Origin of the sequence: Streptomyces sp. NPDC058052, assembly GCF_042885515.1 — a bacterium.
GTDB lineage: Bacteria > Actinomycetota > Actinomycetes > Streptomycetales > Streptomycetaceae > Streptomyces.
On the sequence record NZ_JBHVRX010000002.1, the window covers coordinates 110381 to 165918 of the forward strand.

Consider the following 55538-nt stretch of genomic DNA (forward strand, 5'->3'; position numbering starts at 1 on the left):
CGCCTCAACCTCTTAGATGCGATCACCCCCTTTCTTAATTTTTATATCTTGTGTTTCGTTGTGGTCCGCCGCGCCCACCCCTAGGGGTGCGGCACGTCCAGACATCAGCAGACGTTCGCGAGAACGGTGCCGAACACGACCTTCTTGGCCACCGGCTTGGTGTACTTACGCATGGAATCCACCTCCTTCAGAGACACGCCGAGCATCCCGTGAAGTGCCAATTCTTGGCATAGGCAGACCAATGAAGAGGCTTCCGCGCACAGCACGGCACAGCCATCTGACGAAAAAACGGAACACGATCCCTAGAACGGAATCAAAAGTTCCGGAAAATCTCCCCGTCGCGCTCCACTGGCGCCATTTCCCCGTTACAGCCCCGCTTATTGATCTCAGTTGATCACTCGATCCAGCCATGCGTCAAGCACCTGCGAACAAGTTCGGGGAAGCCGACCGACTCACCCCCGGACGTCCGATTGATCCCCCCTCCCAAGCTGCACTTTTCGCCCTTTGAGTGGCGCTCAATTCAGGTTCAGTTATTCGGAATTCAACATTCCAGAAATACCAGTTGTCCAGATACTGGACGTATAGAGAGGAATGGCCGAGCGCCTGACCGCGCATTGCAGCCGCACTCCGCGCCGCTAAGGTGAGGCCCTTGCAAGGCCCTTGCACAACGGACCTCGGAGGGGAAATGACCGATCTGGCCTCGGAGCAGGAAACGGCGCCGAAGAAAACGCACGCCGGCGTCTTCTGGCGTTTCTGGACGGCATCCACCGCCAGCAACGTCGGCAGTGCGGTCACCGCGGTGGCCCTGCCGCTCGTCGCGGTGGAGACCCTGGACGCCTCGAACTTCGAGGTGAGTCTCCTTGCAGCCGCAAGCTATGCGGCCTGGCTCTTCATCGGACTGCCGGCCGGTGTGATCGTCCAGCGGCTGCCGCTCCGCGGGACACAGGTCGCGATGGACCTCGTGCGCGCGGCGGCGATCCTCTCGGTCCCGGTGGCAGCCTTCCTCGACGTCCTCTCCATCGCCCAACTGGTCGTGGTGGCCCTGGTGATCGGGCTGGCGAACGTCGTCTTCGACGTCGGCAACTCCTCCTTCCTGCCCTCGATCGTCAGCAAGGAGGAGCTCACCGCGCGCAACAGCCTCACCTCCGCGTCCGGCGCCGCGACCGACCTCGGCGGCCCGTCGCTCGGCGGCTTCCTCGTCCAGCTCTTCGGGGCGGCCACCACCCTGATCGTCGACGCGGTCAGCTACGTGGTCTCCGCGATCCTCCTCTGGACGCTGCCCCGGCCCGCCCCGACGCCGCCGGCGCAGTCGGGCGACTCCTTCGTCACCCTGATCAAGGACGGCGTCCGTTACGTCGTACGCCACCGCGTCATCGCGCCGTGCGTGGCCGTCGCCACCCTCATCAACTTCGTCGCGGGCGCCCAGATGGCCCTCACCCCGGTCTTCCTGGTCCGCACCCTGGACGCGCCCGCGGCCGCCGTCGGCGTCCTGATGGCCTCCGGAGGCGTGGGCAGCCTGATCGGCGCGGCCTGGACCCCGCTCGTCAGCAAGCGTCTGGGCAGCGCCAAGGCCGTCATCCTCGCCGCCTTCACCGCGGCGGCGTCGACCGTCCTGATGCCGCTGGCCGGCGAAGGGTGGTCGATCGTCCTCTTCGCCCTCGGCAGCGCGGGCTTCACCACCGGCGTCGTCGTGGTCAGCGTCCTCACCCGGACGCACCGTCAGACCGTGACTCCGTCGGACCTCCTGCCGCGCGTCATGGCGACGGTGCGCTTCATCTCCTGGGGCGCGATCCCGTTCGGCGCCCTCGCCGCCGGCCTCGCGGCCACGACCTTCGGCCCGCGCACCGCCCTGTGGCTGACCTGCCTGGTCATCGCCATCGCCCCGGTGGTCCTCCTGCTCAGCCCGATCCGCCGGATGCGGGACTTCATCACGGAAGGCGAGTGACCCGGCCGGCCCGCCGTCCCGACCTCACGCACCCTCCCCTCCCGTCCCCCCCTCCGGCCGTCGCCGCGCATCCCGCGGCCGACGGCCGGAGGACCGTCGCAGCGCGTCCGCGCGTCCGCGCGTCACCCGGTGGACCGTTGACGCCTCCACCCGCCGGGTCGCCGTACAGTGAAACCCCAGGCCAGAGGGGTGCGTTCGAACGATGGGGGAGCAAAGACGGACCTCGCCGGCCCCTCGGCCGGCGCGATCCCTCCGCGACCTCCGGACGACGCGGTCCTGTGGATCGAGCCGTGCCCGGACACCGATCCGGAGTCGGCGGCGACGACGGGAGAGTCGGTGCGGCCGGCGTTCGTCGCCTCGCTCCAGCACCTGCCGCCGAAACAGCGGGCGGCGCTCATCCTCCGGGACGTCCTGGGCTTCTCGGCCCGTGAGGTCGCCGAGCTCCACGGCTCGACGGTGGCCTCGGCCAACAGCGCCCTGCAACGTGCCCGTACGACTCTGGCGGCGCGCCGGGACCGGCGGACCGACGACCTCGCGGTGGAGCCGCCGGAGACCGTCCGCCGCGTCCTGGCCGAGCGGTACGCGTCGGCCTTCGCCCGGTACGACATGGAGGAACTCGGCCTGCTCCTGCACGTCGACGCCACCCTGTCCCTGCCGCCGTACGCGACGTGGATGCGCGGCCTCTCCGACATCCGGGCGTGGCTGAACGGCCCGGCCGTCGGCTGCCGGGGCTCTCGCCTGCTCCCCACCGCGGCGAACGGCACTCCCGCCTCCGGCCAGTACCGGCCGGCTCCGGACGGAACGGGCTATGTGCCGTGGGCCCTTCAGGTCATCGACTTCACCGGCGACCGCATCGCGGGCATCACCGCGTTCCGTGACACCGACCGCTTCTTCCCCCTCTTCGGGCTGCCGGACCGTCTGGACGAGAGCGCCGGCGGCGCCGATCGGGGACACTTCGCCGGGTGATCGTCATGCAGCCCGTCCTGGAGACGGAGCCCTCCGGCGGCTTCGGGCTCTGGCCCGTCGCCGCGCCCGCCCCGTCCGGCTTCCTCGCGCTCTCCGGCACGCTCTCGTGGACCGAGGTCGGGACGGCGGTGCGGTCCATCGCCGGCTGCAACGACATCGACCCCGACGGCGACCGCCCGCCTCGTCCGGCCGATCCGCTCGGCTCCTTCCTCCACGGTCTGCTGACCTTCGACACCCTCTTCGCGGCGGGCGGCCTGCGGGTCGCCGACCGCTCCACCGGGGTCGTCTTCGCACCCGGCTGCTGCGACGGCCTGGAGGACTGGCGGAGCTGGTACGGCCTCCTCGGCGGGGGCAGCACGCTCGGCTTCGGCCACGACCCCGTGACGCCGCTCGCGGAACACCTCGGCGGAACCCTCCTGCTCACCGTCGACACCGCGCGGCACGACAGCCCGGTCGTGCGGCTGCCGGCCACCGCGCTCCACGGTCTGCTGGCCGGCGTCGAACGCGACCTGACCGACTTCCTCGCGCTGGCGGCCGACTGGGCCTCCCGGCACGTGCCCGAGCATCGTGTTCCCGTCACCGCCGCCCTCGCCCTCGCCCTCGACCTCCCCCCGCAGGCCGTCCCGCCGGCGCCGTGACGACCGGCGTCCCGGCGGCTCCGGGGTGCTGATGCCGCTGGATCCGCTCGGGGGCGATGCCCGTGCGCGGTGGGGTCACGGGCGCCATTCGGGGGCCGGGTCCTCGGAGAGCAGCGGCCGGAGGGCGCCGATGGCCGCGCCGACGCAGACGTCGCGCAGCTGGGTGCGGGTGCAGGTCTCGCGGGTGAGCCAGTCGACGCACAGGACCTGGACGAAGACCAGCCAGCTCTTCAGGACGCCGGACACCGCCTCGCGGGCGCCGTCGTCCGCGAGGGGCAGCCCGGCCAGCAGGCGCGCGCGGAGCGCGTCCAGCTCGTTCGTCATGATCGTCTGGATCACGGGGTCGCCCGCGAGGACCCGGTTCGCGGCGAGGACGGCGTTGCGGTTCGCCACGAAGTAGTCGAGGTGGACGTCCATGCCCTGGACGAGCTGCTCCACCAGGGAGTCGGCCGGGTCGAAGCGGGTGTCGGCGAGCAGCCGGTCCGCCGCCTCCTGGTAGACGGCCGCGAAGAGGGCGTGCTTGCTGGGGAAGTGACGGTAGAGCAGGGCCCGGGAGACTCCCGCCTGTTCGGCGACGTCCTCCATCAGCACGTCGGCGTACGGGTGCGCGGCGAAGAGGCGTGCGCCGACGCCGAGGAGCTGGGCGCGGCGGTCGGCGGGAGCGAGTCGCTGTCGGGGAGGCACGAGCGCAGCTTAGTTGACATGTGTCTACTAACGCGCCCAGTCTAGGAGCCGCGTGTCGACCACGCTCCGCCACGACGGCTCGGAGGAATCATGGCCAAGACTCTGCGCGTCCTCACGTCACTCATGGGCTGGGCCTGTGTGGCGATCGGCCTGCTCCATGTGGCGCTGGGCAACGCGGCGATTCCCGGCGCGGGCGACGCCGGGGCGACCGTCGACAGCCTGGGCCGCTTCCTGGGAGCGGCCTTCGCCGGATACGGGCTGGCCTGGCTCTGGGCGGCGCGGCAGCGTCCGATCCCGGCCCAGGCGGTGCGGTGGCTGGCCGGCGTCTTCCTCCTCGGCGCCGTGGGCCGCCTGCTCTCCCTCGCGGTGCAGGGCAGGCCGCACGACTTCCAGGTCGCCCTGACGGTGGTCGAGCTCGTCCTGCCGCCGGTGCTCTTCTGGCTGGCCGACGCGGAGGAGCGGGCCCTGCGCGCCGGCGTGGGGGCGGTGGCCGCCGACCGGTGAACCCGCCCGCCGCACCCACACCCGGGACCGGGACCGCACCCGCGACCGGGACCGGGACCGCCGGGGACGCACGGCACCGGCCGGGCGGGTCAGTCGAAGGCGACGACCAGCCGGACCGCCTCGTCGCCGTAGCGGCCCGCCAGCGCCTTCATCACGGCGAAGACGTGCGACCAGGCGGAGCCGGGCCCGAGGAGGACGCCGGCCGTCAGCGGTTCGTACCGGCAGCGCAGCCCGCCGGACCGCCACTCCGACGGGCCGGCCGAGCGATCGAGTCCGGCCGGCGGAGGTCCCACCTCTGCCAGCACCTCCGGCGGCCACCGGCCGGGCACGAGCCGCTGGTTCAGCCGCGAGGGCAGGGACTCGGCCGACCAGGTGAGCCGCCCGGCGTAGTGGCCGGGAGCGGACGCGGGGTCCAGCCCGGCGATCTCGCCCCAGGAGACCCACGTGGCACCGTGGAGCTCCCCCGCCTCCGCCCACGGCTCCAGCTGGGTCCGCAGCCCGCCCGACAGGTCGGGGGGCAGGCCGCGCCCGGCGGCGAGGGGCCGGAAGCCGGCGTCGTTGCGCACCCCGAACAGGCAGCCGAAGGAGGCGTAGTCCGTCTCGTCGTACAACGGCCACAGGTCCATCGCCGCGACCCATGGCTCGCCGTCGTAGTAGTCGGTGCCGGCACCGGGATGGCGGAACTCGATCCCGCCGTAGATGTCCGTGCTCATGCGCGGACCTCGTCCGGCGCTCCGCCGGGTGCCGCCGCCGTGGGCGCCGGCTCGGGCGCCGGCTCGGGGCGGGTGCGCGCGCCCCAGCGGACGAGTGCGGGGCCGGTGGCGCCGACGGCGGCGAAGAACACGCCGAGAAGGAGCCAGCCGGACGTGCCCAGTCCGAGGACGACGGTGGTGAGGAGGGCGGGGGCGAGGGCCTGGCCCGCGCTGAAGCCGAGCCCCAGGAGGCCCTGGTACTGGCCTTGGGCGTGGTCGGGTGCCAGACCGAAGCCGATGGCGAAGCAGGCCGAGGACTCCCAGATCTCCCCGAGGCTGTGCACGAAGACCGCCACGACGGCGAGGACGACGGCCGCCCACACGGGGGTGTGCGCGGTCAGCGCCATCATCGGGCAGCTCAGGAGGAAGAGCAGGCCCGCCGTGCGGAACGCCCTGCCGCCGTCGCTCGGGGTCTCGACGCGGGAGCCGATCCTGGTCTGCAGGAGGACGCAGACGCCCGCGCTGATCGCCGAGACCGCGACCACGGTCCAGCGCGGTGCGTCCGTGTGCGCGGAGATCCAGATCGGCAGGATCAGCGACAGCGTCGCGTACTGCAGTCCCATCGCGCCGTACAGGGCCGTGAAGGCGACGAACGGCCGGTCCCTCAGGGCGAGCCAGCGCCGCTCCAGCGGCGGCGCTGCCACCGCCTCGTAGTGCGGGAGGAGCAGGAGGAGGAGGGCGCAGAGCGCGAAGCTGGCCGCGTTGCCGAGGATCAGCACGAGGTAGGCCGTACGGGAGTTCGCCGCCACCGCGAATCCGGCGCCCACCGTTCCCAGGACGACGCCCAGGTTCACGTACGTCCTGAGCTTCGCCCGGAACAGTGCGGGGCGGTCGGTGCCGACCCGCACCACGAGGGCGCCCCAGGCCGCGCCGCCGACGGCCGCCGCGAGCTGGTCGACGGCGGCGACGACCGCGAGGCCCGCCCAGCTCTCGACGAGGACGAGCGCGGACATCGCCACCGCCTGGACCGCCAGGGCGAGCATCATGATGGTGCGCGGTCCGCGCCGGTCGGCCAGATGGCCCCCCGGTACCCCCGCGAGGAGGCCGATCAGTCCGGCGACGGTGAGGGCGGCGCCCACCTGCACGGCCGGCAGACCCACGACCAGCGTGAAGTAGAGCGCCGAGGCCGTGTTGAAGAGCCCGTTGCCGACCCGGTTCACGAAGCTGGCCAGGATCAGCACCCGCTCCGACCTGGTGTTCCCCGCCATCCGGGCTATGCGTCCGGCTGCTCTCCCCTTGATCATGCCCGAAATCTAGCAGCGCCCCCGGAGCGGCCCCCGGCGCTCCTCCGCCGGGTCCGGGGGCGTCGCGGCCACCCGTTCCGGCGGGCGGCGAGGGAGCCGAAGGCCCCGGGTGGCACCCGGCCCGCGCGCCGGGAGCACCGGCCGGGGCTACGTTGGGAACGTCAGGGGCGGAGCGAGCGGCCCTGCCCCTGACCCTCCCCGCGGCGCGCCGGAGCGGTGGGCCGGCTCCCGGGAGGGGCGGCCGTCCGTCACCCGGGCAGCACCTGACCAGGTGACTCGGCGGCGGTGGCGGCGAACTCCGCGAAGCCCATGTTGCCGAGCGACACGCACGTGTGGACCGGGTGCACGGCGGCGGGCACGGCGCGGAACTCACGCGGGTTGGGCCTGTCGATCAGGTCCTGGTAGTAGACGGGATCGAGGCCGCTCCTGTCCTCCCAGGACGTCGTCAGCGCGAGCAGCGCCCGTACCGGCGACTCCATCGTGCGGCGGTCGGCGAGAAAGACGACGGGGAGGTCCTCGTCCTCCTCCACGGCGGCGAACACCTCGTCCGCGGTCGCTCCCGACCAGGCGGGGTCGTCGACCACCCGCACCGAGGCGGGGAACTCACCGTCGTCCCCCCAGGGCAGATGCAACTCCCGCACCACCGCCTGCCATTGTCCGTCGTCGCTGAAGTCGGTCCTGATGACGAGGGCGTCGAACGCGTCGCGTCCGTCGCTCTCGGGCAGGACGCGCTGAGGGCTCTCCGGGTTCGTCATGGCGAGGACTCTCGCACGCGGCACCGACATCCGGTCCGGCCGCGTCACGTGATCGTCCGCCCCAGGGCCGACCGGCGGGTTCCCGGAGGGCGGAGGCCAGGCCCGTCACCCCGCCGCCGTCCGGACCAGCGGGCTGTGTCCGATGGCGTTGTGGACCAGGAAGCTGACCGCGTCCGGACGGTAGCGGTCGTCGGACCATTCGACCGGGCGGCCGTCGTGGGTCGTGGTGACCCGGCGGACGCGCAGGAGGGGGCTGGTGCGGCGGACGGAGAGGAGACCGGCGTCCTGCGCCCCGGCCGCCACCGCGTCGATGACGTGCTCGCCGTGGGCGAAGACCAGGCCCGTCTCGTCGTAGAGGCGCTGGGTGACCGAGGCGCAGTCGGGGTCGAGGGTCTCGACGGCCGGGGAGATCCAGTCGGCGTAGACGGTGCGTTCGACCAGGACCGGATCGCCGTCGAGTCCCCGGACGCGCAGCACGTTGAGCAGGGGGACGCCCTCGGCGAGGTGGAGGCGGGTGGCGTCCTCCGGGGTGGCGGGGCGGTACTCCTGGGCGAGGACCCGTCCGGTGGCCTCGCGGCCCATCGCCTGCGCCCACTGGGCGAAGCTGCGCAGCTCGGCGAAGCTCTGGCTGCGGCGGCCGGCCAGGACCACGCGCCGGGCGCCCTGCCGGGAGCCGATGAGGCCCTCGGCGGTGAGGGCGGCGACGGCCTGGCGCACGGTGCCCCGGGAGACGCCGTACTGGGCGGCGAGTTCGGTCTCGGCGGGCAGCCGCGCGCCGACCGGGTACTCCTCGCGCCGGATCGCCCGTCGCAGCTCCGCGGCGATCTGCTCGTGGCGCGCGGTCATCGCTGCCCCTCCTCGGTGTCCGTGGCCCGTGGGCCGTGCCTGGGTTCGTGTGCCGTGCCGTGCCGTGCCGTGCCGCGCCGTGGTGCGGGGCGCGGACCGTGTCGCGGGTGCCGTGGTGCGGGTGCCGGGCCCTGGCCGTACGCGGTGGGGCGTACGTCGTGTGCGCAGTCCCGCAAGGGTAGTTGAACCCGTCCGTGGCTGGAAAGCGACGTCAATGTGCAGGAGATCGCGGGGAAGCGTTCCGTCCTCGTTCATCCTCACGTCATCGACGCCGGGCGTACTGAGGCCGACTTGTTCAGACAAGTTGAGACCCCGACCCCCTCCCTGGAGATTCCGTGCCCGTCCCCGCGCACCTCCCGAGAAACGCCGTCCTCGGCGGTTCCCTCGCCCTCGTCGCCGCGCTCGCCCTCACCGCCTGCGGCGCCGCACCCGAGAACACCGGCACCACCGCCGACGGCAAGAACGCCGCCACCGCCACCTCCGCCGCCGACCTCGGCGGCATGGACGCCCTCGTCGCCGCGGCCAGGAAGGAGGGCAGGCTCCACGCCATCGCGCTGCCCCGCGACTGGGCCAACTACGGCGCCCTCATCGACGGCTTCCAGAAGAAGTACGGCATCGAGATCGAGGTCGAGAACCCGGACGCCTCCAGCCAGGACGAGATCAACGCGGTCACGTCCCGCAAGGGCCAGGACCGCGCCCCCGACGTCCTCGACCTGGGCAGCTCCTTCGCCCTCAGCGCCGCCCAGCAGGGCCTCCTCGCCCCGTACCGGGTGACCGCCTGGGACGACATCCCCGAGGAGCAGAAGGACCCGAAGGCCCGCTGGTACAACGACTACGGCGGCTACGTCTCCATCGGCTGCGACGCCAAGCGCGTCAAGAACTGCCCGACCACCTTCAAGGACCTGCTGAAGCCCGAGTACAAGGGCCAGGTCGCCCTCAACGGCAACCCCACCAAGTCCGGCTCCGCGTTCGCCGGCGTCTTCGCCGCCTCCCTCGCCCAGGGCGGCTCCTTCGACGACATCCGGCCGGGCATCGACTTCTTCGCCCAGCTGAAGAAGAACGGCAACTTCACGCCCGTCGAGTCCACCCCCGCCACCGTCGAGAAGGGCGAGACGCCCATCAGCATCGACTGGGACTACCTGAACGCCGGCTACGCCCAGGAGTTCGCGTCCAAGGGCCTCGACTGGAAGGTCGCCGTCCCCGCGGACGGCCGCTACGCCCAGTACTACTCGCAGGCGATCAACAAGGACGCCCCGCACCCGGCGGCCGCCCGGCTCTGGCAGGAGTACCTCTACAGCACCGAGGGCCAGAACCTGTGGCTCAAGGGCTTCGCCCGCCCGGTCCTGATGCCGGCCATGGAGAAGGCCGGCACCCTCGACCAGGCCGCCGCGCTCAAGCTGCCCGCCGTCTCCGGCGTCCCGTCCTTCCCGGCCGAGGCCCAGCAGGCCGGGGCCAAGACCGCGCTCGCCCAGGGCTGGGGCAAGGCCGTCTCCGGATGACCGCCTCCGCCACCGTCGCCGTCGCCGCCGGGCGGACCCCCGCCCGGCGGCGGCGCCGCTCCCCCGCCTGGCTCGCCGTCGTCCCGCTGCTCGCGTTCACCGCGATCGCCTTCGGCGTCCCCGCCGTCGCCATGCTCGGCGGCGCCCTCACCGTCGACGACCCGGCCACCGGCGCGAGCGCGTACGGCACCGGGAACCTGAGCGCCTCCCTCCAGGGCGCCTATCTCACCGCGCTCCTCGGGAGCGTGGAGCTGTCCGCGACGGCCGCCGTGCTGGCCGCCCTGCTCGGGCTGCCCCTCGCCCAGGCCGTCGTCACCTCCCGCTCCCGCGCCCTGCGCGAGGCCGTGCTGACCGCCTCCGGCGTGCTCGCCAACTTCGGCGGCGTCCCCCTCGCCTTCGCGTTCGTCGCCACCCTCGGCAACTCCGGGGTCCTCACCCGGCACCTCGGCCTCACCGACCGGGGCTGGAGCCTCTACAGCTTCTGGGGCCTGGTCCTCGTCTACCTGTACTTCCTGATCCCGCTGATGGTGCTCACCATCACCCCGGCCCTCGACGGGCTGCGCACGCAGTGGCGCGAGGCCGCCCGCAACAACGGCGCCACCACCCTCCAGTACTGGCGGCACGTCGCCCTGCCCGTCCTGGCACCGAGCCTCCTCGGCGGGTTCGTGCTGCTGTTCGGCAGCGCCTTCGCCGCGTACGCCACGGCCGCCGCGATGGTCGGCAGCACCGTCCCGCTCGTCACCCTGCAGATCTCCGACGCCCTCTCCGGCAACGTCCTCGTCGGCCAGGAGAACGTGGCGCTCGCACTCAGCCTCGACATGGTCGTCGTCGCCGGGCTCGTCATGGCCGTCTACCTGCCCCTGCAACGCCGGAGCTCGCGATGGCTCGACTGAACCCCACCACCCGCGCCTGGCGTCCGGCGGTCCTCGGACTCGCCGCGCTCTACTTCCTGGTGCCGCTCGCCGCCTCCGTGGTCTTCACGGTCGACGTGCCGGGGCAGGGCCTCACCCTCGACGCGTACACGAAGATCCTCGGCACCGAGGGCTTCACCGGCAGCCTCCTGCTCTCGCTCGGCCTCGCCGCCGCCACCATCGCCCTGGTGCTGCTGCTCGTGGTGCCCGCCATGGTCGCCCTGCGGCTCGGCGCGCCCCGGCTGCGGCCGGTCGTCGAGGCGGTGTGCTCGCTGCCGCTCGTCGTGCCGCCCATCGCGTTCGTCGCCGGCATCGGCACCGTCCTGAAGTGGGGCCCCGAACACCTCGCCCGCACCCCCCTCTTCCAGACCTTCGTCGCGCTGCAGAACCCGGACTTTCCCCTCGTCCTCGTCCTCGCCTACGTGGTGATGGCGCTGCCCTTCACCTACCGCGCCCTCGACGCGGGGCTCCGGGCCGTCGACGTCCGCACCCTCGTCGAGGCCGCCCGCAGCTGCGGCGCCGGTCCCGTCCGGGCGCTGGTCACGGCCGTGCTCCCGAACCTGCGGGGCGCGCTGATGAACGCCGCCTTCCTCACCCTGGCGCTGGTCCTCGGCGAGTACACGGTCGCCCAGCTGCTCGGCTTCCGGCCCTTCGCCGTGTGGATCGTGAACATCTCCGGCTCCCAGGCCCAGATGTCCGTCGCCGTGTCCGTGCTCAGCCTCCTCGTCACCTGGGTGCTGCTCCTCGCCCTCGCCGGGGCGGGCGGCCGCTCCCCCGGCGCCCGCCGCGCCCGTACCGCCAAGGGATCACCATGACCGTCACCCCCACCGCCCCCACGACCGCCGCCACCGGGGCCGCGACCGTCGAATTCCGTTCCCTGCGAAGGACGTTCGGGCCGACCGTCGCCCTCGACGGGCTCGACCTGACCGTCGCCCCCGGCGAACTGCTCGCCCTGCTCGGCCCCTCCGGCTGCGGCAAGACCACCGCACTGCGGATGCTCGCCGGCTTCGAGACCCCCGACGCGGGCACGGTCCTCGTGGACGGCCGCGACATCACCCAGGTCCCCGCCCACCGGCGCGACGCGGGCATGGTCTTCCAGTCGTACAGCCTCTTCCCCCACCTCGACTGCGTCGACAACGTGGCCTTCGGACCGCGCATGCGCAAGGCCGGCAGGACCGAGCGGCGCAAGCAGGCGGCCGAGCTGCTGGAGCTCGTCGGCCTCGGCGACAAGGGCGGCCGCTATCCCCACCAGCTCTCCGGCGGCCAGCAGCAGCGCGTCGCGCTCGCCCGCGCGCTCGCCCTCCGCCCGCGTGTCCTGCTGCTCGACGAGCCGCTGTCCGCGCTCGACGCGAAGGTACGGCTCACGCTGCGCGAGGAGATCCGCCGCATCCAGCGCGAACTCGGCATCACTACACTCTTCGTGACGCATGATCAGGAGGAGGCGCTGTCCATGGCGGACCGGGTCGCCGTGATGCGTGACGGCCGGCTCGAACAGTGCGCGCCGCCCGCCGAGCTGTACGGGCGACCGGCGACGGCGTTCGTCGCCGAGTTCGTCGGCACCATGAGCCGCGTCCCCGGGCGCCTCGACGGCGGCACCGGCGGCTTCGTCGACGTCCTCGGCCTCCGGCTCCCCGTGGACGGCGACGCCCCCACCGCCCGTGAGGTCGACGTGCTCGTCCGCCCCGAGGACCTCCGGGTCACGACGGACGGCGCGTGCTCGGCCCGGATCGTCGCCACGGCCTTCCTCGGCGCGACCACCCGGCTCACGGTGCGGCTCGCCGACGCCACCGAGGTCAAGGCCGACCTGCCCACCCACGAGGCCGCCGCCCTCGCGGCGGGCGACGCCGTGACGGTGACCCCGCGCGAGCGCCCGGTCCTCGTCGCCCCCCGCACCGCCTGAACCACCCGGCCCCGCACCCGTGGCGCGGGCCGGGCGCGACCCCACCCGTACGAAGAGAGAGCGATCCGCGTGACCACCGAAGACCCCCTGCACGCCGTCCTGTTCGACATGGACGGCACGCTCGTCGACACCGAGGGCCTGTGGTGGGAGGCGGTGGAGCAGGTCGCGGGCCGGCCGCTGACCGAGGCCGACCGGCCGGACGTCCTCGGCCGGCCGGTCGAGCACACGGCCGCCTGGCTGGCCTCGGCCGGCGGCGGCCCGCCCGCCGCGTCCCCCGGCGCCTCCGGCCGCCCCTCCGCCGCCGAGCTGGCGTCCGCGCTCCACCGGGAGTTCGCCGACCGCGTCGGCGCCGGGGTCGCACCGCGCCCCGGGGCGCTCGCCCTGCTCACCGCGCTCGCCCGGGACGGGGTGCCCGCCGCGCTGGTCACGGCCTCGCCCCGGTCCGTCGCCGACACCGTGCTCCAGGCCCTCGGAGCGCTGGGCGCACCGGAGTTCGCCGTGTCGGTCACCGCGGACGACACCGAGCGGACCAAGCCCGAGCCGGATCCGTACCTCGCCGCCTGCCGCGCCCTCGGCGTCGATCCCGCACGCTGCGTGGCCGTCGAGGACACCCCCACCGGCGTCGCCTCGGCCGAGGCGGCGGGCTGCACGGTCCTCGCGGTCCCCTCCGTCGCCCCGATCGGCGCGGCACCCCGCCGGACCGTCCTGGACGGGCTCACCGAGGTGACGCCGGAGCGGCTGCGGGCGATGGCCGGCGGGCACCTCACCGTGATGAGCTGGAACCTGTGGCTCGGCGGCGCACCGGTCGACGACCACCGGTCCAAGCAGCTGACCGCGATCCGCGCCTCCGGGGCCGACGTCGTCGGGCTCCAGGAGACCGCCGGCACCGCGACCCGGGAGCTGGCCGAAGCGCTCGGCTGGCACCACCACCAGGCGGGCGGGAACCTGGGCCTCCTCAGCCGCCACCCGATCGTCGCCCGGCTCGGCGACCCGGACGTCGGCTTCTACGGCGCGGCGGGCGCCCGCGTCCTCGTCGACGGGGCGCACGAGGTGGACGTGTGGACGGCGCACCTCCCCTGCTCCCCGTACGGGCCGTACGAGGCCGCGTTCGACGGGCTGCCCGCCGACGCGCTGGTCGCGCACGAGGAGGAGCGCCTGGCCCAGCTGCGGGACGCGCTCCGGCGGATCGCCGAGGAGGCGGGGGCGGAGCGGCCCGTCGTCCTGGTCGGCGACTTCAACGCGCCGTCCCACCTGGACCGGCCCGACGTCGCCTGGCCGGTGACGAGGGCCGCCGAGGAGGCCGGGCTGCGCGACGCGTACCGGGAGGCGCATCCCGACCCGGTGCGGGAGCCGGGCCACACCTGGTCGCCGGTCCACCCCGTCCACCCGGAGGACGGTGTCCGGGCCGGGCTCCCCGAGCCGCAGGACCGGATCGACTACGTGCTGCACAACGCCCGCGGCCTGCGCGTGCTCGCCTCCCGCACGCTGGTCGCCGGCGCGCCGTCGCCGTGGCCGGACGTCGCCGGGAACGCCTGGCCGTCCGACCACGCGGCGGTGGTGACCGCCTTCGCCCTCGGCCGGTGATCCGCGCGCCGGTGTCCTCGGCCCGGGCGCCCGGGGCCCTACCGGCCCTCGTCGGCCAGGTCGTCCTCCGCGACGGGCGCCGTGTCCTCGGAACGGACGAGGCAGGAGGCGACGACGACGAGGGGCCAGAGTGCCTGGACGCAGGTCACCATGCGTTCGGCGACGCCGGAGGCGCCGTGCCGGTTGATCTCGACGAGGAACCAGAGCGCGCCGGCGCCCATCAGGGCGGTGGCGGCGAGGGCGGGGACCGGGCGCAGCCCCCAGGGGGCGGACGGGTCCCGCCGGGCGGCGAGGACCGGCCACAGGGCGAGGAGGAGGAATCCGGCGGCGGCCAGTGAGCCGTGGCGGAGCGAGCCGCCGCTGCTGGGTGCGGGGACCAGGGCGACGAGCAGCGCCGCCACTCCCCCGCCGGCCAGCGCGAGCCGGCCGGCGGACACGGCCGCGCGCAGCCCCCAGGCGGTCACCAGGTGGCAGACGCCCAGGCCCAGGAGGGCCGAGGTCATCACCCAGAAGCCGGGGGCGCCGTAGGCGGCGAGGACGCTGATGGTCTGGGTGACGGGGTCGTAGGCGGAGCCCTGCAGGTGGCCGGCGACCGCCCAGCCGGTGATCAGCAGGACGGGGGCGCACCCCGACGAGACCAGGGCCCAGAGGGGTACGGATCGCATCGCCCCACCGTAGGGCCGGCACACGCCACCCGGACGGACCGTCACGGCTCCGTCGCGTGGCGTGGCCGCGGTGGTTCACTGGCCGCATGCCCCTCCCCAGCTACGGCGTGCTCGCGGGACAGCTGTACCGCCACTTCCGCGACGACCCCGACCACCAGGGCCGCTGGTTCCACGTGAACCTGGAGGTCGACGCGCCCTCGGGGCGCTTCCACTGCGCGGTGGACGTCGACAGCCACAAGTCCAACGTGGGCGTGCGGTGGAAGGTGCTCACCCTGAGCCCGCTGGAGCTCGGGCCGGCGGCGGCGCTCGCGCCGGGCTACCACGACCTGGCGGCCGCGCCCGGCTCGGGAGCCCTGGACTACCTGCGCCATCCCTTCCTGGTCGACCACGCGGGGGTGGTCTTCCAGCGCCGCCCGCCGTCCTGGCTCCAGGAGCTCCTGGAGCTGCTGGGGTCGCACCCCTGGCAGGTCGGCTCCTACGAGGACGCCACGGCCGCCCTGGAGCCGATCCTGGTGGAGGGCCGTCGCGTCCTCGTCTTCGGCGAGCCGTTCACCGACGACGACCAGGGCCGCCAGGGCATGCACAACATCCATCAGAACCAGGGCGACCCGGCCGGTTCGCAGTGGTGGGACGAGAACGGGATCTGGCAGGACGGCGCCACGCTGACCGAGCGGCCGGACGGGCGGTACGACGTCTTCCTGAACGCGTTCTCCACCCAGGCGGGCCACACGGACGACGACGGTCATCCCGTGGCGTGACCGGCCGGGCCCTCCGTCAGGAGGCGGGGACCTGGTCGACGAAGGTCGTGCCGGCGGTGCGCAGGGCGGCGACCTTCGCGGCGACCTGGGCGGGGGTGAGGACCTGGTCCTTGACGTGCAGGACGTAGTCGACCTGCTGGTCGTAGGCGCGCGGGGTGGTCGACGGCTGCCCGTTCAGGTCGATCAGCCACTGGTTGAAGTTGATGGACATGGGCCGCTCGGGCAGGTAGGCGGCGTCGTGCGTGCCGAAGAGGGCGCCGTCGACGTAGTAGGTGATCCTGCTGTCGTCGATGGTGACCACCAGGTCGTGCCAGCCGGCGAAGCTGGTGCGGCTCTCGCTGTGCTGGTTGACCGCCTGCCACGGGTCGGGGTCGTAGGTCTCCCAGGAGGTCGTGTACAGGATGTGGGACGGCTCGCCCCAGCCGCCGTTGGGCAGGTACTCGAAGTCGTACTCGGCGTAGTCGTCGGCCATCGGGGCCTTGAGGTCGTTGATGGTGAAGAAGGTCTGGACGACGCGGTCGCCGTCCGGGCCGTACGTGGGCGCGTCGGAGAACTTGACCCGGGACGCGTAGGTGCCGTTCCTGAACTTGGTCGCCCGGGTGAGGACTTCGGTGTGGACGGTGCTGGCTCCGGTGCCGGCGGTGGAGGTCTCCAGGTTCATCACCGTGTTGCCGCTCTGGTTCACGAAGGTGACCTTGGAGGGGTCCCAGGTGGCGCCGGGGACTCCGGGGCCGCCGGAGTTGGAGCGGACGCTCCAGCCGTGGGAGGCGAGGGCCGGGTCCGTGTGCCCGGTGTAGGAGAAGTCGTCGAAGAGGGTCTCGCCGTTGCCGGGAGGCGTGGTGGGCGGGGTGGTCGGGGGCGTGGTGGGCGGGTCCGTGGGCTCGTTCCCGGCCGGGGCGGTGCCCCACACGTTCACGCCGGCGAGCTGGGCGGTGACCTTGGTCCAGTCGGCGTACGAGGTCGGCGCGCCCTGGAAGGAGTAGTCGTCGCTCTGGGTGAGGGTCTGCCAGTTCGTCCGGTGGAAGCGGAGCTGCATGTCACCGGTGTCGGCGCCGGGGGCGAGGGTCCCGGCGCCGGCGGTGAAGCCGATCTCCAGGTAGCGGTCGGCGTGCGCGGTGGGGTTGGCCAGGGTGCCGAAGGTGCCGGTGATCGCCGAGCAGCCCCTGACGGCCCAGGAGCAGGCGAAGCGGTAGGTGGCGGTGGGCGAGTCGGCCTTGAAGTAGTAGCGGATCCTGACCTGGTCCAGGGCCACGGCGGTGGTGCCGGTGTTGCGGACCTTCAGCCAGGGTTCGCTCTGGTCGGCGGTGGCTCCGGACGCGCTGGTGCGGTACTGGACGGCGACCGCGCCCTGCGAGGCGGAGGCGGTCGTCAGGGGGAAGGTGGCCAGCGCCGCGCTGCCGGCGACGGCGGCCAGGGCGAGGGCCGCCCGGGTCGTGCGGCGGGTGGTTCGGGGGGTCATCCGGCGTGTCCTTTCGTTGGCTCCCGCCGGGCGGCGGGAGGGCGCGGGGGGGTGTGCGGGGAGGGAGCGCGGCCGGTTCACGCGGGGGCGTGCGCCGCGCGGTCCCGGAGGGTGTCGTGCGGGACGCCGAGGGCGGTGAGCCGTGCGCGGTGTCCGTCCATCCGGGTGCGGAAGTCGCGCCAGTCGGCGGTCACGGTCCACGCCCGCTCGGCGAGGGCGCACAGGCGGGGGAAGGTGAGGTACTCGATGTGTCCGGGCGTCGGGACGAACTCGGTCCACAACTGCCCCTGTGTGCCGAGGACCCGGCCCGCGGGGCGGGGCTCGCCCTCGGGGGGCAGCAGGTCGACGCCGTACACGCTCCTCAGGTCGGTGGTGTGGCCCGGCTGGGCGGGCGGCTCGCCGGGCCCGGGGGCGCGGGCGTAGTCGAAGTAGGTGCGGCGGTGGTCGGCGTGGATGACGTCGTGGCCCCTGCGGGCCGCCGCCCAGGCGTGCTCGGGGGTGCGCCAGCTCATCACCGCGCAGGTCAGGGGCAGGGTGGTGCCGTCCTCGGCCCAGGCGACCGGGCGGCGGCCGGCCCGGACGACGTGGTCGGCCATCCGGGCCAGGAACCAGCCGTGGAGGGCGCGCGGGCCGGACAGTCCCTCGCGGGCGGCGCGGGCGATCGCCGCCGGGCTCGACTCCCACTCCTCGGTGGGGACCTCGTCGCCTCCGAGGTGGAGGTACGGGGAGGGGAAGAGGTCCATCGTCTCGTCCAGGACCGTGCGGAAGAAGTCGAGGACGTGGTCGCCGACGCCGAGGACGTTGGGGCAGACGCCCCACCGGGTCCACACGTCGAGGTGCCGGCCGGGGACGTTGCCGAGGTCGGGGTAGGCGGCGAGCGCGGAGCGCACGTGTCCCGGCACGCCGATCTCGGGCACGACCGTGACGCCCCGGGCGGCGGCGTGGGCGACGAGGTCCGCGAGCTCGGCACGGGTGTACGAGCCGCCGTGCGGGCGGCCGTCGAAGCGCCGGCTGCCGGCCGGGCCGACCATCGACTGCGCCCGCCGGCCGCCGATCTCGGTGAGCCGGGGGTACGCCTCCACCGGCATCCGCCAGCCCTGGTCGTCGGTGAGGTGGAGGTGGAGCACGTTGAGCTTGTGCAGGGCGAGGAGGTCGACGAAGCGGCGCAGGTACGAGACGGGCTGGAAGTGGCGGGCGACGTCGAGGAGCATGCCGCGCCAGGGGTGCGCGGGCACGTCGGTGATCTCCACGCCGGGCAGGTCGACGGCGGTGCCGGACGGCCCGGCGAGGGCCTGGTGCGGCAGGAGCTGGCGGACCGTCTGGACGCCGCGGAGCAGTCCGGTCGGGCGGGCGGCGCGGAGCAGCGCGCCGTGGGCGGAGACGGTGAGGCCGTACCCCTCGTCGCCGAGTCCGGTGAGCGCGGGATCGAGGGCGAGGACGAAGGCGCCGTCGTCGGCGTGGTCCGGGCGCAGTCCGGTGGCGGTCCGGAGGTAGTCGCGCAGCAGGTCGGCGGCCTGCTCGGCGCCGAGGGCGACGCGCAGGCGGGTGGTGGCGTCGACGCGGAAGCGGCCGGGGCGCGGGGAGAGGCGGCGGGGGCGCGGGACGAGGGTGAGGTCGGGGCGGGGCGGTGCGGGGCTGGGCAGGTCCACGGGGCTTGGTCTCCGGTGTTCTGCGGGGCGCGGAAGGAGGAGGTGCGGGGCCGGGGGGGCCGGTGCTGCGGTCAGCCCTTGACCCCTCCGGCGGTGAGGCCCGAGGTCACGTGGCGCTGGAGGGCGAGGAAGACGACGAGCGCGGGCAGGGCGAAGAGGGTGGAGGCGGCCATGGTGGCTCCCCAGTCCGTGCCGAAGGTGGTCTGGAAGGAGGAGAGCCAGACGGGCAGGGTGCGGTTGTCCTGCTGCTTGATGATGAGGAAGTTGGCGTAGGTGAACTCGTTCCAGGCGGTGATGAAGCCGAACAGCGAGGTGGCCATCAGCCCCGGGGCGAGGAGGGGGAAGGCGATCCGGCGGAAGGCGCCCGCGCGGGTGCAGCCGTCGACCTGTGCCGCTTCCTCCAGTTCGGGCGGGATGCCGGCGAGGAAGCCGCGGAGCACGACCACCGTGAACGGCAGGGTGATCATGAAGTAGACCAGGGTGAGGGTCGGCAGCCGGTCGAGCATGTCGGTGTCGCGGGAGATGATGTAGATCGGGATGACGAGGGATTCCCACGGCGCCATCTGGGCGATGAAGACCGCCAGCATGAACGGGCGGCGGCCGCGCCAGCGGAGCCGGGCCACGGCGTACGCCGCGCCGAGCGCGACGACCAGGGCGAGGAGGACGGCTCCGAGGGTGACCAGGACGCTGTTGCGCCAGAACAGGGCGAAGCCGTCGGCCTGGACCGCTGTGCGGAAGTGGTCGAGGGTCCATTCCCGCGGGATCAGGCCGGGTTCGTAGGACTGGATGTCGCGGGACGGCCTGAAGGCGGTCACGACCATCCAGTACACGGGGAAGAGGCAGAGGGCCACCGTCAGGGCGGCGGCCGCGCGGAGGGGGAGCCGGCGGAGCGCGCGCCGCGGCGCGGGCCTTCGGGTCGTTGTCACAGGTGCTCCCCCTCCTGGCGGAAGAGCTGGCGGAAGTAGAGGACGAGGACGCCGCTCATGAGCAGGACGGTGACCATGGAGGCGGCCGAGCCGAGGTCGTAGCGCTGGCTCGCGAGGGCGGTCTGCACGGCGTACACCGGCAGGATCGTGGTCGCGTCGCCGGGTCCGCCGCGGGTCATGACCCAGATCTGGACGAACGCCTTGAAGGTCCAGATGACTTCGAGCGAGACGACGAGCATGAAGATCGGCCGTACCAGGGGGAAGGTCACGGAGCGGAAGATCCGGGCGGCGCCGGCGCCGTCGAGGCGGGCGGACTCGTGGAGTTCGCGGGGCACGGTGGTGAGGGCGGAGTAGAGGGTGATGGCGGCGAACGGGACGGACTGCCACACGATGAGGACGACGAGGATCGCGAAGGCGGCGCGGCCGTCGGCGAGCCAGGTGTACCCCTCGAAGGAGGTGAGGCCGAGGTCGGTGAGGGTCTCGTTGACGATGCCGAACTCGGAGTGGAACAGCCACTGGAAGACGGTGGTGGCGGCCACGACGGGCACCGCCCACACCAGCACCAGCGAGCTGAGGACCACGGTCCTGCCCACCCTGCCGAGCCGTTCGACCATCAGGGCGACCAGCGTCGACAGGATCATGATGGCGACGACGTTGACGGCCATGAAGAGGAACGTGCGGCGGACGACGTCCCAGAATCTGGGGTCGCCCAGCAGCGTCTGGTAGTTCCTCAGTCCGACGAACTCGGCGTCGCCCCTGATGAGTTCGCGCAGCCGGAAGTCCTGGAACGAGATGAGCAGGGCCCGGCCGAAGGGATAGAGCAGGAGGTAGAGCATGCCCAGGACGGCCGGCGCGATCAGCAGGTACGGGCCGGGGCGGAAGGGGCGTCCGCGGGGCGGACGCCGGGAGGCGGTGGCGCGCATCCGTCAGGATCCGCTGTTCAGCGTGGCCGCGATGGACTGCGACGCCCTGGCGGCCTCCGCCCGCGCGTCGCGGCCGGTGAGCACGGCCGTCATGTAGTCCTTGATCGGGTTCTTGGCCTCGACGGCGGCCCACTGGGGGGTGTTGGGCGTGGCGTGCCCCTGGGCGGCGCCGACGGCCATGGCCGCGGCGCCGGGGTCGGAGGCGACGGCGGTGGCCAGGGTGGTCTTGTTCGGGACGTAGCTCATGGCGAGGGCGAGCTTCGTCTGCCAGGCGTCGCCGGTGAGCTCCTTGATGAAGGTGTACGCCTCCTCCTGGTGCGCGGCGACGGCGGGGACGACCAGGTCGGAACCGCCGGTGAAGACGGCGCCCGGGGTGCCGGCGGTCTTGCCGGGGATGGGGAAGAAGCCCAGCTTGCCCTTGAGGGCGGGGTTCTTCTGCGCGATGACGCCGGCGCCGCCGGGGGTGGCGATGACCTGGGCGACCTGTCCCTTGGCCACGACGTCGGCCTGGAGCGGGCGGGACTCGTCGGAGTCCTTGGGTCCCTTGCCGAGCGCCTGGAGCCGCCGGTAGAAGTCCATGGCGCGGAGCGCCTCGGGGCTGTCGAGGCCGCCCTTCCATCTGCCGCCTTCCTGGAGGGCGAGGTCGCCGCCCTCGTCCCAGACGAAGCCGGCGAGGGTGAACCAGTTCTGGCCGGGGAGGTAGATGCCCTGGACGCCGTTCCGGTCGAGCTTCTCGGTGGCGGCGATCCACTGGTCACGCGTCCTGATCCTCGTGGCGTCGACGCCGGCCTGCCGGAAGAGGTCGGTGCGGTAGATGACGACCCGGTTCGCGGCGTAGTAGGGGATCCCGTACTGCTTTCCCTCCCAGGCGCCGGGCTCGGCGAGCCCCTCCAGCCAGAAGTCGCCGCCGAGCTCGCCGACCTTGCCGGTGAAGTCGGTCAGGCCGCCGCTCTGGGCGTACTGGGCGACCTGGGTGTTGCCCACCTCGATGACGTCCGGGGCGTCGTTGCTGGCCAGCGCGGCGGTGACCTTCTCCCCGATGCCCTCCCACTCCTGGATCTGGATCTTGAGGTCGATCTGCGGGTGGGCCTTCTCGAAGCCGGCCTCGAACTCCTTCTGGAAGGCGTCCGAGACGCTGTCGCGCATCAGCCACACGTCGAGGACGGTGGGCCCGCCGGCGTTCCGCCCGCCGGGCGAGGAGCAGGCGGCGAGTCCGGTGCTCAGCAGCATGGCGCCGAGCAGGGCAAGGGGGCGGTGCTTCACGGTTCACCTCTGGGGAGCCTGAGAACGGAGGAACCCCGAGCTGACCACTTGCCTGCCAGGGGTTTACCAGTTGGCGCGAGATGAAGGTGGCATGGACCAATGGAGCCGTCAACCCCCGTCGCACAGAGGCTTTTTCGGCCGGAAGCGGCGGGATCTCGGTACGCGGGGAGGGATCTGTACCGTCATTGTCACTTGACCAGTGGACCAGTTATGGTTGACCAGCGGACTTCCCCGGGCGGGCACCCACCACGAGGCGCCCGCCCGGACGGATCGGTCCCGACGCACTGTCCCGACGCACTGTTCCGACGCACCCTTCCCGACGACGAACGAGAGCCCGGTATGGAGATCGACGCGGCAGCCTCCGGCGCGATGCTCAAGCGCGAGCGGGTCCGTGACGCGATCCTCGAACTCATCGAGGCGCGGTGTCCCGGCGACGCCATCCCGTCCGAACGCACCCTCTGCGCCGACCTCGGCGTCTCGCGCCCCACCCTGCGCGCCGCGGTCGACGAACTGGTCGTCGCGGGCCTGCTGGTCCGCGAGCACGGCCGGGGCATGTTCGTGGCGGCGGAGAAGATCACCCAGGAGCTGATCTCCGACCGGAGCTCCTTCAGCCTCCCGCAGGCCGGCGGGGTGTGGACCAGCAGGCTGCTGGAGTTCAGCACCCTCCCGGCTGGCGCCCGCGTCAGCCGCAAGCTCCGCGTCTCGCCCGCCGCCGAGATCCTCTACGTCGCCCGCCTCCGCCTCGTCGACGGCTCCCCCATGGCCATCGAGCACCTGCACGTCCGGGCCGATCTCGTCCCCGGCCTGACCAGTGAGGAGCTCGAACAGGGCGACCTCTACGAGCACCTCCGCGACCGGCACGGCGTCCAGGTCAGCGAGGCCGTCCAGTCCATCGAGCCCACCGTCGTCACCCGCGCCGAGGCCGACCTGCTCGACGTACCGGAACTCTCCCCGGCCCTCCTCTTCGAGCGGCTCACGACGGACGACCGCGGCCGCGCGGTCGAGTACGTGCACTCCCTCTACCGCGGCGACCGCTACCGCATCGTCTCGCGCCTCACCCTCAGCGCCCACGACGAGCAGCCGGCGACGGCGGAGGGCCACCACCCCGGCATCCCCCCGGGCGACTTCACCGGGGGCGACCCGGTGCCGTTCTCCACCCGCGGCGTCGTCCAGCAGAACCTCTGAGCCGGGGCGGCGCTCCCGCCGTCCGGACCGATCGGTCACGGACCCCGGTTCAGGCGTGGGCGTCGGCTCCGGCTCCGGCTCCGGCTCCGGCTCCGGCTCAGCCGAAGGTGCGGCGGTAGGTCCGGGGGCTCACGCCGGTGGTGCGCTTGAAACGGTCACGGAATGCGGTGGGCGAGCCGAAGCCGACCTGACCGCCGATGCGCTCGACGGAGTGCTCCGTGGTCTCCAGGAGGTGCTGCGCCTGGCGGATGCGCGCGCGGTGCAGCCACTGGAGCGGGGTGGTGCCGGTCTGGTCGCGGAAGCGCCGGATCAGGGTGCGGGTGCTGGTCCCGGCCCGCTCGGCGATGTCGGCGAGGGTGAGCTCGCGGGCCAGGTTCTCCCGCAGCCAGTCGAGCAGCGCCTCCAGCTCGGAGCCCTGCGGCGTCGGCGTGTGGTCGTGGACGATGAACTGCGCCTGGCCGCCCTCCCGTTCGAGGGGCATCACCGACAGGCGGGCCGCGTCGGCGGCGACCGCGGAGCCGTAGTCGCGGCGGATCATGTGCAGGCACAGGTCGAGGCCCGCGGCCGCGCCGGCCGACGTGAGGAACTGGCCGTTGTCGACGTAGAGGACGTCCGGGTCGACCTCGACGCCCGGATGCAGTGCGGCGAGCAGTCCGGCCGCGCGCCAGTGGGTCGTGACGCGCAGCCCGTCCAGGAGCCCGGTGGCGGCCAGGGGGAAGGTGCCGGCGCAGACGGAGGCGATCCGCGTGCCGTCGGCGGCGGCCGAGCGCAGGGCGTCGCGTACGGCGGGCGCGAGCGGGGCCGTGGGGTCGGCGACGCCCGGCACGACGACCGTGTCCGCGCCCTGGAGACCCTCCAGCCCCCAGGGGGCGCGCAGGGCGAACGCCCCGGCGTCGACCTCGTCGCTCTCCCCGCACACCCGCACCTGATAGCCGGGCCTCCCGTCGGGCAGCCGCGTCCGCGAGAAGACCTCGATCGGGGTGGCCAGGTCGAAGGGGATCACCTGGTCCAGCGCGAGTACGGCGACGGTATGCATGGCCAGAACCTACCCCGCCGCCGACCGGAACCGTCCCGGCCGACGCCCGCCCCACTCGCGATTCCCGCAGGTCCGTGCCGTACGGAAGGGTCTGGCATTTTTCCGTCGATACCTGTCACTCCGGCCACTGGGCGGTCCTGCCGCCGGCCGGTTGACTTCGAGGCGTCCGAGGGAGACCGCCCCAGACCGCCCCCGACCGCCCCCGAAGGAACGTCCATGCACGCTCAGATCGTCCTGTTCGACGGCTTCGATCCGCTCGACGTCATCGCCCCCTACGAAGTGCTGCACGCCGGCGGCATGGCCTCGGACGGCGCGGTCACCGTGGAGCTGGTCTCCGCGGAAGGCCCCCGCGAGGTGACCGGCGGCATCGGCGGGACGGCCCTGCGCGCCACCGCCGCCCTCGACCCGGACCGCGCGGACCTGGTCCTCGTCCCCGGCGCCGCCGGACGCGTCGGCGACCCGGGCGAGATCCCGGACGAGGTGGCGGGGGCCGGTGCGCGGGACCGGGACGCGCCCCTCCCGGTCCTGCTGGGACGGACGCTGACCACCGGCCTCCCCGCCCTGCTCAAAAGGGCGATGGACGACCCGGACGTCACCGTCGCCGCCGTGTGCGGCGGCTCGCTCGTCCTGGCGATGGCCGGCCTCCTGGAGGGACGCCACGCCACCACCCACCACCTCGGGCTCGACCTGCTCGACGCCACCGGCGCCCGCGCGATCCGTGCCCGTGTCGTGGACGACGGCGACCTGGTCACCGGCGCCGGCGTCACCTCCGCGCTCGACCTCGGCCTGTACCTGCTGGAGCGCGAACTGGGCCCCCGCGTCGCCCACGCCGTCGAGGACCTCTTCGCCCACGAACGGCGCGGCACCGTCTGGCGGGCCCGCGGACCGGTCCCCACCCCCTTCTGAGCGGCCTTCCGCTCCCGGCCGGTCATCCACCCCGTCCCTCTCCCACCGTCAGGAAGAACATCGCCATGTCCGCAGAAGGCATCTGGAACCTGTCCCTCGCCACTCCCCTCGGCCGGATGGAAGCCGTGGTCGAACTCCGCGAACGGGCCACCGGCCTCACCGGTGTCGCCCGCGGGGCCGGCGAGGAGGTACCGCTCGACGCCGTCGTCCTCGACGGCGACCGGCTCACCTGGCGGCAGGCGGTCACCAGGCCCCTGCGGCTGAACCTGGTCTTCGACGTGACGGTCGACGGCGACACCCTCCGGGGCACCTCCAGGGCGGGCCGTCTGCCGGCCTCGAAGGTCACCGGCGAGCGCGCCCGCACCCCGGAGCGCCGGGCATGACCAAGCTCCTCCTGTCCCTGCACGTCCTGGCCGCCCTCGTCACCGTGGGACCGGTCACCGTCGCCGCGAGCATGTTCCCCCCGACGCTGCGCCGCGCCCTCGGCCGGGCGGGTGACACCAGCGGCCCGGGTCGCGCCGAGGGCCCGGGTCCCGCCGGTGGCTCGGAAACCCCGGGTCCCGCCGGTGGCTCCGGCGACGGCGACGCCCGGGTCACCCTGCGGACCCTCCACCGCATCTGCCGGGTCTACGCGGTCCTCGGCGTCACGGTCCCGGTCTTCGGTCTCGCGACCGCCAACAGCCTGGGCGTCCTCGGCGATGTCTGGCTGATCACCTCGATCGCGCTGACCGCGGCGGCCGCCGGCGTACTGGCGCTGCTCATCCTGCCCGCGCAGGACCGCGCACTCGCCGGGGCGGTCCACCCCTCCGCGGCACCGGCCCGACTCGCCATGCTCACCGGCGTCTTCAACCTGCTGTGGGCCACGGTCACCGTCCTGATGATCGTCCGCCCGGGCTCGACGACGGGGGCGTGACCGGTACCACGCCCCTGGGGGGGGCGGCCCCGGCCGCTGCCCCAGCCGCGGTCCCGGCCGGAGTCGTCCCGGCCGGAGTCGTCCCGGCCGGAGTCGTCCCGGCCGTCACGGCGGCGGCCCGCCGCCGTGACGGCGACCGCGTGTCCCTTTCCGCCCGGACACCACGGCCGGCACCGGGGGGACGTTTGAGACGGCCGTGCGCGGTGAGGCGCAGGAGTGGTGGGGGCCGCGTCATCGGAGAGGAGCGCGTCGTGCCGAACGGCGGGAAACTCGACGGACGGAACGTCCTCGTCCTCACGACCAATTACGGGACCGAGCAGGACGAGTTGCGCAGACCCGTGGCCGTCCTGCGGGAGAACGGGGCCCGCGTCACCGTGGCCGCGCGGAAGGACGCGCCCGTCCGGACCCTCGTCTCCGACCGCCGCCCCGGCGCCGACGTCACCCCGGACACGACGCTCGCGAGGACGACGGCGGACGGGTACGACGCCGTGATCGTGCCGGGCGGCACCCTCAACGCCGACGCCCTGCGGGCCGACGCCGACGCGCGTCGTCTCGTCGCGGCCTTCGCCGAGGCCGGCAAGCCGGTGGCCGCCATCTGTCACGGGCCGTGGCTGCTCGTCGACAGCGGGCTCGCCAAAGGCCGCGAGCTGACCTCGTACCCCTCGCTCCGCCCCGACCTGGAGAACGCCGGCGGAACCTGGCGGGACCGGGAGGTCGTCGTCGACACCTCCGGAGGCCACCCCCTCATCACCTCCCGCAGGCCGCGCGACCTCGACGCCTTCGCGGCGGCGATCGTCCGCGCCCTCGACGGCGGGAACCCCGCGTGACGAGAAAGGACACACCATGAGCAAGAGCGGCATGCAGAAGGGCAAGGGCAAGCTCAAGGAGACCCTGGGCAAGGCCACGGGCGACCGCCGGATGGAGGCGGAAGGCAAGGCCGATCTGGCGGAGAGCAAGGTGCGCGAGGCCGGTGAGAAGGTCGAGGAAGCGGCCGAGAAGTCCCGCGAGGCGATGCGGCGCCGCACCTCCTAGCCGCCCCCTCCGGCACCACGGTCCGATCTCCGCGCCCGGTCCGAGCCGATGCCCGTGCGCCGGGTCGCCCGACCGCGCCGTGCGCGGGTGGGCGACCCGGCCACCGGGCCGGGAGCGGAGGCCCGCCACCGCCCGCCGCCTTCGGTGCCGGCGCGGCTACCCCATGACCGGACGATGGCCGGCGCCGTACTCGTCCGAGACGCTGAAGACAGCGGCGCAGGCGGGGCATTCCGCCTGGCCGAAGAGCGCGAGGATTCCGTCGGCGAGTGCCGCCTGCCCGTCGCGGACCGCCGCCTCGTGCATCCGGCGCCCGGTCCGCACGAGATCCTCCGGGACCGCCGGCCTCAGACCCCGTCGGCCCGCGTCGTCCGGGTCCATGCCCGGGACCTCGGAGTACCGTCCGTGGTCCCCGATCGCGATCGTGACCCGCGCGCCGCAGCCGGGGCAGTCCAGCGGAAAGAAGTCGTCCGTGAAGTCGTCCAGGACCGCCGCCCAGTGGTACTCCCCCTCGGCGGCGAGCAGGGCCCGGAAGGACACGAGATAGTCGGCCGGCCGGGAGCGCAGGTGCCGGTCCAGGAACTCCCTGAACTCCGCGACGGCTCCGGCGTGTTCCGCGAAGAGGTCGTCACAGCCGTGGTGTCCCGCCGCCCGTCCGAGGATCTTTCCCGCCAGGGCGCGCGCCCGCGCGCTGCGCGGCGCGAGGCGTACCAGGCGGGGCAGGGCGGCGAAACTCGCCGGGGACACCAGGTCGTGTTCGAGGACGAGCCGCCATCCCAGCTCGTCCCACGCGTCCGCGGCGTCGTCGCGCTCGACCCGCTCCAGGAGGACCGGAACACGGTCGCACTCGAACCAGCAGTCACGCATCCGCTCCCACGCCACCATGCCGCCATTGAACCCTCCGGCGGCCCGACGCCGCCGCCGGGGGCGGCGCCGCCGTACGATGGCCGTTCTCAGACCGGTGGGGCGTTCATCGAGGGGGCTCGGGGTGGGGCGCGTGGACGGGGCCGAGGACGTGCGGCTGGAGCCCGCCTGGCTGGTGGCGGCGAACGTCGTGGCCTGGCGCCGGTGCGGCACTGGCGGCCAGGAGCTTCGTCCCGGGACGAAGTTCTTCAAGGGCGGGGCGAAGGTGTACGTCCTCGACACGTACTGGGGACCGGGCGGCCATCGCCTCACGGTGCTCGGACGGGAGCGGCACACCGGCCGGTGGATCGTCATCGACACGGCGACGCGCCACCTCCACGGGTTCCGGCCGCAGCTCGTCCACACCCCGCGCGCCCTGGAGCGACTGCGCGCGTCGGGACGGAAGGGCGGACTCGACGCGGAGATCACGGCGGGCCTCTCCAGGACGCTGGAGGAGTACGCGCGCCGCTACCGCGCCGAGACCGCGCCGGGCAGTCCGCACCCGGACCGGTGCCTCTGTCACGGGTGCCTCACCGGCGAGTCCGCGTGAGGCGGGTCCCGGCACGGCGACGGTCGCCCGGCGTTCCCCGTGCCCAGGCCCTTCGGGAGGACGGGTGTCCCCGCACCCTCCGGGGCTACCCGTCCGCGGCCACCGCCGCACGGAGGCGGTCCAGCTCCACCGTGCCCTTGCCTCCGTCCGCGCAGGGCAGGACCACCTGCCCGTCCGGGCGGACCGGCAGCGCGTCCTCCGGCCGGTAGTCGAAGAGACGCCTTCCGTCGGGCGCGGGACGCTCCGCCTCCGCGAGCAGGAGGACGTAGCGGCCCGGGCGGGGCAGCTGCGACTCGGAGACCGGGTACCAGGTGAGGACGGGGCCGGAGGAGGGGACGCCGCCGTCGCGCGTGAGGGCCCCTTCGACGTCGAAGCGGAAGACGGAGCCCGCGGTGACGCCGTCGTCCATGTCCATGTCCAGACCGTCCGCCCGCAGTTGCCCGTGCACGAGGCCGAAGCCGTCCTTCCCGCCCGCCCTGAGGATCTCGACGGTGCTCCGCAGACACGGTGCCGAGGCCACCGGGTACGCCTCGCCCTCGCCTGCCGCACCCCTGAGCACGGACACGGCGCCCACGGTCACCGCGAACGCCACCGCGGCGGCGCCCGCCGCGGCCGCCACGCGCCGGCGGACCAGGCCCCGCCGGGCGTGGGCGGTGAAGTCGGCGCCCGGTACGGCCGGACCGCCGCCCGGCGCTTCCGCGGCGGCGGCGAGCAACCACCGGATCCGCTCGTCCTCCGTCTGCCGCTGCTCGGTCAACGTCTAGCTCCTCTCGCTGTCGTGGGAGACGGCTGCCAGGACGCCCCGCTCCCGCAGGGCGGCCAGCGCACGCGCCGCACGGCTCTTCACGGTGCCGCGCGAGCAGCCCAGCGCGCCGGCGATCTCCTCCTCGCCGAGCTGGTGGTAGTAGCGCAGGACGAGCACCGCCCGTTGCGCCGGCGGGAGCGTCAGGAGGACCGCGCGCACGGCCAGGCCGGTCGCCGTCTCGTCCTCGTGGCCCGGCAGGGCGACGTCCGGAAGCCGCTCGGCCGGGATCTCCGCGTGCCACTTCCGCCGCCGGTCCTTGATCAGCAGCCGGACCATCGTGGTGCGCGTGTACGCCTCCGCCGCCTCCAGCCGCCCGATCCGGTGCCACGCGCGATAGGTGCGCAGCAGCGCCTCCTGGGCGAGGTCCTCGGCCTGGGTCCCGCCCCCCGTCAGGAGCCGCGCGGTCCTCAGGATCGAGGGGTAGCGCGCCCCCATGAAGGCCGTGAACGCCTCGTCCCTCCCGTTGCGCATCGATTCCACTCCTCGCCGGCCCGCCGCTCGGGCCCTTCTCCCTGACAGAGGACCGGGCCTGCCCGGGAGGTTCCGTCGGCGGGAGGGGACGTGGCGCGGGCGCCGGGCGCGGTACTCCTCCGGGGGCGCCTCTCCAGGATCACCGCCGTCCACGGCCGGTGACGGCTCTCCCCGGCCCCCGAGGGCCTGGCGTGGCGCGGCGTCCTGTCAGCCGGCCGCGTCCTCGATGCGGTAGCCGACCGTGGGGACGGTGGTGATGACCGGGGGGCCGCCGAGCTTGCGGCGCAGGCGGCCGATGGTGACGGCGACGGTGTTGGTGAACGGGTCGGCGTGTTCGTCCCAGACCTGGTCGAGAAGGGCCTCCGCGCTGAGGAAGCCGGGGGTGGCGCGGAGCAGGGCGGCGAGGGTCTCGAACTCCTTGACCGAGAGGTCGAGCCGGCGTCCGTCCCGGGTCACCGTGCGGCGTACCGGGTCGAGTTCGATGCCCGCGGCGCGCAGCAGGCGCGTCGTCGCGTGGGGGCGGCGGCGAGCCAGGCCGCGGATCCTCAGGACGAGTTCGGGGAAGTGGAAGGGCTTGACCAGGTAGTCGTCGGCCCCCAGGGTGAGGCCGTCGACCCGGTCGGCCGGGGAGTCGGCGGCCGTCAGCATGAGCACCATCGGGCGCGCCGCCACCGGACCGCCGCCCCTCCCGCCGGGGGACCCGTCCCTTCCTGCGCCCTGGGCGTCCCGGTCCTCGCGTTCGGTGATCATCCGGCAGAGGGTGTCCCCGTGCAGGCCGGGCAGGTCCCGGTCCAGGACGACGACGTCGTAGACCGCGTAGCCGTTCACGTCGAGCTTGGCGGCCGCCTCCAGCCCGTCGTACGCGAGGTCCACGGCCATGCCCTGGTCGCGCAGACCCTCGGCCACGAGGTCCGCGAGCGGGCGGGCGTCCTCCACCACGAGCACCCTCATGCCGGCTCCCCCGCCGGGGCGGGCGTCCGCGGCAGGGTGACGACGACGCGCAGTCCGCCGCCCTCGCGCGGGTGCAGGTCGAGCCGGCCGTCGTGGGCCTCGGTGACGGCGGCGACGATGGCGAGCCCCAGTCCGGACCCGTTCCCGCCCGTCCGGCCGGGCCCGCCCCGCCGGAACGGGCGTGTCAGCACGGCCGTCTGATCGTCGGTCAGTACCTTGCCGCCGTTCTCCACGACGAGTTCGACCGCCGACGCGTCGGCGTGGACGCGGACGCTCACCCATCCGTCGGGTTCGTTGTGGACGACGGCGTTGTCGACGAGGTTCTCCACCAGCCTGCGCAGGAGCGTGCGGTTCCCGCGCACGCGCGCTTCCGGGGCCCCGTCGTCCAGCGTCCGCGCGGCGGGGAGCCCTCGCGCGGCCAGGGCGTCGGCGGCGAGCCGGCCCAGGGGTACGGCCTCCGGATCGGGCAGCTCGTGCTGGGCCCGGGCCAGAGTCAGCAGGCCGTCGAGCAGCGTGTCGATCTGGTCGAGCCCGGCGCGCACGCGCCCGGCGAGGACGGCGGTCCGTTCCGGCAGCGGGCCCGGTTTGGCGAGGGTGACGTCCACCGCCGCGCGCAGGGTCGCCAGCGGGGTGCGCAGCTCGTGCGAGGCGTCGGCGACGAAGCGCCGCTGGGCGGCGAAGGAGCCCTCCAGGCGGGCGAGGAGTCCGTCGATGGTGTCGCCGAGGTCGCGCAGCTCGTCGTGCGGGCCGTCGACGGCGAGCCGCTCGTGCAGGTTGTCGGCGGAGATCCGGCGGGTCGCCGTGGTCATCGCGCGCAGCGGGCGCAGGACCCGGCCGGCCGCGTACCAGCCGAGCAGCAGCGACAGCCCGCCCATGACCACCAGGCCGACGGCGGAGCCGAGCAGCAGCTGCCGCGTCTGCTGCGACCGCGCGGACGCGAGCTGGTGCTCCAGGCTCGCGATCCGCTCCAGCGCGGCAGCCGGCGCGCCCTCGATCGCGGAGCCGCCGCCGGGGCCCGGTGCCACGTCCACGGTGCCGCCCGCGAAGGCGGTGACGACGGCCAGCATCACGACGCCGGAGGCCAGGAACAGCCCGGCGTACAGGCTCGTGAACCGCCACCGCACGCTGCGCCGGCGCCGTACGCGTGGCACTGCCTCGTCCACCACCGGCACTCCTTCCACCGCTGTCCCGGCCCGGCCCCGGGCGGGGCCCGCCGTCCGTTCCGACCCTAGGCGAGCGGACCTAACAGCGGCGTGACAGCCGCCGTTCCGCCCGTGTCACGCGGCCGCGCGCAGCATCGGGCCGTGGACACGAACCGAGCGGAGAGGTGGCCGATGGAGGTCGGGATCGAGGTCGAGGGCCTGCACAAGCGCTTCGGCGCGACGCGGGCGCTGGACGGGATGAGCTTCGAGGTGAGGCCGGGCCGGGTGACCGGGTTCGTCGGGCCGAACGGAGCGGGCAAGTCGACGACGATGCGGGTGGTGCTGGGTCTGGACACGCCCGACGCGGGCCGGGCGCTGGTCGGCGGACGCCCGTACCGGAGCCTCGCGGAGCCGCTGTGCCGCCTGGGTTCGCTGCTGGACGCCGGGGCGCTCCAGCCGAGCCGTACGGCGCACGACCATCTCCTCTGGCTCGCCCACACCCAGGGGCTGTCCGCCGGCCGGGTCGGCCGCGTCCTCGCCCGGGTCGGGCTGGCGGACGCGGCACGGCGCCGGGCGGGCGGCTTCTCGCTGGGCATGCGGCAGCGGCTGGGGATCGCGGCGGCGCTGCTCGGCGACCCGCCCGCCCTGATGCTCGACGAGCCGTTCAACGGTCTGGACCCGGAGGGCATCCGGTGGATCCGGGCGCTGCTCACCTCGCTGGCGGCCGAGGGGCGGGCGGTGCTGGTCTCCAGCCATCTGATGAGCGAGCTGGAGGGCGTCGCCGATCATCTCGTCGTCGTCGGACGGGGCCGGGTGGTCGCCGACACGGGCGTGCGCGAGCTGCTGGCCGGCGTCGCGGCCGGGCGGGTGACCCTCCGCACGTCCGCGCCGCCGGCGGCCGCGGCGGTGCTGGAGCGTGCCGGGGCCGTCGTACGGGCGGCCGGCCCGGACACCCTGGCCGTCACCGGCCTGCCCGGGGAGGCGATCGTCGCCCGGCTCACGGAGGAGAGGGTGCCGTTCGCCGAACTCGCCTCGCACCGGGCCACCCTGGAGGAGGCGTATCTCGCACTCACCCGGGACGCCGTGCAGTACCGGGGCCTCGACACCGAGGAGACCGGCCGATGAGGGCGCTGCACGCCGAATGGACCAAGTTCCGCACCGTACGCGGATGGTGGCTGGGCTGCGCGGCAGCGGCGCTCGCCTCCGTCCTGTTCCTGCTGGTCGGCACGGTCTCGTCCAACGCGTACCAGGGCGATGCCGACCCGCTGCCGACCGGGCCCGGCGGGGTGGCCGTCAACGACAGCTTCTCCTTCGTCCATCGCACGCTGACGGGCGACGGCACGCTGACCGTGCCCGTCACCGCCCTGACGGGGGTGCTCACCGACCCGGACGGCGGCCCCGGCCGCACCACGTCCGGCGTCACGCCGTGGGCCAAGGCCGGGATCGTCGTCAAGTCGAGCCTGCGCCAGGGGTCTTCGTACGCGGCGGTCACGTCGACGGGTGGGCACGGCGTCCGGATGCAGGACGACTTCGTCCACGACCGCGCCGGGCACCTCACCGGCCTGCCCTCGGCGACGGCGCCGCAGTGGCTGCGGCTGGTCCGGGCCGGGACGACGGTCACCGGCTACGACTCGGCGGACGGGGTCACCTGGCGGGCGATCGGCAGCGCGTCGGTCCCCGGCGGAACCGTCCGGGCCGGGCTGTTCGTCACCGCGCCCGCCGCCCTGGACACCACGGGAGGCGGCGGCTCCTCCCCGGCCACGGCGACGGGCACCTTCGGGCGGCCCTCGGTCACCGGTGCGTGGCAGGGCGCCTGGACGCACACCCGCGTCGGGGACGGTGCGGGCACCTCCGGCAGCTACGTCCCCGGGACCTCCGCCGGGCACCGCGCGAGCGGCGACGGCTTCGTCGTCACCGGGGCGGGCGACATCGCGCCGGTCGTCGGCGGCCCGGCGCTGGGGCCCGCGTTCACCGTGGAGACCTTCCTCGTCGGCACCTTCGTCGGCCTGCTCGTGGTCGGCGTGGTCGCGGTCCAGTTCGCCACCGGCGAATACCGGCGCGGGCTGCTCGGCCTGACCTTCGCGGCGACTCCCCGGCGCGGCCGGGTGCTGGGCGCGAAGGCCGCGGTCGTCGCGGCGGTCGCGTTCGCGGTGGGCGCCGGGGCGGCCGCCCTGAGCCTGCCGCTCGGCGCGGCACGCGCCGCCTCCGCGCACTTCACGGTGCTGACCGTGCCCGCGTCCGAGCAGCTGCGCGCCGTCCTCGGCACCGGCCTGCTGCTGGCCGCGACGGCGGTGCTCGCGCTGTCGCTCGGCTTCCTGCTGCGCCGCAGCGCGACGGCGATCACCGCCCTCGTCGCCGCCACCGTCCTGCCGTATCTGCTGGCCCTCGGCGGCATGCTGCCCGGCGGGCCGGCCGAGTGGCTGCTCCGCCTCACGCCGGCGGCCGGCTTCGCCGTCCAGCAGACCCTCCCGCGCCACGACCACGTCCTGACCGTCTACGCCCCGGCCACGGGATACTTCCCGCTCCCGCCCTGGGGTGGTCTCGCGGTCCTCGCCGCGTGGGCGGTCCTCGCCCTGGGCGCGGCCTCCCTGGTCCTGCGCCGGAGGTCCGCGTGAACGCGCGGGCGCTGCGGCGCGCGTGCCGCGCGGAGTGGACGAAGCTCAGGACGGAGTCGGGCTTCCGGTGGCTGCTCGTCGCGCTCGTGGCCGTCACGGTGGCCGTGGGGGCGGCGACGTCGAGCACGGTACGGCCGCCCGTCGGCGATCCGGCGCGGCTCGCGCTCGGCGGTGTGGCGGCCGGCCAGGCCGTGGCCGTGGTCCTGGCGGTGCTGGTCACGGGCGGCGAGTACGGCACGCGCATGATCCAGCTGACGCTGGCCGCCGTCCCCGCGCGGACGACCGTGCTCGCCGCCAAGGCCGTGGTCCTGGGCGCGGTCGTCGCGGTGGCGGGGGCCGTCGCCGTGGCGGGGTCGCTGCTGGCCGGCCGGCTGCTGCTGCCGGGGTCCCCCGCCCTGACGGACGGGCCGGCGCTGCGGGCGGCCTTCGGCTCCGTGCTGTACCTGGTCCTCGTCGCCCTGCTGGCGCTCGGCCTCGCCTTCGCCGTCCGCGACAGCGCGGTCGCCTCGGGTGCGGTGCTAACGCTGCTGTACCTCTTTCCGCTGCTCAGCCACGTCGTGACCGATCCCTGGCTCCAGCGTCAGCTGGCCCGCGTCGGTCCCATGCCCGCGGGTCTCACGATCCAGGTGACGGCCGACACGGCCCGGCTGCCCCTCGGCCCGTGGACGGGCCTGGGCGTCCTGGCCCTGTGGGCGGCGGCCGGGGTGCTGCTGGGCGGGGTGGTGCTGCGACGACGGGACGCGTAGGCGGTTCGCCGCGGTCTCCTGTCCCGGTGGCCGCTGCCCCGGCCCGGACGCATCGCCCGGGCCGGGGGCGACGTCCAGGCCGGGGGCGATGCCCGGGCCGGGGCGCTCGTCAGCGGCTGTAGATGAAGTCGTACGCGAAGGCCCAGCGCTGGTTGTCGCCGCCGTTGCAGCTCCACAGCTGCGCGCCGGTGCCCCACGTGCCGGACTGCCAGCCGTTGATCTCCAGGCACCCGGTGTAGGCGCTCTTGAGTTCGGCCGTGGCCTTGCCGTCGACGTTGCGCCAGTGATCGAACCACCAGAGCTGGTTGCGGCCGTTGTTGCAGGGCCACTGCTTGACCGCCGTGCCGTCGGCGGTGGACGGCGGCAGTCCGGGGAGCTCCAGGCACAGGCCGGAGGAGCGGTTGACGATCCGGAAGAAGCCGCCGCCGACGCTGTTGAACACCCAGTTCTGGTTGTCGCCGCCGTTGCAGCCCCACACCGTCGCCTGGGCACCCCACGTGCCGGTCCACCCGGGCATCTCCAGACAGGTGCCGCCGGCCACGTTGGTGACGGTGGTCATGTCGGTGGCGGGAGCCGCGCCGGCGGGCGCGCTCGTCGCCGTCAGGCTGCCGATCAGCAGCCCGAGCGCGCACGTCGTGCGCATGATGAAACGCTTCACTGGATCCCCCGTCGAGTCGCGGGCAGGACGTGATCCTGCCGGTGCGCTCGCAGCGTATGCGCCCGCCCGCGCGGAAGGACGGGCTCCAGGAAACGTGTCCGGGGCGGGCGCCCGCGACGGGGGACGCCGAGCGCGCTCCCCCGGTCAGCGGTGAGGGAAGGAACCGGTCAGACCACCGTCGATCACCAGGTCCTGGCCGGTGATGTACGCCACGTCGGCGGAGGCGAGGAAGGCGACGGCGGCGGCGACGTCGTCGGCGTGGCCGATCGTGCCGAGGGGCACCTGTCCGGCGTTGCGGGCGTCGGCCTCGGGGTCGGGGGTGGCGCCGCGGTACATCTCGGTGTCGATGAAGCCGGGGCTGACCGAGTTGACGCGGATGCCGCGCGGGGAGAGTTCGGACCCGAGGGTGCGGGCCAGGTTGTGGACGGCGGCCTTGGTCGCCGCGTAGACGGAGGCGACCGGCAGGCCGCGGTACAGGGTCCAGGAGGCGTTGAGCACGATCGCGCCGCCGTCCTTCAGCAGGGGCAGCGCCTTCTGGACCGTGTAGAAGACCCCCTTGAAGTTGACGGCCGTCGCGAGGTCGAAGTCGGCTTCGGTGATCTCGGCACCGGGTTTGAAGACGCCGGTGCCCGCGTTGGCGAACACGGCGTCCAGACCGCCCCGCCAGGTCTCGACGCGGCGCGTCAGGACGTCCAGTTCGGCGAGGTCCGTGACGTCGGCGCGCACCCCCAGCACGCGCCCCGGGGCGCCGAGCGCGGCCACCGCCTTGTCCAGACGGGCGTCGTCCCGTCCGGTGACGACGACGTAGGCGCCCTCGTCGAGGAGGCGGCGGGCGGTGGCGTACCCCATGCCCGAGGTGCCGCCGGTGATCAGGACCGTGTGGTTCGTGAATCGCTCCATGCCGACGATCCTGCGCGGGCGGGCCCGGCTCCGGGAGTGCGGGACGGACCTGGGTCTGTCACCACCACCCTCCCGGCACGGCCTACGCGACCAGGCCCCCCAGCAGCGCGCCCAGCCGCTCCCCGGTGTCCGTCCCCGCCTTCGGCGTGTGCAGCATCAGGCGGTGCCCGGGCAGCTCGGGGACGGTCAACGTGGTGTGGAGGAAGACGAGTTCACCCGCTTCGGGGTGGGAGACCGTCTTGGTCCCGCTCGCGGCGCGGCGGACTCCGTGCTCCTGCCAGATCTCGGCGAACTCCGGGCTCACCGCGCACATGTCGTCGGCGATCCGCCCGAACTCCGGGTCCTCCGGGTACCGGGCGGCATCCGCCCGGAACTGTCCGACGATGACCTCCGCGGAGTCCCTCCAGTGGACGACCGACGAACGGTGGCGGGCGCCGGTGAAGAAGGTGACCAGGCAGTTGTGGTCGTGCTCGCGAAAGCCGAAGGCCGCTTCGGCGGCGCGGTTGACCGCCACGAGGTTCCAGTGCCGGTCGATGAGGTAGGCGGGCCGGGGCAGCCAGGAATCGATCACCTGGAGCAGCCCGTCGGGCACGCGACGGCCGGCCGGGGGCGCCGGCCGCGGCGGGTTGGCCCCGGCCAGCAGGTACAGGTGCTCGCGCTCGGTGGCGTCGAGGCGCAGCACCCGCGCGATGGCGTCGAGCACCTCCGGGGACACGTTGATCTCGCGGCCCTGCTCCAGCCAGGTGTACCAGGAGACCCCGACCCCGGCGAGCACCGCGACCTCCTCACGCCGCAGCCCCGGCGTCCGCCGCGCGTGGCCGCCGCCGACGGCCATGCCCACGTCGGCCGGCGTCAGCCGGGCCCGCCGCGATCGCAGGAACTCCCGTATCCCGGCCGTACGTCGGGCCCGCGCCTCGGCGGAAAGTCGGCTGATCTCCATCCCGGCATCCTAGGCAGGCGTACGGGGGCGGGACGGGCGGAGCCGGTGCGGGACCGGTGCGCAGCCGGTGCGGGGCCCGTCGCAGCGGGGCGCGGGCGGCGCGACGACGGCGCTGTCGGACCGCTGAAGTATCCTTCCGGCCACCGCCGCATGCCCACTGGTGAGGACCCAGAGAATTGACCGCGCTGTCTGCTTTCCCGCTGCCGTTCCATACCTCCCGTTCCCTGCCGTTCGCGACACCGCGGACGCTGCGGGAGCTGCAGATGATCCGGTGCAGCGCGCATCTGCGGTCCAAGCCGGGGTGGTTCGACAAGAGGAACGACGCCGGGATCGTCGCCCGCTGGACTCGCGAGGCGGTCGCCCAGGGCCTCACCGAGGCGCAGGTCCGTTACGTCCTGGCCGAACTCGCGCACTACGCCGGGCTGCGGGACGACCGCACCGGCATCGAGGTGTCCGCCGTCGACGGGGTGTGGCAGTCGGACGCGCTGGTCGACGACGAGCTCAGGTCCCGGCTCCGCGAGGCGGTCCGGGTCCTCGAAGAGGTCCCGGAGGCGGAGCTGGACTGGCACCCCGGCTCCGGCGGCCAGGTCCTGGACCTGGTGCATCCCTCGCTGTTCTGCCTTGTGAACGAGGTGAGCGGCGCGCCCGATCGGGCCTGGCGGAACCCCACGAACCACTACGCGAAGTACGAGTTCTCGGAGCGGTTCCAGTGGCTGCCGACGGACGTCGAGGTCGGTGACGATGGCGAGGTCGCCTTCGTCTCGTACGTCAACAACGTCCACCCCGAGACCCATCACGAGCTGGTCTCCGTCCTGCCGGACGTGTTCGCGCGCTTCCGGCCCCTGCTGGAGAACGTGCTGACCGACCTGCGCCACCCGCGGCCCCCGCGGATCGAGGCCGATCCCTACGGGTGGTACGACTCGGAGCCGGCGTACCCGGACAAGTCCGCCTACGGCGACGAAGCGGCCCACGCCGAAGCCGTCCGCGCCTGGGGGGTCGCCCAGGACGACTGGTGGGAGAACCGCCGCCCGGTCGTCCCGGACGCCCCGGACTTCACCCCGCCCGGGACGCCCGACGCGTCCGCCCGGATCGACCTGCGCGGCCGCCGCCTCCAGGTCATCGTCAAGCTCGCCACCATCCGGCTCACCCCGGACGCGCCCGAGTACGCGGGCGGTTCCTGGCACGTCGAGGGGATGCTGAACGAGCGGATCGTCTCGACCGGCCTCTACTACTGGGACAGCGAGAACATCACCGAGTCCAGCCTGAGCTTCCGCGCGGCCCTCGACGACCCGGAGTACGAGCAGAACGACGACAACGGTCTGCGCGAGGTCTACGGCCTGGAGGACGAGGACGCGCTGAACCAGCTGCTCGGCTCGGCGCCGACCCCGGAAGGCCGCTGCCTGGCCTTCCCCAACGTCCTGCAGCACCGCGTCGGCTCGTTCCGCCTCGCGGACCCCACCCGCCCGGGTCACCGCAAGATCCTCGCCTTCTTCCTGGTCGACCCGTCGGAGCGGATCGTCTCGACGTCGGACGTGCCGCCGCAGCAGCCCTGGTCCGCCACCTCGACCATGACGCTGGAACAGGCCAGGGCGTACCGCGAACAGCTCATGCACGAGCGCAAGTTCTTCGTCGACGAGCACAACGAGCAGCTCTACGCCCGCGAGTTCTCCCTCTGCGAGCACTGACCTCCGGCCCCGGCCCCGGCGGCCGGCCGACGGGGCCCCGGTCCGCCGGGGCGTCCTCGGAGCACGGTCCGGGCCGGGGGAGTGCGGCTCAAGGGGCCGGGGCGAAGGGGCCGTCCAGGGCCGCCCATTGCAGGAGCAGGATGGTCTTGCCGTCGGCGATCCGTCCGTCGCGGGTCATGGCCAGGGCCTCGGCGAACGGCACTTCGAGGACCTCGATGTCCTCTCCCTCCTCCGCCACTCCGCCGCCGGTTCCGGTGCGGTCGGCCGGGGTGTAGGGGGCGGCGTAGAAGTGGAGACGCTCGGTGACGGAACCGGGGCTCATGTAGGCGTCCAGGACCGCGGTGACCGGGCCGAGGGTGATGCCGAGCTCCTCGGCACTCTCGCGGCGCACGGCGGTGAGCGGGTCGTCCTCGTCGAGGAGTCCGGCGGCGGCTTCCACGAGCATGCCGTCCGGATGGCCGTTGACGTAGGCCGGGTAGCGGAACTGGCGGGTGAGCAGGACGCGTCCGCGTCCGGTGTCGTACGGGAGGACGACGGCGCCGTTGCCCCGGTCGTAGGTCTCCCGCTGCTGCGTCTCCCAGCGTCCGTCGCGCCGGCGGTAGTCGAACGTGGTGCGGCGCAGGACGTGCCAGCCCCGCGAGGTGAGCTCCACGTCGCGGACCACGACATCGGGGTTGCGGTCCAGGTCGCGTCCGGCCCTGTCGAGGCCGGTGCGGCCACGGTGGTCGGGGCGGTCGACGCCGGGTCCCGTGCCGATCGTGCCGTTCGCGGCGCCCGCGTCGGCGGGTCCGGCCGCGTCCGTCCGGCCGGTCATGCCGGGTCCCGCGGGACGCGGCGCGGGAGCTCGGCCACGTCGTGGTAGACGGGCAGGCCGCGGCGGCGGGCGGTGGCGACGTCCTGGTCGGCTCCCGCGGACGCGCCGGGGAGGCGGAGCACGGCGTCGCAGTGGGCGAGCAGCCGGTCGGCCGCCGGGTAGAGGACCTGGTCGGCGAGGGGGTCGGTGGGGCCCGCGCCCGCGGAACGCAGGACCGGGAGGGCGATCCATTCGCCGATCACCGGGAGGTGGCCGGCGGCGAAGACCGGCCAGGCGGCCGCTTCGAGGCGGGCGAGGTTCGCGGCCATGGCCTCGGGGTCGCCGTCGGTGCCGGAGCGGTAGGGCCCGGCGATCAGGATGAGCAGGGGCTTGTCGGTCACGGGGCGCTACGATACACGCAGAAACGCGCAAGAACAGGAGAGAGTGCGCATGCTGGCTGCTGAACGACGGGCCCATCTGCTGGACGTCCTGGCCCGCGAGGGCAAGATCGTCGCCAAGGACGTCGCCGCCGACCTGGGGATCTCCGAGGACAGCGTGCGGCGGGCCCTGCGCGACCTCGCGGCCGAAGGGCTGTGCCAGCGGGTCTACGGCGGGGCGCTGCCGGCCTCCCCCGCCGTGGCCGACTACGGCGCGCGCCGCACGGTGGCTCCCGACGGCAAGCGGAAGGTCGCCGCGGTCGCCGTCCGGCTCGTGCGCCCGGGGAGCGCGCTCATCCTCGACGGCGGCACGACCGCGCTGGCCGTCGCCCAAACCCTGCCGCGGGACCTCGACTGCACCGTGATCACCCACAGCCCGACCATCGCGACGGCGCTCCTGGAGCATCCGCGCGCGGAGTTGTTCCTCCTCGGCGGCCGTGTCTTCAAGCACTCGGCGGTCGCCTGCGGCGCGGCCGCGGTCGAGGCCGCGCAGAACGTCTCCGCCGACCTGTGCCTGCTCGGCGTCACCGGGGTCCACCCCGAAGCGGGGCTGACCACGGGCGACGCCGAGGAGGCCGCGATGAAGCGTGCCCTGGCGGCCCGCGCGGCGGAGACGTACGTCCTGGCCTCCTCCGAGAAGATCGGAGCCGCCTCCCGCTTCCGCGTGCTGCCCTGGGAGGACGTCAGCGGAGTGATCACCGACGCCGGCCCGGACAACGCGGTGGTCGAGGAGCTCGGGGCACGGGGGACGGAGGTCCTCACCGCGCCCTGAACCGGCCCGCTGAAGGCGTCCGGGGCGGGACCGGCGTGCGGGCGGACCGGCGTGCGGGCGGACCGGCGCCGGCGCGCCCGGGGTCAGCTCACGAACTCCTCGTCGCCGTAGCGCACTTCGGCCGTGCTCCAGTCGACGCCGAGATCCTCCGTGAACGCCTTCGCCAGGGGAAGGTCCGCGAGCGGAGCGATGAGGACGAGACGTCCGTCGAGCGTGACCGAGCCCCCGCCGAGCCCGTCGCGCGCCCCGGGGTTCGCGAGGAGCGCGTCGCGCAGCCGGGCGGCGGTCACGCCGGGGGCCTGGATCTCGACCGCGTCGGTCTCCGGGGAAGCGCGCGGCAGGCAGCGGAACGTCAGCACGGCCTCCTGGCGGTACTCCTTCACGAGGACGCCGGCGATGTGGCGCAGCCCGTCGCGGCCGACCCGCTCGACCTCGAACTCCCGCGACCGCTCGTACGTGGCCTGCCGGAGGTCGCCGGACCAGAAGACGCCGTCGAGGAGCCGCGACGCCCCCGGCTCGGCGCCGTGGGCGCGGACGATCCCGCGCACCTCGTGGTCGAAACGCCGCAGCCGGGTCCTGAGCCGGGGATCGGCCGGATCCGTGATGACCGCGGTGTTGTCCGTCGCGAAGATCTGCCCCGCCGGGCAGTCCTCTCCGGCGGGGCCCGCGTGCGCGCCTCCCGCGGGCGTGAGGCCCAGGGCGAGGGCGGAGACCGTGACCAGGACGCGCAGGCGCCGCCATGCGGTGGAGTTCGTCATGCGGTGGTCAACGATCTCCGGCGGTGTCCGTTCCGTCACCTGCCGGGCCGGGCGGCCCCGGGAGCGCGTGCGTCCGGGGCCGGGCCGCTTCTTCCGGATCACGCCGTGAGCCCGGCAGGATCCGGAAGGGACGGCCTACAGGCTCGCGCAGATCGCGCGGGCGCGGTCGAGGTCCTTCTTCACCGCGCCGTCGAACACGAAGCTCCGGGAGTGCCCGTCCTGCGAGCGTCGGATCGTCTCGGCGAGTTCCTTGTACCGCGCGTCGCCCGCCGCCGCCGAGGCGGACAGCGCGCCGGCCGCCGCGTACCGGTTGATGGCGATGTCCCCGCGCGGGCCCTGCTCCGTGTACGCCGTCTCGTCGAACCCGTCGAGCGCCTGGCAGGCCGCCCGCGCGTCGGCCGCCGCGGTCCCGCCGGCCGGGGTGCCGGCGCCGTTCGCCGCCCAGACGGCGCCCACCGCCCCGGCGCCGAGGGCCAGGCCCGCGGCGAGCGCGAGCACGACGCCCGTGCGCCTGCGTGGCGCTCCGGGCGTCGACGAGGGGGCTGCGGGACCGAACGCGGCGGGGTGGTGCGGCTGTTGTGGCTGCATCCGCCCCAAGGTAGCGTGCCCGCTCTCACGTTCGGAAGCGGGCACGGGGGCGGTCCCGACTCCCCCGCCCCGGTCGCCGAGGGCCTCCCGGCGACCCGCCGCTCCCTCTCAGGCGCTCCCCTCGCGTACGCGGTGCTCCAGGCGCTCCGCGAGGGTGGCGCGGTGGGTGTCGTCCGTCGCCAGGTCCAGCGCCGTCCAGGCCATGGCGAGCCCGCCGTCCAGGACCGCGCGGTCGGCGCCGGGGGTGGTGCCGTAGCGGGTGAACTCGGGGTTGTGCATGATCGCCCCGCCGCAGTCGTACCCGATCATGGGGTGGATGGTCGGGACGACGTGCGAGACGTTGCCCATGTCGGTCGAACCGCCGCGCAGGTCGGGGTCGACGGCCTGGACGTCGCGGCCGAGGGCGCGGGCCGCGTCCCGGTAGGTCCGGGCCAGGGCGAGGTCCTGGCGGAGGTCGGCGTAGTCGTTGCCGACGGGGTCCAGGGTGAGGGCCGCGCCGGTGGCCAGCGCTCCGGCCTCGAAGCAGGCGCGGATCCGGGCCTGGAGGGCGCGCAGCTCCTCCATGGTGCCGGCGCGGCAGTCGTAGTCGGCGGTGGTGAGCGCGGGGATGACGTTGGCGGCCTCGCCGCCACCGGTGACGACCCCGGAGACGACTCCGCCGGGCGGCATCTGCTGCCGGTAGGCGGCGATGGCGACCTGGGCGATCATCAGGGCGTCGGCGGCGTTGGTCCCGCGCTCGGGCATCGCCGCCGCGTGGGCGGCGACCCCGTCGTAGCGCACCTTCCAGCTGCTGATGGCCTGGGAGGTCATGCCGACGGCGTCCTGCGGGGCGGCGTGCACCATCATCGCGGCGGCCACGTCGTCGAAGGCGCCGGCGCGCAGCATGTCGACCTTGCCGCCGCCGGACTCCTCGGCCGGGGTGCCGAGGAGCTTGACGGTGAGGCCGAGGTCGTCGGCGTACGGGGCGAGGGCGAGGGCGGCGGCGACCGCCGCGGCCCCGTTGACGTTGTGGCCGCAGGCGTGGCCGATGCCGGGCAGGGCGTCGTACTCGGCGCAGATGCCGATGACGAGGTCCCCGCTGCCCGCGGTCGCCCGGAAGGCGGTGGGCAGTCCGTAGGCGCCGCGCTCGGTCTCGAAGCCGGCGGCCTCGACGAGGTCGGCGATCCGGCGGGCGGCCCGGTGCTCCTCGTAGGCGAGTTCGGGGTCGGCGTGCAGGGCGTGGCTGAGGGCGATCACGTCCTCGCGGCGGGCGGCGAGGGTGGCGCGGGTGCGCTCGCGCAGTGCGGTGGGGGTCATGCGAGGTCCTTGGCGGGCTTCGGGGTGCGGTAGAGCAGGGCGAGGGCGGCACCAACGACGGAGACGGCCGCGCACAGGGTCCAGGAGGTGGTGTAGGCGCCGAGGGTCGGGAGCGGGCGGCCGGCGGGGGTGTGGCCGGCGAAGACGGTGAGGACGACGGCGGCGCCGAGGGAACCGCCGACGTTGATGAGCAGTTCGTTGATGCCGGAGCCGACGGCGGTGCGGTCGTGCGGCACGGACTCGACGGCGAGGGTTCGGGTGGAGTGCTGCATGAGGCCGGTGCCGAGGCCGGCCACCGCCGTGCCGGCGAGGAAGGCGGCGAGGTGGGTGTGGAAGGCGGCGGAGAGGACGTATCCGACGGCCATGAGGAGGGAGCCGATGACGAGGGTGAGCCGGTCGGACGCGGCGCGGGCGACCGCGGGGGCGACGAGCGCGGCGAGGGCGAGCGCCAGCAGGTTGGGGAGCATCGCCAGGGCGATGGCGAAGGGGTCGAGGCCGGGGCCGTAGCCGTCCTGGGCGGTGGCGGTGCCGAGGAAGACCGGGTTGGCGACCTGGAGGCCCAGCATGCAGAAGGTGAAGGTGAGGGTGGTGAGGGAGACGACGGCGACGTTGCGGTGGCGGAACATCCGCACGTCGATCATCGGCTCGTCGGTGCGCAGCTCGACCGCGATCCACGCCGCCGTCACCGCCGCGCCGCCGATCAGGCAGGCGAGGGTGCGCGCGGAGTCCCACTCCCACCCCGGGGTGCCGCCGAGGCCGAGGCCCAGCATCACGGCGAGCAGGCCGACGCAGAGCAGGATGCCGCCGGCCCAGTCGATGGGGCCGCCGGGCCGGTGGTCCGACTCCGGCAGGAAGCGCCAGCTGAACGCGAGCGCGAGGGAGGTGGCGACGGCGGGCACCCACAGGGCGGCCGTGGGGCTGTCCACCGAGCGGGCCACGAGGCCGCTCGCGACGAGCCCGAGGGCGAGGCCCCCGACCAGTGCCGCGACCATCACGCTGATGCCCCGGCGGCTCTCGGCGGCGCCGGCCGAACGGTTGCGGAGGATGCCGACGAGGAGGGGGAAGAAGCCGGCGAAGGCGCCCTGGAGGATCTGCCCGGCGAGCAGGGTCGGGAAGTCGCGCGCGACACCGACGAGGAGGGAGCCGAGCAGGACGACGGCGAGGTTCCAGCGGAGCACGCGGCGGTGGCCGTGCAGGTCGCCCATGCGGGAGAGCACCGGGGTGAAGGCGACGCTGGCGAGCAGGTTGGCGATGCTGATCCAGTTCAGGTCCGCCGCGGAGACCTTCAGGGTATCGGTGAGGCTGCGCAGGACCGGGGAGAGGAAGCCCTGCGTGATGCCGCTGGAGAGCTCGACGAGGATCACGGAGGCGAGCACGGCCGCCGCCGGCGTGGGGCGGGGGGTGACTCTTGGGGCGGCCGGGGGTGCAGCGGTGTCGGTCATACGTACCACCTGTTCGGTGCGGGCCTCGCGAGCGGGCAGGAAGGGGGCGGGGACGCGGGGGAAGCGGGGGCTGGGGCTCGCCGGGGGCGAGGCCGCCGTCCGGTCGGCGTCCCGGGGGAATCCGCACCACAATGTGGCCAACGGGCGCCGACCACGACAAGAGTGGTCGGCACTGTCGGGGGAAGAAGACAATGAAGGGGGCCCTGGCGGCGGAATCGGGCGTCAGGACCTCGGGCCGGACACCGATCCGGCGGACCGTGGACCGTGCGCGAAGCGGGCCGTACGGTTCGGCGGGCCGTACGGTTCGGCGGGCCGCCCGCGGACCGGCGCCGCGGCGGTGCCGTACGACGACCGGACGCGGGGAGCCGGGCCGCGCGCGAACGGTCGGCGAGCCCTGTCCCTGTCTCCCTCCCGAAGCGCGGAGCCCACTCGTGACCGATCCGACCGCCCCCCTGCCGGCGCTGGACGCCGTGGACCACACGGTCCTGCGCGCCCTGCACCGCAATCCCCGCGCGCCCTTCGCGGAGATCGGCACCACGGCCGGGGTGCACGAGCGGACCGTGGCCCGGCGGCTCGAACGGCTGACCTCGACCGGCCGGGTCCGCTTCACCGCGGCGCTCACCCCGGAGTACCTGGGCGAGGGGGTGACGGCCGAGGTCGCCGTGCGGTGCGCTCCCGGCCGCGTCCACGAGACCGCCCTCGCGCTGGCCCGCCGGGCGGACGCGCGTTCCGTCGAGGTCGCGACCGGCGATCTGGAGGTCTACGCCGAGTTCACCACGCCGGACCACGACGCGCTGCTCACCCTGATCGACTCCGCGATCGGCCGGCTCGACGGCGTGGTCGACGTCCGCTCCCAGGTCGTCCTCCGACTGCTCCTGACGGCGAGCGACTGGGCCCCGTACGACGACCGCCCGACGGATGTACGGCGGCGGGTGCGGGAGGGGATACCGCTGCCCGCTCCCCCGGCGGTGGACGAGCTGGACCGGCGGCTCGTCGCCCTCCTCGGCGCGGACGCCCGGATGTCGACCACGCGGCTCGCGCAGCGCCTCCAGGTGGGCGAGACGACGGCGCGGCGCCGGCTCACCCGGCTGATGGCCTCCCACGTCCTGCACCTCAGGCTGCACGCCGACCCGGCCGTGCTCGGCTACCCGCTGGAGGCCCGCTTCCGGCTCGCGGTCACCCCGAGCCGGCTGGAGGCGGCGGTCCGGCTCCTCGCGGCGGAGCCCGCCATCCGCCACCTCGTGGTGACGACCGGGAGCAGCAACATCCTCGGGTACGCGAGCCACCGCGACACCGTCGACCTGCACGCCTTCACCACGCGGGTGTTCTCGGGCCTGGACGGGGTCACGGCCACCGAGACGGCCGTCCTCATGCGCACGTACAAGCGCGCGAACATCGCCGACCCCGTGCCGGCCTCCCCGCCGCCGCCCCGCACGGGCTGAGGGATCCGGACCCGGACGCCGGGGGGCCAAACCCGGACGCCGGGGGTCCGAACCCGTGCGCCAGGGGTCCGCGCCGCGAAAGCCGTAGGGTCCGCACCGCGAAAGCCGCAGGACCCGGACCCGGACGCCATAGGACCCGCGTCACGATTCAAACTGGCGCGTCACCTGTCACCAGTGTGGGTGGTGACACGTCATATGAAGCGACGAGATGCTTCATGGGTACGGGGAGCGAGCCCTGTCCACGGGACGCGGCCGCTCCCCGCGCCGCGCCACCGGCCCCCGGACCCCGGACCCGGTCCGGGGCCGAGGCGCTGCCGCCGCCCCCACTCGTCCCCCTCTCCGGACTGCCGCGCCGTGCCCACGGCCGCCGCGGAACCCGCCGCTTCGCCTCACGGATCCTTTCCCTTCGCCCCCGCGCGTCATGGAGGAGTTCCTTTGACGGACTGCGCTGTCATGTTCCCCGGGCAGGGCGCGTACCTTCCCGGTGCCCTCGCCCCGCTGGCCGACGACGAACCGCTGGTGCACGAGACGCTGCGGGTGCTGGACGCCGCGGCCGTCCGGCTGGGGCGCACCGCCCCCTCACGCTTCCTGCTCGACGAGCGGGCCCCGGCACTGGCCGACCTCGTGGCCACGGCCCCCGCCGACCTGCACACCGCCCTGTTCGCCGCGGAGACCACGCTCTTCCGCGTCCTGACCGAGCGTCACGGGCTGCGGCCCAGCGTCCTGCTGGGGCACAGCTTCGGCGAGCTGGTGGCGCTCACGGCCGCCGGACTGTACGACCTGGAGGAGGGGCTGGCCCTGGTCGCCGCCCGCGACGACGCGTTCGCCGCGCACCCGCCCGTACGGGGCGGAATGGTCGCGCTCGGCGTGTCGGCGACCCGCGCCGCGGGGCTGCTGAGCGGCCTGGGCGCGTGGGAGGTGACCCTGGCCGCGGACAACAGCCCCCGGCAGTGCGTGGTGTCGGGTCCCGCCGAGCCGCTGGAGCGGGTGCGGGCCGCGGCCGCGATGCTCGGGATCGGCGCGACCACGCTCCGGGTCCCCTACGCGTTCCACCACCGGACCCTGGCCGCCGTCGCCGACGACTTCGCCCACCGGGCCTCCGCGCTGCGCACCGGCCCGGCCCGGCACGTCCTCCACTCCGCGATCCTGGGACGGCGGCTGGAGGACGAGGACGCGGTCGCCGATCTGGTCGCGGCCCACCTGGTCCGGCCCACGCGGTTCACGGACGCCGTCCGCGGCCTGTACGCGGACGGGGTGGACGTGTTCGTGGAGTGCGGTCCCCGTGGCGTCCTGAGCGACCTCGTGGCGGCGACCGTCCCCGGCGTGCGCGTCATCGCGCCGCTGCGGCGCCGGGCGGGCGGCCGGGAGGTGGCCGACGCCCTGGCCGGCATCGCACCAGGCGCCGGCAGCGCATCGGGTGCTTGCGTCGCATCGGGCGCCGGCAGCGGACCGGGCGCCGGACGCGGTGTCGGCCCCGGCATCGGCATCACCCCCACTCCCAGCCCCACTCCCAGTCCCAGTCCCAGTCCCAGTCCCGGAATCGACGCCGACGAGGATCGCGCCGTGGCGGCGGAACGGCCGGAGCCCGACGGGAGCGCGGTCGGCGACCGCCGGGAGGTCGTGGAGACCCTGCGGTCCCTGTACGCCGAGGCTCTGGGCTATCCGCCCGAGGTGCTGACGGAGGACGCGGACCTGGAGGCCGATCTGGGGGTGGACTCCATCAAACAGACGGAGTTGTTCGCCCAGGCCGCCACCCGCTACGGGCGGACGCTGCCCGCCGAGGGGTCCCGACTGACCAGCTACACGACGCTCGCGGCCCTCGCGGAACTGCTGAACACCCTGCCGGCCGCCCGGGACGCGCGCACGAAGGAGGCGACGGCATGAGCGGGCCCCTCGATCCCGTGCCTCCGGCGACGCCCGACCTCCACGGGAAGGTCGCCGTCGTGACCGGCGGCGGCAAGGGCGTGGGTGCGGCAATCAGCCGGGAACTCGCCCGGCACGGCGCCCACGTCGTCGTCAACTACTTCCACTCCCCGGAGGCCGCCGAGGCCACCGTCGCCGCGGTCCGCCGCGCCGGGGGCCACGCCCAGGCCCTGCGGGCCAGTGTCGCCAAGCGCGAGCAGGTCACCGCGATGTTCGGGGCGATCGCCGAGGAGCACGGCGGCGTGGACATCCTCGTGAACAACGCGGCCCGCGGTGTCTTCGCGCGCTACGACGACCTCACTGACACCGAATGGCAGCGGGCCCTCGACACCAACCTCCACGGCGCCCGCTGGTGCGCCCTGGCGGCGGCGCCGCTGATGGCCGCCCGAGGGGGCGGGGCGATCGTCAACGTCTCGTCCATCGGCGCGGGCCTCGCCATGGACAACTACCTGCTCGTCGGGGTGTGCAAGGCCGCGCTTGAGGCGATGACCCGCTACCTGGCCGCCGACCTCGGCCCCCAGGGCATCCGCGTCAACACCGCCTCCGCCGGGCTGCTGGACAACCCCACCGCGGCGCTCTTCCCCGGCGCGGACGACCTCCGGTCGACCTGCCGGGCGGCCTCTCCCCTGGGCCGCCTGGGCACCGAGGAGGACCTGGCCCGGGTGGTGGCGTTCCTGGCCTCGCCGCAGGCGCGCTGGATCTCCGGGCAGTGCCTGCTGGCCGACGGCGGGCTGTCGGTGGGCCGCGCCATGCTCACCCCGCGCCCGGGCCCCCTGGCCGGCGCCTCCGGCCCTCCCGGCGCCTCCGGCACGCCCACCGCTTCCGGAGGGCCTGACACACCCGGCGTACGTGAAGTGCTCGGCGCCTCCGGCACGCCCACCGCTTCCGAAGGGCCTGACACCCCCGGCGTACGTGAAGTGCTCGGCTCGTCCGACACACCCGGCGCACGCGAAGTGCTCGACGTACGGGAAACGCTCGGCGTACCCGACACCCCCGGCGTGTCCCGCGTGCCCGACGCGGTCGCGTCCGATGGCGGCACCGCGCCCCTCGGGGCACCCTCCGCGGCCGCAGCCGAGGACCGGACCGTGGCCGTCGTCGGCATGGGGCTGGTGGCGCCCGGTGTGGACGACCCCGACATGCTCTGGCAGCGGCTCGTGGAGGGCGTTCCGCAGTTCGGGGAGCCGGGGGACCGGTTCGAGCAGGCGCACTTCTGGTCGCCCGAGGCCGCGCCGGACCGCACGTACAGCCGGGTCGCCGGCTACGTCCGGCCCGCCCCGCCCGGCCGTGAGGACTTCCTGACGGCCTGGACGCACACCGCGCTCGCCCAGTGCGGTGCCGGGGAGCTCGCGGCCGTCGCGGGGATCCGCGCCGCCTGCTTCGTCGGCGCGTGGAGCGAAGGGTCCCAGCACGTCGAGGAGAGCCTGCTCGTCGAGGCCGCGGCGGAGGGGATCGCCGCGCACTGGCCCGCGACCGCCGACGAGGACCTCCGCGAGCGGCTGCGCGCCCTTCTGACCGCGCGCTATCCCCACGCGGGGCGCGTGGCGGAGCACCTGCCCCTGGCCGCCGTCCGCCGCGCGGTGGCCCGGCTGCTGCCCGCCAGGACACCGGTGCGGGTCGTCGACACGGCCTGCTCGTCGTCGCTCTACGCCATCGACCTGGGGGCGCGCGCCGTGCTGGACGGGGAGTGCGAACTCGCCCTGTGCGGCGGGGTGTTCTCCCTCGGACCCCGCTACAGCGTGCTCTTCTCGCAGCTGCGGGGGCTGAGCCGGTCGGGCGCGGTGCGGGCGCTCGACGGGCGTGCCGACGGGGTGCTGTTCTCCGACGGGGCGGGTTTCGTCGCCCTCAAGCGCCTGGACCGGGCGCGGGCGGACGGCGACCGGATCCTGGGGGTGCTCGCCGGGTTCGGGGCGGCTTCCGACGGCCGGGGGCGTGCCGTCCACGCACCCCATCACACCGGCCAGGAGCGGGCGTTGGCGCGGGCCCGCGCCGTGTCCGGCGTCGCCGCCGAGCGGATCGACTGGGTGGTGGCGCACGCCACCGGGACGCCCGTCGGGGACGCGGTGGAGCGCGGTGTCGTGGCCCGCGGGCTGCCGCATGCCTGGTGCACCTCGAACAAGTCGGTGATCGGGCACACCGGCTGGACCGCCGGCGTGGCCTCGGTCGTGCACGCGCTCCAGGCGCTCGCGCACAGTGTGATCCCGCCCCAGGCGCCGTACAGCGCCCCGGCGGACGAGCCCGCCCCGCGCGTGCCGACGGGGCCGGTGCCCTGGCCGCGCCCCGCCGGCCGGCCCCGGACGGTCGGGGTGTCCTCGTTCGGCTTCGGCGGCACCAACGCCCATCTGCTGCTCCAGGACGCCCCTCGTCCGGGCGAGGCGGCCCCCGCCTCGCTGCCGGAGCCCGCCGCCGACGATCCCGTGGTGGCGGTGGCCTGGTCGGCCCATCTGCCCGGCGCACCGGACGCGCGCGAGGTGGCCCGGCGTCTCGGCGCGGGCCTGCCGCCCGCCGGGGCCCGCTCGTTCGGGCCCGGCCGCCCCGCCCCGGCCTTCGCCGACGTCCGCATGCCCGCACGTACCGTGGAGGCCGTCGATCCGGCGCAGTTGATGGCGCTTCAGGTCACCGGCGGGCTCACGGGTCCCGGCGGCGCCCCGTGGTGGGACGGTCTCCAGGAGACCTGCGGGGTCTTCGCCGCCCACACCGGCGTCCCGTCCCGATCGCCGGACGTCACCCTCCGCTGCTACGCCACGTCGCTGACCGAGACCGTACGCCGCCATGCCACGGCCCGGGCCGGAGCGGCGGAGGGCACCGCGCCGGCCGGACTCGATCCCGAGGCGCTGGAGGAGGCCACCGCCGCCCTCCTGGCCGCGGTCCGGGCACGTCCGGCACCGGGCGAGGACACCCTGGCCGGGCTGATGCCCAACGTGATCCCCGCCCGCGTGGCCGCGCTGCACGATCTGCACGGGCCCACCATGACCCTGGACACCGGGACCACCTCCGGCCGCACCGCGCTGCGGGCCGCGGCGGCGCATCTGCGGCGCGGCGAGCTGGACCTGGCCCTGGTGATCGGCGTCAACGGTGCCGGCGCCCCGCTCCTCGCCCGGGTGCACGGACTCGACGCGTCCACGAGCCCCGCCGAGGGCGCGTTCGCCCTGCTGCTCACCCGGGCCTCGGTCGCCGCCGCGCGCGGCTGGACATCGCTGGGTGAACTCCCCTCCCTGCTGGCGGTGTTGCCCGACGAGTCCGCGCCCCGCACCGGGTGGAGCTACCACGGCGCCGACGACCTGGTCGACGTCCTGCGCCACGTCGTCGTGACCACGTCGCCGACGGACGCCGGCACGCGGCGGGAGGCCGACGTCTCCCACACCCCCGTCCCCCCATCGCCCCTGACGCGCCGTCACACCCTGAGCTGGCGGCGGAGCGACACCACCCTGGCGCACCCCTCCCCTCCCCTGCCCGCGCGCACCCTGGTCGTCGCCGACATCCGTCACGCGGACGCACTGCGCCCCTTGGTGCGGGCCGGCGGCCACAGCCGTCTCCTGGCGCTGGACGGCACACGGGATCCGCAGGAGGCCGTCGACTCGCTCCTCGCGGAGAACCCGAAGGGGTTCGCGCACCTCCGGATCGTCGCCGATCTGCGCTCCCCCCACGGCGACGCCTGGCCGGCGCCCCCCTCCGCCGGAGTGCTGCGGGTCCAGGAAGCCGCGTTCTGGGCCGTACGGCAGTCGCGCGACCGCCTCGTGGCGGGCGGGAGCTGCGCGGTGGCCGTGATGGCGCCGTTCGCCGACGGTCATCCGCATCCGCACGCCCACCTCTTCACCGGGTTCGTGAAGTCCCTCGCCTGGGAGCTGACCGGCTGCACGGTGCGCGCCGTGGTCGGCGACACCGCCTCGGCACACGACGCGCTGACCGTCCTGGAGGACGAACTCGCCCGCCCCGCCGACGGTTTACCCGTCGTCCACCACCGCGGCGGCGGCCGCTACGTCCAGCGGCTCGCCGAGGACGCGCCGCCCCCGTCCGGCGACGCCCTTCCGCTCGCACCGGGCGCCGTGGTCGTGGCCACGGGCGGGGCGCGGGGCATCACCGCCGCATGCCTGGTGGCGCTGGCCCGCCAGGTGCCCCTCCGTGTCCACCTCGTGGGTTCCGGCCGCCCCGGCGACGTGCCCGGCGCCCTCCTCGACACGCCCGATGCGGCGCTGCCCGCCGCCCGCGCCCGCCACATCAGCGCGGAACGGGGCCGCGCCCCCGGCCGGCCGGTGCGCGAGATCAGCGCGGACTTCGACCGGCTCCTGCACGCCCGCGAGTCGGCGCTGACCCTCCGCCGGCTGCGCGAGCTGTGCGGCGAGGACCGCGTCCACTTCCACACCTGCGACCTCACCGACCCGAAGGCCGTCGACGGCGTGGCCGACTCCGTCCGCGCCCGCGAGGGCCGCGTCGACCTGCTCGTCAACGGCGCGGGGCTGCACCATCCCGGCGACATCACCCGCAAGACGCTGCCCGGCATGCGGCGCGTCCGTGACGTCAAGCTGTACGGGTACCACCATCTGCGGGCCGCGTTCACCGGGGCCCTGGCCCCGCGTCTCTGGTGCAACTTCGGGTCGGTCACGGGCGTCGCCGGGCTCCCCGGCGAGAGCGACTACTCGCCGGCCAACGACTTCCTGTCCGGCGCGGCGCAGGCCGGTCCGCCGGGCGAGTACACGATCGCCTGGACCATCTGGGACGAGACGGGGCTGGGCTCCGGGGCGGTCGTCCAGTCGTACACCGCCCGGACCGCGCGCCTGTCCCGCATGACCACGGCGGAGGGCGTCGGCCACTTCCTGGCCGAGCTCCGGCGCCGCCCCCGGTGCGAGGACCGGCTCGTGACCTTCGTCGGCGAGGCCGAGCACCACTCGTTCGACCTCCTCTTCCCCGGCCTGCGCACCCCGCACGCCCGTCCCCGCACCCGCACCGCTACCGGCTCCGGCGACGCGCCGCGCCGCACCCGCCCGGACGCCGGTGACGGGGCCCCACCGGCGACACCGGGCCCCCCGGGGCTCCTGCCCCCGCCCGTCGAGCGGCGACGTGACGGTGCCTCGTGGCATCTCGCGCTCGACGTCGGCGCCCACCGCTTTCTCCTCGACCACCTGGTCGACGGCCGTCCCACCGTGCCCGGCGTGCTGCTCGCCGACATCGCCGTCCAGGCCGCCCGCACCCTGGCCCCCGGCCGGCCGGTGCGCAGCGTCGACGACCTCGCCTTCAGCGCCTGGGTCCGCGCCCGTACCGACGGCGCCCCCGCCCGGTTCCGCGTCGAGGCCCGCCGCACGGAAGGCCGCGGCGCCGACTCCGGGACCGCCTGCGTCGTCGCCGTCACGATCCGCTCCGACACCACCGCTCCCGACGGGCGGATCCTGAGCCGGGACCGGGAGCACTTCCGGGCGACCGTCCGTCTCGGGGATCCGCCGCTCGCGCCGGCCTCCCTGAGCCTCCCCGCCGGGCCCCGCCGGCCGGTCGACGACCCGTACTACTCCCCCGCCTCACCCGTCCGGCTCACCGGCGCCTTCCGCGCCACCGACGCGTGCCACACCACCGGCCTGGGCACCACCGCCCGCTGGCGTCCCGACCCGGGGCTGCTCGCCGGGCTCCCTCTCCTCGGCACGCCCTGCACCCTGCTCGACAGCCTCGCCCGCACCCCGGCCCTCCAGCCGGATCCCGACGGCCGCCACCCCGTCCCGGTCCCCCGTTCCATCGAACGCATCACGCTGTACGAGCCCGGCGACGACCGCGCCCTTCTCGCCTCCCACCCCGGCGGCCTCCTCCTCCACCACGCACCCGCCACCGGAACCAGCACGGCGACCGACGGCCACGGCCGCGTCGTCGCCCGCATCACCGGGATGCGCGGGACGACCCTGGCCCACCTGCCCGCCGCGGCCGCCCGAGGCCGGTCCGCACCTCCCCCCGACACGCCCACGGCGCCGTGACGCCCCCGCCCCCGCCCGAACCCCGGCACCGGCGGATCCCCTCCGCCGCCGGCCCGGTCGACCTCTGGTGGCGGCTCGAACCGGCCGCGGCGGGCCCCGGGCGCGGCCGGGACCTGCTGCGCCACGCCGTCGCGGCACGCTCCGGCCGCACCGCGGACGACGTCCTCCTGGCTCCCGACCCCGTCGGGCGTCCCCGCCCGCTCCCCGGCCAGGACCTGCCGCCGTCACCCCTCACCGCGGCCCACTGCGGCCCCCTCGTCGTCGCCGCGCTGATCACCCCGACCCCTCGCACCGGCCACAAGGTCCCTTCCGCACCGGAAACCACGCCCCTCGACGGGACCACCCTCGGCATCGACGTCGAGCACCTGTCCGCCCTCCCCTCGCCCGCGCTCCTCCGCCACGCCCTCCGCCCGGCCGAACGCGCCGCCCTGAACGCCCGCCCCGCCGCCGGCCGGTGCGCCGCCTTCCTGGCGCTGTGGACGGCGAAGGAGGCCGTCGCCAAGGCCGTCGGCTGGCCCCTGCTGCGCGCCCTGGTCGACGTCGAGATCGCCCTCGACCCCCACCCCGCCGTGGCCCGCCTCGGCGGGGACCGCGCTCCGCGGGGCTGGCACCTCGTCCCCCTGCGCCTGTCCGGGCTCCCGCACACCGTGACCCTCGCCCTGCATCATCCGCACCCCGCCCCAGAACGGGAGAACCCATGGATCTCACCGGCAGGACCGCGCTCGTCACCGGAGGCACCCGCGGCATCGGCCTGGCCATCGCCCACACCCTCCACAGCCACGGCGCCCAGGTCGTGATCACCGGCCGCGACAAGGGGCACGGCGAGGCGG

The 55538-nt window shown here is 74.6% G+C and carries 53 protein-coding genes (1 of these 53 cut by a window edge); 27 read left to right on the forward strand and 26 right to left on the reverse strand.

The features are described 5' to 3' along the window. Positions 1-685 precede the first annotated feature (685 nt). The 3 genes from ACFVU3_RS03095 (at position 686) to ACFVU3_RS03105 (ending at position 3549) form a co-directional block, all read left to right on the forward strand. A complete protein-coding gene (locus ACFVU3_RS03095) occupies positions 686-1945 on the forward strand; it encodes an MFS transporter (protein WP_390063164.1) in 1260 nt (419 codons plus the stop codon). A 189-nt stretch (positions 1946-2134) separates the two neighbouring features. After that, the gene (locus ACFVU3_RS03100; protein WP_390063166.1) at positions 2135-2911 is read left to right on the forward strand and encodes an RNA polymerase subunit sigma-70; all 777 of its coding nucleotides are present in this window, start codon (positions 2135-2137) and stop codon (positions 2909-2911) included. A gap of 5 nt (positions 2912-2916) precedes the next feature. Continuing rightward, positions 2917-3549 (forward strand): hypothetical protein, encoded by a 633-nt coding sequence (locus ACFVU3_RS03105; RefSeq protein WP_390063652.1) that lies wholly within the window; start codon positions 2917-2919, stop codon positions 3547-3549. Positions 3550-3624: 75 nt separating this feature from the next. Here ACFVU3_RS03105 and ACFVU3_RS03110 read toward each other — a convergent pair whose 3' ends face one another. Further along, positions 3625-4233: a TetR/AcrR family transcriptional regulator gene (locus ACFVU3_RS03110; RefSeq protein WP_390063167.1), complete on the reverse strand. Its 609-nt coding sequence runs from the start codon at positions 4231-4233 to the stop codon at positions 3625-3627. Between the two features lie 90 nt (positions 4234-4323). On the opposite strand from ACFVU3_RS03110, the gene ACFVU3_RS03115 reads away from it, so the two are divergent. Continuing rightward, positions 4324-4737, forward strand: coding sequence for a DUF4345 domain-containing protein (locus ACFVU3_RS03115; RefSeq protein ID WP_390063168.1), 414 nt, complete (start codon positions 4324-4326; stop codon positions 4735-4737). 89 nt (positions 4738-4826) lie between these two features. On the opposite strand, the gene ACFVU3_RS03120 is transcribed toward ACFVU3_RS03115, so the two are convergent. From ACFVU3_RS03120 to ACFVU3_RS03135, 4 genes are all read right to left on the reverse strand, one after another. Further along, positions 4827-5450: a hypothetical protein gene (locus ACFVU3_RS03120; RefSeq protein WP_390063169.1), complete on the reverse strand. Its 624-nt coding sequence runs from the start codon at positions 5448-5450 to the stop codon at positions 4827-4829. Continuing rightward, complete coding sequence (locus tag ACFVU3_RS03125) at positions 5447-6733, reverse strand: MFS transporter (protein WP_390063170.1); 1287 nt, start codon at positions 6731-6733, stop codon at positions 5447-5449. Before ACFVU3_RS03125 ends, ACFVU3_RS03120 begins: the two co-directional genes overlap by 4 nt. A gap of 248 nt (positions 6734-6981) precedes the next feature. Then, on the reverse strand, positions 6982-7488 hold the full coding sequence (locus ACFVU3_RS03130; RefSeq protein WP_390063171.1) for a DUF6924 domain-containing protein: 507 nt from the start codon (positions 7486-7488) through the stop codon (positions 6982-6984). Between the two features lie 105 nt (positions 7489-7593). Beyond that, positions 7594-8334, reverse strand: coding sequence for a GntR family transcriptional regulator (locus ACFVU3_RS03135; protein WP_390063172.1), 741 nt, complete (start codon positions 8332-8334; stop codon positions 7594-7596). Positions 8335-8669: 335 nt separating this feature from the next. Here ACFVU3_RS03135 and ACFVU3_RS03140 point away from each other — a divergent pair, with 335 nt between their 5' ends. The 5 genes from ACFVU3_RS03140 (at position 8670) to ACFVU3_RS03160 (ending at position 14228) form a co-directional block, all read left to right on the forward strand. Continuing rightward, a complete protein-coding gene (locus ACFVU3_RS03140; RefSeq protein WP_390063173.1) occupies positions 8670-9833 on the forward strand; it encodes an ABC transporter substrate-binding protein in 1164 nt (387 codons plus the stop codon). Then, complete coding sequence (locus ACFVU3_RS03145; protein WP_390063175.1) at positions 9830-10726, forward strand: ABC transporter permease; 897 nt, start codon at positions 9830-9832, stop codon at positions 10724-10726. Before ACFVU3_RS03140 ends, ACFVU3_RS03145 begins: the two co-directional genes overlap by 4 nt. Next, a complete protein-coding gene (locus tag ACFVU3_RS03150) occupies positions 10714-11559 on the forward strand; it encodes an ABC transporter permease (protein WP_390063176.1) in 846 nt (281 codons plus the stop codon). Before ACFVU3_RS03145 ends, ACFVU3_RS03150 begins: the two co-directional genes overlap by 13 nt. Beyond that, positions 11556-12644, forward strand: a complete 1089-nt coding sequence (locus ACFVU3_RS03155; protein ID WP_390063177.1) for an ABC transporter ATP-binding protein — start codon at positions 11556-11558, stop codon at positions 12642-12644. The genes ACFVU3_RS03150 and ACFVU3_RS03155 overlap by 4 nt, the downstream gene beginning before the upstream one ends. Positions 12645-12713: 69 nt before the next feature. Further along, positions 12714-14228 (forward strand): HAD-IA family hydrolase, encoded by a 1515-nt coding sequence (locus ACFVU3_RS03160; protein ID WP_390063179.1) that lies wholly within the window; start codon positions 12714-12716, stop codon positions 14226-14228. A 38-nt stretch (positions 14229-14266) separates the two neighbouring features. Here ACFVU3_RS03160 and ACFVU3_RS03165 read toward each other — a convergent pair whose 3' ends face one another. Continuing rightward, positions 14267-14893: a DUF998 domain-containing protein gene (locus ACFVU3_RS03165; RefSeq protein ID WP_390063180.1), complete on the reverse strand. Its 627-nt coding sequence runs from the start codon at positions 14891-14893 to the stop codon at positions 14267-14269. Between the two features lie 86 nt (positions 14894-14979). Here ACFVU3_RS03165 and ACFVU3_RS03170 point away from each other — a divergent pair, with 86 nt between their 5' ends. Next, positions 14980-15651 carry a DUF2278 family protein gene (locus tag ACFVU3_RS03170; RefSeq protein WP_390063181.1) on the forward strand — a complete coding sequence of 224 codons (672 nt, stop codon included), beginning with the start codon at positions 14980-14982 and terminating at the stop codon, positions 15649-15651. Between the two features lie 16 nt (positions 15652-15667). Here the strand turns inward: ACFVU3_RS03170 and ACFVU3_RS03175 are convergent, their stop codons facing one another. From ACFVU3_RS03175 to ACFVU3_RS03195, 5 genes are all read right to left on the reverse strand, one after another. Next, the gene (locus ACFVU3_RS03175) at positions 15668-17110 is read right to left on the reverse strand and encodes a cellulose binding domain-containing protein (RefSeq protein WP_390063183.1); all 1443 of its coding nucleotides are present in this window, start codon (positions 17108-17110) and stop codon (positions 15668-15670) included. Between the two features lie 77 nt (positions 17111-17187). Continuing rightward, positions 17188-18759, reverse strand: coding sequence for a beta-N-acetylhexosaminidase (locus ACFVU3_RS03180; protein ID WP_390063184.1), 1572 nt, complete (start codon positions 18757-18759; stop codon positions 17188-17190). Positions 18760-18830: 71 nt separating this feature from the next. After that, on the reverse strand, positions 18831-19685 hold the full coding sequence (locus ACFVU3_RS03185) for a carbohydrate ABC transporter permease (RefSeq protein WP_390063185.1): 855 nt from the start codon (positions 19683-19685) through the stop codon (positions 18831-18833). Then, the gene (locus ACFVU3_RS03190) at positions 19682-20608 is read right to left on the reverse strand and encodes a carbohydrate ABC transporter permease (RefSeq protein WP_390063187.1); all 927 of its coding nucleotides are present in this window, start codon (positions 20606-20608) and stop codon (positions 19682-19684) included. Before ACFVU3_RS03190 ends, ACFVU3_RS03185 begins: the two co-directional genes overlap by 4 nt. Before the next feature lie 3 nt (positions 20609-20611). Then, a complete protein-coding gene (locus tag ACFVU3_RS03195) occupies positions 20612-21871 on the reverse strand; it encodes an extracellular solute-binding protein (RefSeq protein ID WP_390063189.1) in 1260 nt (419 codons plus the stop codon). A gap of 339 nt (positions 21872-22210) precedes the next feature. Here ACFVU3_RS03195 and ACFVU3_RS03200 point away from each other — a divergent pair, with 339 nt between their 5' ends. Further along, positions 22211-23056: a GntR family transcriptional regulator gene (locus ACFVU3_RS03200; protein ID WP_390063190.1), complete on the forward strand. Its 846-nt coding sequence runs from the start codon at positions 22211-22213 to the stop codon at positions 23054-23056. 97 nt (positions 23057-23153) lie between these two features. Here the strand turns inward: ACFVU3_RS03200 and ACFVU3_RS03205 are convergent, their stop codons facing one another. Next, a complete protein-coding gene (locus ACFVU3_RS03205; protein ID WP_390063192.1) occupies positions 23154-24092 on the reverse strand; it encodes a GlxA family transcriptional regulator in 939 nt (312 codons plus the stop codon). A gap of 216 nt (positions 24093-24308) precedes the next feature. Between ACFVU3_RS03205 and ACFVU3_RS03210 the strand changes: the two genes are divergently transcribed. The 5 genes from ACFVU3_RS03210 (at position 24309) to ACFVU3_RS03230 (ending at position 26943) form a co-directional block, all read left to right on the forward strand. Then, positions 24309-24998, forward strand: a complete 690-nt coding sequence (locus tag ACFVU3_RS03210) for a DJ-1/PfpI family protein (RefSeq protein ID WP_390063193.1) — start codon at positions 24309-24311, stop codon at positions 24996-24998. 65 nt (positions 24999-25063) lie between these two features. After that, positions 25064-25381 (forward strand): hypothetical protein, encoded by a 318-nt coding sequence (locus ACFVU3_RS03215; protein ID WP_390063194.1) that lies wholly within the window; start codon positions 25064-25066, stop codon positions 25379-25381. Next, complete coding sequence (locus tag ACFVU3_RS03220; RefSeq protein ID WP_390063195.1) at positions 25378-25911, forward strand: hypothetical protein; 534 nt, start codon at positions 25378-25380, stop codon at positions 25909-25911. The genes ACFVU3_RS03215 and ACFVU3_RS03220 overlap by 4 nt, the downstream gene beginning before the upstream one ends. A gap of 251 nt (positions 25912-26162) precedes the next feature. After that, entirely contained in the window at positions 26163-26738 is a 576-nt protein-coding gene (locus ACFVU3_RS03225; protein ID WP_390063197.1) for a DJ-1/PfpI/YhbO family deglycase/protease, read from the forward strand. A 16-nt stretch (positions 26739-26754) separates the two neighbouring features. Beyond that, positions 26755-26943, forward strand: coding sequence for a CsbD family protein (locus tag ACFVU3_RS03230; RefSeq protein ID WP_390063199.1), 189 nt, complete (start codon positions 26755-26757; stop codon positions 26941-26943). A gap of 156 nt (positions 26944-27099) precedes the next feature. Here ACFVU3_RS03230 and ACFVU3_RS03235 read toward each other — a convergent pair whose 3' ends face one another. Continuing rightward, positions 27100-27825 (reverse strand): hypothetical protein, encoded by a 726-nt coding sequence (locus ACFVU3_RS03235; protein WP_390063200.1) that lies wholly within the window; start codon positions 27823-27825, stop codon positions 27100-27102. Positions 27826-27937: 112 nt separating this feature from the next. Here ACFVU3_RS03235 and ACFVU3_RS03240 point away from each other — a divergent pair, with 112 nt between their 5' ends. Then, on the forward strand, positions 27938-28393 hold the full coding sequence (locus tag ACFVU3_RS03240) for a hypothetical protein (protein WP_390063202.1): 456 nt from the start codon (positions 27938-27940) through the stop codon (positions 28391-28393). 85 nt (positions 28394-28478) lie between these two features. Here the strand turns inward: ACFVU3_RS03240 and ACFVU3_RS03245 are convergent, their stop codons facing one another. The 4 genes from ACFVU3_RS03245 to ACFVU3_RS03260 all read right to left on the reverse strand — a co-directional run bounded on the left by ACFVU3_RS03245 (position 28479) and on the right by ACFVU3_RS03260 (position 31786). After that, positions 28479-29150, reverse strand: coding sequence for a hypothetical protein (locus tag ACFVU3_RS03245; RefSeq protein ID WP_390063204.1), 672 nt, complete (start codon positions 29148-29150; stop codon positions 28479-28481). 3 nt (positions 29151-29153) lie between these two features. Continuing rightward, on the reverse strand, positions 29154-29669 hold the full coding sequence (locus ACFVU3_RS03250) for a SigE family RNA polymerase sigma factor (RefSeq protein WP_390063205.1): 516 nt from the start codon (positions 29667-29669) through the stop codon (positions 29154-29156). A gap of 207 nt (positions 29670-29876) precedes the next feature. Then, complete coding sequence (locus ACFVU3_RS03255; RefSeq protein ID WP_390063207.1) at positions 29877-30620, reverse strand: response regulator transcription factor; 744 nt, start codon at positions 30618-30620, stop codon at positions 29877-29879. Beyond that, positions 30617-31786, reverse strand: a complete 1170-nt coding sequence (locus ACFVU3_RS03260; RefSeq protein WP_390063208.1) for a sensor histidine kinase — start codon at positions 31784-31786, stop codon at positions 30617-30619. The genes ACFVU3_RS03255 and ACFVU3_RS03260 overlap by 4 nt, the downstream gene beginning before the upstream one ends. Before the next feature lie 168 nt (positions 31787-31954). Here ACFVU3_RS03260 and ACFVU3_RS03265 point away from each other — a divergent pair, with 168 nt between their 5' ends. Genes ACFVU3_RS03265 through ACFVU3_RS03275 form a run of 3 tightly spaced genes read left to right on the forward strand, consistent with a single transcriptional unit; the run spans position 31955 to position 35123 of the window. After that, positions 31955-32887, forward strand: a complete 933-nt coding sequence (locus tag ACFVU3_RS03265) for an ATP-binding cassette domain-containing protein (protein WP_390063654.1) — start codon at positions 31955-31957, stop codon at positions 32885-32887. After that, on the forward strand, positions 32884-34377 hold the full coding sequence (locus tag ACFVU3_RS03270; RefSeq protein WP_390063209.1) for a hypothetical protein: 1494 nt from the start codon (positions 32884-32886) through the stop codon (positions 34375-34377). The genes ACFVU3_RS03265 and ACFVU3_RS03270 overlap by 4 nt, the downstream gene beginning before the upstream one ends. Then, positions 34374-35123 (forward strand): ABC transporter permease, encoded by a 750-nt coding sequence (locus ACFVU3_RS03275; RefSeq protein ID WP_390063211.1) that lies wholly within the window; start codon positions 34374-34376, stop codon positions 35121-35123. The genes ACFVU3_RS03270 and ACFVU3_RS03275 overlap by 4 nt, the downstream gene beginning before the upstream one ends. 109 nt (positions 35124-35232) lie before the next feature. Here the strand turns inward: ACFVU3_RS03275 and ACFVU3_RS03280 are convergent, their stop codons facing one another. The 3 genes from ACFVU3_RS03280 to ACFVU3_RS03290 all read right to left on the reverse strand — a co-directional run bounded on the left by ACFVU3_RS03280 (position 35233) and on the right by ACFVU3_RS03290 (position 37621). Next, entirely contained in the window at positions 35233-35766 is a 534-nt protein-coding gene (locus ACFVU3_RS03280) for an RICIN domain-containing protein (RefSeq protein ID WP_390063212.1), read from the reverse strand. A 159-nt stretch (positions 35767-35925) separates the two neighbouring features. Continuing rightward, complete coding sequence (locus tag ACFVU3_RS03285; protein WP_390063214.1) at positions 35926-36681, reverse strand: SDR family NAD(P)-dependent oxidoreductase; 756 nt, start codon at positions 36679-36681, stop codon at positions 35926-35928. An 82-nt stretch (positions 36682-36763) separates the two neighbouring features. After that, positions 36764-37621 (reverse strand): helix-turn-helix transcriptional regulator, encoded by an 858-nt coding sequence (locus tag ACFVU3_RS03290; RefSeq protein WP_390063215.1) that lies wholly within the window; start codon positions 37619-37621, stop codon positions 36764-36766. Between the two features lie 176 nt (positions 37622-37797). Between ACFVU3_RS03290 and ACFVU3_RS03295 the strand changes: the two genes are divergently transcribed. Continuing rightward, positions 37798-39306 carry a DUF4246 domain-containing protein gene (locus ACFVU3_RS03295; RefSeq protein WP_390063217.1) on the forward strand — a complete coding sequence of 503 codons (1509 nt, stop codon included), beginning with the start codon at positions 37798-37800 and terminating at the stop codon, positions 39304-39306. 88 nt (positions 39307-39394) lie between these two features. On the opposite strand, the gene ACFVU3_RS03300 is transcribed toward ACFVU3_RS03295, so the two are convergent. Next, on the reverse strand, positions 39395-40063 hold the full coding sequence (locus ACFVU3_RS03300; protein WP_390063655.1) for an NUDIX domain-containing protein: 669 nt from the start codon (positions 40061-40063) through the stop codon (positions 39395-39397). A 53-nt stretch (positions 40064-40116) separates the two neighbouring features. Then, positions 40117-40500 (reverse strand): DUF4406 domain-containing protein, encoded by a 384-nt coding sequence (locus tag ACFVU3_RS03305; protein WP_390063218.1) that lies wholly within the window; start codon positions 40498-40500, stop codon positions 40117-40119. 49 nt (positions 40501-40549) lie between these two features. On the opposite strand from ACFVU3_RS03305, the gene ACFVU3_RS03310 reads away from it, so the two are divergent. Further along, on the forward strand, positions 40550-41308 hold the full coding sequence (locus ACFVU3_RS03310; protein WP_390063220.1) for a DeoR/GlpR family DNA-binding transcription regulator: 759 nt from the start codon (positions 40550-40552) through the stop codon (positions 41306-41308). Between the two features lie 83 nt (positions 41309-41391). Here the strand turns inward: ACFVU3_RS03310 and ACFVU3_RS03315 are convergent, their stop codons facing one another. The 4 genes from ACFVU3_RS03315 to ACFVU3_RS03330 form a co-directional block, all read right to left on the reverse strand. Then, positions 41392-42066 carry a hypothetical protein gene (locus tag ACFVU3_RS03315; RefSeq protein WP_390063221.1) on the reverse strand — a complete coding sequence of 225 codons (675 nt, stop codon included), beginning with the start codon at positions 42064-42066 and terminating at the stop codon, positions 41392-41394. Positions 42067-42201: 135 nt separating this feature from the next. Further along, the gene (locus ACFVU3_RS03320; RefSeq protein WP_390063223.1) at positions 42202-42654 is read right to left on the reverse strand and encodes a hypothetical protein; all 453 of its coding nucleotides are present in this window, start codon (positions 42652-42654) and stop codon (positions 42202-42204) included. A gap of 108 nt (positions 42655-42762) precedes the next feature. Further along, complete coding sequence (locus ACFVU3_RS03325) at positions 42763-43950, reverse strand: amidohydrolase (RefSeq protein WP_390063224.1); 1188 nt, start codon at positions 43948-43950, stop codon at positions 42763-42765. Continuing rightward, positions 43947-45392, reverse strand: coding sequence for an MFS transporter (locus tag ACFVU3_RS03330; RefSeq protein WP_390063226.1), 1446 nt, complete (start codon positions 45390-45392; stop codon positions 43947-43949). Before ACFVU3_RS03330 ends, ACFVU3_RS03325 begins: the two co-directional genes overlap by 4 nt. 431 nt (positions 45393-45823) lie before the next feature. Between ACFVU3_RS03330 and ACFVU3_RS03335 the strand changes: the two genes are divergently transcribed. The 5 genes from ACFVU3_RS03335 to ACFVU3_RS03355 form a co-directional block, all read left to right on the forward strand. Beyond that, positions 45824-46834 carry an Lrp/AsnC family transcriptional regulator gene (locus ACFVU3_RS03335; protein ID WP_390063228.1) on the forward strand — a complete coding sequence of 337 codons (1011 nt, stop codon included), beginning with the start codon at positions 45824-45826 and terminating at the stop codon, positions 46832-46834. A 435-nt stretch (positions 46835-47269) separates the two neighbouring features. Beyond that, positions 47270-48718 (forward strand): acyltransferase domain-containing protein, encoded by a 1449-nt coding sequence (locus ACFVU3_RS03340; RefSeq protein ID WP_390063230.1) that lies wholly within the window; start codon positions 47270-47272, stop codon positions 48716-48718. Continuing rightward, the gene (locus tag ACFVU3_RS03345) at positions 48715-54708 is read left to right on the forward strand and encodes an SDR family oxidoreductase (RefSeq protein WP_390063231.1); all 5994 of its coding nucleotides are present in this window, start codon (positions 48715-48717) and stop codon (positions 54706-54708) included. The genes ACFVU3_RS03340 and ACFVU3_RS03345 overlap by 4 nt, the downstream gene beginning before the upstream one ends. After that, on the forward strand, positions 54705-55505 hold the full coding sequence (locus ACFVU3_RS03350) for a 4'-phosphopantetheinyl transferase family protein (RefSeq protein WP_390063232.1): 801 nt from the start codon (positions 54705-54707) through the stop codon (positions 55503-55505). The genes ACFVU3_RS03345 and ACFVU3_RS03350 overlap by 4 nt, the downstream gene beginning before the upstream one ends. Further along, positions 55406-55538: the beginning of an SDR family NAD(P)-dependent oxidoreductase gene (locus tag ACFVU3_RS03355; protein ID WP_390063234.1), read on the forward strand. It continues 641 nt past the right edge of the window; the window shows 133 of its 774 coding nt (coding positions 1-133); its start codon is at positions 55406-55408; its stop codon lies beyond the right edge, outside the window. The genes ACFVU3_RS03350 and ACFVU3_RS03355 overlap by 100 nt, the downstream gene beginning before the upstream one ends.

Bases quoted from the DNA above. Each gene is read 5' to 3' on its own strand.
- ACFVU3_RS03095 (WP_390063164.1), top strand. From the start codon at position 686: ATGACCGATCTGGCCTCGGAGCAGGAAACGGCGCCGAAGAAAACGCAC.
- ACFVU3_RS03105 (WP_390063652.1), top strand. From the start codon at position 2,917: ATGCAGCCCGTCCTGGAGACGGAGCCCTCCGGCGGCTTCGGGCTCTGG.
- ACFVU3_RS03115 (WP_390063168.1), top strand. From the start codon at position 4,324: ATGGCCAAGACTCTGCGCGTCCTCACGTCACTCATGGGCTGGGCCTGT.
- ACFVU3_RS03120 (WP_390063169.1), bottom strand. From the start codon at position 5,450: ATGAGCACGGACATCTACGGCGGGATCGAGTTCCGCCATCCCGGTGCC.
- ACFVU3_RS03125 (WP_390063170.1), bottom strand. From the start codon at position 6,733: ATGATCAAGGGGAGAGCAGCCGGACGCATAGCCCGGATGGCGGGGAAC.
- ACFVU3_RS03130 (WP_390063171.1), bottom strand. From the start codon at position 7,488: ATGACGAACCCGGAGAGCCCTCAGCGCGTCCTGCCCGAGAGCGACGGA.
- ACFVU3_RS03135 (WP_390063172.1), bottom strand. From the start codon at position 8,334: ATGACCGCGCGCCACGAGCAGATCGCCGCGGAGCTGCGACGGGCGATC.
- ACFVU3_RS03145 (WP_390063175.1), top strand. From the start codon at position 9,830: ATGACCGCCTCCGCCACCGTCGCCGTCGCCGCCGGGCGGACCCCCGCC.
- ACFVU3_RS03150 (WP_390063176.1), top strand. From the start codon at position 10,714: ATGGCTCGACTGAACCCCACCACCCGCGCCTGGCGTCCGGCGGTCCTC.
- ACFVU3_RS03155 (WP_390063177.1), top strand. From the start codon at position 11,556: ATGACCGTCACCCCCACCGCCCCCACGACCGCCGCCACCGGGGCCGCG.
- ACFVU3_RS03165 (WP_390063180.1), bottom strand. From the start codon at position 14,893: ATGCGATCCGTACCCCTCTGGGCCCTGGTCTCGTCGGGGTGCGCCCCC.
- ACFVU3_RS03170 (WP_390063181.1), top strand. From the start codon at position 14,980: ATGCCCCTCCCCAGCTACGGCGTGCTCGCGGGACAGCTGTACCGCCAC.
- ACFVU3_RS03175 (WP_390063183.1), bottom strand. From the start codon at position 17,110: ATGACCCCCCGAACCACCCGCCGCACGACCCGGGCGGCCCTCGCCCTG.
- ACFVU3_RS03190 (WP_390063187.1), bottom strand. From the start codon at position 20,608: ATGCGCGCCACCGCCTCCCGGCGTCCGCCCCGCGGACGCCCCTTCCGC.
- ACFVU3_RS03200 (WP_390063190.1), top strand. From the start codon at position 22,211: ATGGAGATCGACGCGGCAGCCTCCGGCGCGATGCTCAAGCGCGAGCGG.
- ACFVU3_RS03205 (WP_390063192.1), bottom strand. From the start codon at position 24,092: ATGCATACCGTCGCCGTACTCGCGCTGGACCAGGTGATCCCCTTCGAC.
- ACFVU3_RS03210 (WP_390063193.1), top strand. From the start codon at position 24,309: ATGCACGCTCAGATCGTCCTGTTCGACGGCTTCGATCCGCTCGACGTC.
- ACFVU3_RS03215 (WP_390063194.1), top strand. From the start codon at position 25,064: ATGTCCGCAGAAGGCATCTGGAACCTGTCCCTCGCCACTCCCCTCGGC.
- ACFVU3_RS03220 (WP_390063195.1), top strand. From the start codon at position 25,378: ATGACCAAGCTCCTCCTGTCCCTGCACGTCCTGGCCGCCCTCGTCACC.
- ACFVU3_RS03230 (WP_390063199.1), top strand. From the start codon at position 26,755: ATGAGCAAGAGCGGCATGCAGAAGGGCAAGGGCAAGCTCAAGGAGACC.
- ACFVU3_RS03235 (WP_390063200.1), bottom strand. From the start codon at position 27,825: ATGGTGGCGTGGGAGCGGATGCGTGACTGCTGGTTCGAGTGCGACCGT.
- ACFVU3_RS03250 (WP_390063205.1), bottom strand. From the start codon at position 29,669: ATGCGCAACGGGAGGGACGAGGCGTTCACGGCCTTCATGGGGGCGCGC.
- ACFVU3_RS03255 (WP_390063207.1), bottom strand. From the start codon at position 30,620: ATGAGGGTGCTCGTGGTGGAGGACGCCCGCCCGCTCGCGGACCTCGTG.
- ACFVU3_RS03265 (WP_390063654.1), top strand. From the start codon at position 31,955: ATGGAGGTCGGGATCGAGGTCGAGGGCCTGCACAAGCGCTTCGGCGCG.
- ACFVU3_RS03270 (WP_390063209.1), top strand. From the start codon at position 32,884: ATGAGGGCGCTGCACGCCGAATGGACCAAGTTCCGCACCGTACGCGGA.
- ACFVU3_RS03280 (WP_390063212.1), bottom strand. From the start codon at position 35,766: ATGCGCACGACGTGCGCGCTCGGGCTGCTGATCGGCAGCCTGACGGCG.
- ACFVU3_RS03285 (WP_390063214.1), bottom strand. From the start codon at position 36,681: ATGGAGCGATTCACGAACCACACGGTCCTGATCACCGGCGGCACCTCG.
- ACFVU3_RS03290 (WP_390063215.1), bottom strand. From the start codon at position 37,621: ATGGAGATCAGCCGACTTTCCGCCGAGGCGCGGGCCCGACGTACGGCC.
- ACFVU3_RS03310 (WP_390063220.1), top strand. From the start codon at position 40,550: ATGCTGGCTGCTGAACGACGGGCCCATCTGCTGGACGTCCTGGCCCGC.
- ACFVU3_RS03315 (WP_390063221.1), bottom strand. From the start codon at position 42,066: ATGACGAACTCCACCGCATGGCGGCGCCTGCGCGTCCTGGTCACGGTC.
- ACFVU3_RS03320 (WP_390063223.1), bottom strand. From the start codon at position 42,654: ATGCAGCCACAACAGCCGCACCACCCCGCCGCGTTCGGTCCCGCAGCC.
- ACFVU3_RS03325 (WP_390063224.1), bottom strand. From the start codon at position 43,950: ATGACCCCCACCGCACTGCGCGAGCGCACCCGCGCCACCCTCGCCGCC.
- ACFVU3_RS03330 (WP_390063226.1), bottom strand. From the start codon at position 45,392: ATGACCGACACCGCTGCACCCCCGGCCGCCCCAAGAGTCACCCCCCGC.
- ACFVU3_RS03345 (WP_390063231.1), top strand. From the start codon at position 48,715: ATGAGCGGGCCCCTCGATCCCGTGCCTCCGGCGACGCCCGACCTCCAC.